Below are 57671 nucleotides of genomic sequence, written 5' to 3' on the forward strand. Positions count from 1 at the left end.
AATCCTCCCACCGTAGTTTCTCCAAAAACAGCATCACATGGCAGTAATTCAGGCATCATAGTTTCGGGGATGGTAAATAGCTCCAGCAGGTCACTGTCCCATTGCATCGTATGAATATTAAACAAAAGAGTCCTGGAAGCATTGGTATAATCTGTCACATGGCGTTTACCATCAGTCAATTTCCAAATCAGCCACGTATCAATGGTTCCCATCAATAAGTCACCGTTATCAGCAGCCTGACGGGCTCCTTCCACATTGTCAAGTATCCACTTCACACCACTGGCTGAGAAATAAGGATCCAATAGCAAACCGCTTTTCGCCTGTACTATTTCGCTGTACCCACTGGCTTTCAACTCATTACAGATATCAGCACCACGCATGCATTGCCATACCACAGCATTGCATATCGGTTTGCCCGTATGCTTATTCCATACAACCACTGTTTCACGTTGATTGGTGATGGCCAACGAATACATATTGTCTGCCACTTCCTCCTTTATCAGTTCGGCTATACTTTTCTGTACATTCCGATAAATTTCTTCAGCATCATGCTCCACCCATCCGGATTTGGGATAATATTGTTCATGGGTGACATTGACGCGCCTCAGCATTTCACACCTCTCATTGAATAGCATGGCTTTGGTAGCCGAGGTGCTTTGGTCTATTGCAATTATCAGGTTTTCCATTTTAGGTATTATTAAAGGCTAATTGATTTCAAATTTATCGAATCGGAGTTACTTAAGGAAGTCAAGGGCAGTTTTCACGATACCGGATGAGTCGAGTCCATAATGGGCAAAAATTTCCAGGGAGTTCCCATGCACCACATTCTCATCAGGGATACCCAGGATTTTCACCGGTACGGGATGCTCGGATATGATTTCAGTCACCATCGCCCCAAGACCTCCATACTGGCTATGCTCCTCAACCGTGATGATTCGCCCGGTTTCGGAAGCGGCTTTCAAAACAGCTTCCTCATCACAAGGTTTAATAGAGGACATATCCAATACCCGGGCCGAAATACCATATTCGCGTAACTTCAAAGCCGCCTGACGTGTGTGGTATACGGTTTCACCGGTTCCGATAATAGTCAGATCTGTTCCGTCCAGCAACATGTTGGCCTTACCTATGGCAAAATCAAAATCATCATTTTCATAGACATCGGGAACTGCTGCACGACCTACACGTACATAAACCGGTTCGGGATAATCAACCAAAAGCTCAACCAGTTTTTTAGTCTGTCGGGCATCGCAAGGTAACACGATATTCATTCCGGGAAAAGTACGCAGCACGGCAATGTCGTGTAAGCTATGATGGGTAGCCCCCAAAGCTCCGTAAGCTACTCCTCCACTTACTCCCAATATTTTTACGTTGTTCTGGCTATAAGCCAAGTCCACCTTTACCTGTTCCAAGCTACGAGCCACATAAAAACAAGCCGGACCACATACAAACACTTTCTTTCCGCTATGAGCCAACCCGGCTGAAATACCCACAGCATCCTGCTCCGCAATACCACACTCCACGAATTGCTGCGGCAATTCTTTGGCAAAATCATTTAACGTCACCGAGCCACGGGCATCCGTCGTCACAGCAATGATGTCCTTGTCCATCCGAGCCAATGACAACAAAGTGTCGGTGAAACTTTTTCTGCAAGCTATCATATCAATTATATTCTAAATCCTTAATTCTTTCTGATATTTCTTGAATGGCCTGTTCATACTGTTCGTTACTCGGAACCCCATGATGCCATTTAGCTACCCCTTCCATGAAAGATACTCCTTTCCCTTTTGTCGTATGAGCCACCAGCAAATGAGGGTGACGGTTTGCATAATCAATGGAACGGAAAGTCCGGATAATATCTTCCATGTCGTCACCATTCATATCCTTTACCTCCCAGCCGAATGCCGTCCAGCGATCATGGATATCATCAATTCCCATCACATCTTCCGTATTTCCGCTAATCTGCAAATGATTACGGTCTATTATAGCCACCAAATTATCTAATCTATACTGCCGGGCAGCCATTGCTGCTTCGTAGATGGAACCTTCACCCTGTTCACCATCCCCCATCAACACATAGGTTTTATAATCCCTGTTGTCCATTTTGGCAGCTATCGCTATACCTACCCCAACAGACAAACCATGTCCCAAGGCTCCGGTATTCACTTCAATACCCGGAACTCCGATAGTGGGATGTCCCGAAAGGATAGAGCCATATTGTCCCAATGTATCCAAAATGCCTTCTGTTATAAACCCTTTGGATTCCAGCGTCACATACAAAGCCTCCACACAATGCCCCTTGCTCAAAATGAAACGGTCACGCAAATCATCTTTAGGACTGTCCGCATTCACATTCATCACATCAAAGTAAAGAGCCGTAAGAACATTGAGGCAAGACAAATCTCCGCCGATATGACCGGCTTTTGCCTTATAGATAATTTCAATTAATCTTTTTCGATTCCTTTCTGATTGAAGAGTCAATTCTTTTGTTTTCATAGCTTATTTGCTTTCATTTCTTTGCAAAGAAAACAAATAAAAACCACAAAACGAAAGAAAACGAAAGTTTTCCATTATTTATTAACATGTTTTATAATTAGACCAGGGCGAAAAACGAAACAAATAAATAAAAAAGAGAAAGGAACTACAGTGCAAAAGATAATATATAGAATAAAAAAGAAGAAAAACAGCAAGAATAGACTTTCATTTGACTTTTTCTGACTACCTTTGCGGAAAAATTAAATGATTATACAATGCTCAATACTGTAGACGAAGGAATAGAAGCGGTTCGACAAGGGAAAATAGTGATAGTTGTCGATGATGAAAATAGAGAAAACGAAGGCGATTTTATTGTATCCGGTGAAAAAATAACTCCTGACATTGTTAACTTCATGATTACACACGGAAGAGGGCTTCTTTGTGTACCGCTACCGCGTTCACGTTGCAAAGAACTCCAACTGCCCCCAATGTCGGAAGACAACACTTCCCTTTTAGGCACGCCGTTCACCATGTCCGTCGATCTGAAGGGCTATGGCTGCACAACGGGAGTTTCCGCCTATGACCGCTCCGCTACCATACGTGCTTTGGTTACCGGTAATATAAAGCCCTCGGAACTGGCACGTCCCGGACACATTTTCCCCCTTTACGGACATGAGGACGGAGTATTGGGACGTGACGGACATACAGAAGCATTACTCGACCTGACAAGAATGGCAGGATTGACACCCGGCGGCGCTCTCATTGAAATACTGAACCAGGATGGGACAATGGCCCGCTTGCCACAACTACTTGAAATGGCAAAAAAGTTCCGACTGAAGATTATAGCGATCAAAGATATACAGGATTATCGTAGAAACAACAATATATAAAGTAGATATGGCACTAAACCAAAGAAGAGTCAAGATTCTGGACCTTATCCGCGAAGACGGGCATGCAAAAGTTCAAGAATTAAGCAGGATTTTCAATGTAACGGATGTAACAATCAGACAAGACCTGGAAGCCCTTGAAAAATTAGGGTATATCCAAAGAGAACACGGCGGAGCCTTCCTGAAGGATGTGGGCTCATTTGCAAAAACCGGAAAGGTTTTCAATCAGACCCATATTGAGGAAAAAAGAGAAATAGCCCAAAAAGCAGCGTCGTTTATCAGTGAAGGTGAATGTATCATTCTCGACTCCGGTTCTACTACCACAGAAATAGCCAAACTACTTACACAATACAAAGAGCTGACCGTCATTACCAATGCTCTGAACATAGCACTTATATTGGGCGAAAATCCAGGCATCAACCTCATTGTGACAGGAGGAGAATTCAAAGCACCCACCCTTTCATTGACAGGAAAGATGGCAGCCGATTCACTCAAAGGTTTCCATGCCAACAAACTATTCCTTGCCACAGCAGGAATATCCCCAGACATGAGTCTGACCTATCCGAGCCTCAGCGATCTGATGGTTAAATCGGCCATGATAAAAGCCGCCGAGGAAGTCATTCTGGTAGCTGATTCCTCCAAGATAGGAATTAGTGCATTTGCCAGTTTAGGTTCAATATCTATGGTAAATTCTTTCATCACAGACAGCAATATCTCGGAAGAGAATATCGAAAAGATGAAAGAAAAGAACATAAACCTTCTAATTGGATAACTTAAAAGATTACCCCTTCCAGAAGATATTGAACAGACAATATAGTAACGATTGGAATAAGGAACAATTAGAAGTAAAACTATAAAACATGTTTTTTAGCCAGCCGATACGCTTCCCCGACCACTTCCTTCGGATAACCGCACATCTCGATAATCCGGATGGCATTACGTTCCGTCGCCGGTCCCGGTTTCAGCTTATAATCAAAAGACAAGGTATTGTCGGCAACACATTCACAAAAATGAAACGATTCATATTCGTTCTCAAGTAAGGAAGCCAGTTCAACGTCGTGAGTGGAAGCAAACACGATACTGTTCTTGTGTGCCAAAGCAGATAGCACAGCTTTGGCTATAGCTATCCGTTCCACCGTGTTCGTCCCTTTGAACAACTCATCCAGCAGGAAAAGCTGCCTACGTCCCTTTCCGACCTCCAGCATCTCTCGAACAATCTGTACCTCCTGCAGAAAGAAACTTTTTCCTTCCATCAGACTATCCTCCAGATGGATAGCAGAAAACAATGCGGTATCCATGGGAAAACGAAAACTGCGGGCGAAACAAGTATGGAACACTTGTGCGGAAAGCAGGTTAAGTCCGATAGCACGGATAAAGGTTGTCTTACCAGACATATTGGAGCCGGTAACAAGGACAGAACTGCCACAAAGCGTAATGTCATTGGGGATACAATGCTCTATAAGCGGATGATAAAGGCCCTCTGCATGAAGCGTTTCACCCTCGTCACAAGCTTCCGGAAGAGTATAATAGGGCAGCCCATCCCGAAGCTCGGAAACAGAGCAAAGCGCATCCACCAATCCAAAATAGCGGAAAACCTCTTCAATCTGTTCTTGCCTGCCCTGCAATAGAAAGAAAGCCTTGGAAACCGGAATAACCTCCCGCAGGAAAAACACATTCACCATCTCGATGAAGAAATAAGCAAGAATGGCGATGTCGCTCTCCAGCTTGATACTGAAACGGAAAGTGGAAAGTTGCTTTCGTAACGGACGCAGCGCCTGCAAAGTCTTTTGGATATCCCGATGCACCGATACACACAACGGAATCTGTGCCAGCCTCTCCGCTTGCCTGAGCAGCAGCCATAACTGAGGGATGGAAAAGAAATAGCCCTGAATCCGTGCCTTGCTGCGATAGTGCAATACCATGTTCACCAATACCGATATACACAATAACCCCAGAACGTAAAGCGAAGATGTAACATAAACCATCCCTGACAAAACAAAAGGCACGAACTGCAATATACTTAGCAAACGGTAAAAGCGGCGGGAATATATGGGATGGGAAATGGAAAACAACGATGCAATGGCGCAAGCATCCGGCGTATCCAGTTTCTGCAACTCCGACCGGATTTCTGCACGCAACTCCTTGTCGGCAGAGAGTTCGCGAATCACTTCCTCCTGTTCCGAAATCTCCGAAAGGCGGTTGTAATGCAACAAGTCGTAGAGGTACTGTCGGCCCACACAAGAAGAGGTACGGTCGGCCCATTCGAAAAAGTCATCCAGATTGAGGTCGTCCCAGGTTTTCTGTGACACCAAATGTTCTTTCTCCTTCACCGACCGGTACTCGTGGTATAGCGATATATCCGAAAATGACTGTCCCATCAAAGAATTATTTAGAATGATGCACAAAAATAATGAAAAGCTTGCATTCTATCTAATTTCCTTGCAGCTTTCCCTATATTGTGTTTACTTTGCAGATACAAACACTTTTCGTTACTTCAACATTTAAATTCTAACAAGATGAAGCACACCCTTTTCACATTGGCACTGGTCTTATTGGCTCTGCTGTCAGCATCATGCGGAGATAAGAAGAAAGTAGTATATCAGAACCCACTTCCCATGGCCTTCGGAGACCCGTTCCTCCTGAAAGCTTCCGACGGGAAATTCTATATGTACGGGACGGGGGGAGTACAGAACGGCTTCAAAGTATATTCCTCCGATGACCTGGTGACATGGAAAGATGAGGGTCCCGTCTATCAAGGCGGCACATCCGACTCATGGGCCACCGACTGTTTCTGGGCGCCCGAAGTGTATGAGCGCGACGGCAAATACTACTTATGGTTCAGCGCCAACTGGAAGGAAAACCCCACTCAGGAGCAAGAGAACTTCCGTATCGGCGTAGCCGTAGCCGATAAACCCACCGGGCCTTTCAAAGATTTGTCCGACCGCCCGGTATTCGACCCCGGCTATCCTATCATCGACGCAAACATACTCTTTGACGATGCATCCGGAAAGACCTACCTCTACTACTCCCGCTGCTGCTACAAACATGCCGTCGAGAGCGAAGTCTCAGCATGGGCCAAAACAAAGGGCTGGTTTGACGAGATTGAGGAGAGCTGGATTTACGGCGTGGAGCTGAAACCGGATTTCTCCGGTGTCATCGGAGAGCCGGTAGCATTGCTTTGCCCGCCCAAAACGATGGACGACCCTCAAGCGAAATGGGAGAACCGTTCGGTGACTACACATGAGGTCAACAGACGCTGGACAGAAGGTTCGTATATGGTGAAACACGGGAATCTCTATTACATGCTTTACTCTGCAAACTTCTTCGGAGGAAAGAATTATGCGGTGGGCTATGCAACCTCCCAAAGTCCTTTAGGCCCATTCACAAAGGCTGCCAACAATCCGGTGCTGCAAAAGAACACAGAGCAAGGCGGCATCGTGACCGGAACCGGGCATTGTATGCTCATCGACATTCACAATCGGCTCTACTGTGTCTACCATGGACGCACCGAAACCACCGGTGACGAACGAATGGTATTCATCGACCTCATAGACATCCAACCAGACGGGAAACTGGTAGTCCACGGACCGAATACGGATTTACAGAAAATCACATATTAAAGCTATCAGGCGCAGACTGTACAGCATTTCACGGTTCATTATTCCCCGTGGCTCTCCTATACATTCCGCGCCTGATGAAAATTAAAAAGGACATATCCATACACAACAATCCGCTCCATATTTGTTCCTGACTTCAATTCTATTTTCACCGGTATCCAATACAATGCCTTTCCATTCCAGTACATTTACGGAATCAGGTTTTGCAGTCCCATATGCTTTGCCATTGATATACAATTTGGCAGCTCCGCTATTGCTGAATACTTGCACATCAACGGTTTTGCGGGTTCTGTTTACCAATCGTTTTCCTGCGATATATACAAACTTATCTTCTTGATTCCAGTTTGCCTTATAAAAGTAAAAGGCATCTTTCTTTATTTTCCGGTCGTAAGTCACCAGCCCCTTATCGTTGCGTCCCATAATGGATCCCTCCCTACGGCCTGCCGCCGAAAAGTCGAACATGCACCAGATGAAGTTGCACCACAAGAATTCGCGTTCCTGAAGCTGTTTCCAATTCTCCACATGATAATAAGTCTGCCAGTTTTCGGGATGCCATTGCCCCCACGGTTCCGGATGCCTCAGCGAGTCCTCCTGCTGGAATACGCATGCCCCGGCACCATACTCGCTGATGCCCATCTTCCGCTCCGGATGTGCTGCATGCTCGCGGTCTATCCAGCGCCCCATGTCATCCATGTTGTCGCCATACCAGCCGAAATACTTGTTGAAAGCAATCAGGTCGGTGAATCCGTTGAAGTCGTCATCCTGATTACTGGCTCCCATAGTGGGACGGCTCGGGTCCAACTGACGGGCCAAAGCATGAAGCTCTGCCGCCATACGCGAAGGACGGTCCAGCCAACCGGAATTTATCTCATTGAACAGCCCCCAGAACAAAATGCAGGGGTGATTGTAGTTCTGTAAAATCAGTTCCTTCAATTGCAGGCGCAAGTTTTCATCATAAGCAGGATTATTCACATAAACATTGACAAAAGGAATCTCAGCCCATGCCACCAGCCCCCGCTTGTCCATCTGTTGATGCATGTATTTGGCTTGCGGATAGTGACAAAGACGCACGGCATTGCATCCCATTTCCTGCATCAAGTCCAAATCTTCATCATGGTCTTGCGGATAAAATGCCGAAGCGCGTTCTGCCCTATCCTGATGCCGGTTCACGCCATTCAAGCGATAAGGCTTTCCATTCAGGAAGAAACCTTTCTCCGCATCGGCATGAAAGTAGCGGAAACCTATCTCTTCTTCGCGGCGGTCTATCTCTTTTCCATCCTTACGCAATATCACCACTCCTTTATATAAATAGGGATTCTTCACTCCATCCCACAAATGAGGCCTTTCAAGCACTATGTCCATCATCACCTTTTTATCCTCACCCACCTCTGCACTGGCAACACGGCAAAGCAACTTTTCCTTGTCATATAGTCGAAACTCCACCTCGCAACCGGTCACAGTAGTTTCCCTTGCCGAAAGCAGTGCTTCAATTTTCAAATGGGCCTTTTTCTCCGATACATCGGACTGAGTGAAGAATACACCTGAAGAGGCATAATAAGCAGGTTCTATGCAGACATCCTCCGTCACCAGCAGTTCCACCCCCCGATACAACCCACCAAACATATTGAAGTCGCCGCAAATGGGAGCGACATCCATAGTCTGAGCATTGCTGACACGAATTTCCAATACACTTTCTGTTCCCGGGACCAGGAAATCAGTCAATTCTGCCACAAATGCCGTATAACCACCCTTATGTTGCATCACAAAATGATGGTCGATAAAAATGTCGGCAACCGTCTGTGCAGCCATCACTTTCAAGAAAAAACGTTTGCCCCGATAATGGGCAGGAACAGACAACTTACGACTGTAATTGCATAATCCCCTATAATAATCGGCATTGCCAAACATGCCATCGCCCGCATTCCAAGTGTGAGGCAAAGTAACCTTCACTATTTCCGAAGCAGGTGCCTGAAAACCCCGGTGGAAATTCCATCCTTCATTCAGTGGAATCACCTCTACGGCAAATACACATGTTGACAATATTCCCAAAGAGAATAAAAATAAAATGATGAATCTGTTCATTTTCGATAAAGTATTAGAAGGTTAATCATATTGGCAGGAACCAGTCCTTCCCTGCAAAGGTATGAAATAAATGTTGAATAATAAATGAGAAAAACACTTCAAGACACGCAAGACAACAAACGGATGGCATGTTTAAGACTTATACGACCGCGATGCAACATTACAGACCTATTAATGCAACATATTTACGTTTATTTAAATAAGATATTGCTATCTTTGAGAATTCAATTTCAGATTATATAGTATGTCTTTTACAAACTATTTACACAAATTAGTGTTCCCCCTCATTATTCTGTTACTGGCTTATCTGCCGTTAGCAGGACAAACTCCGTATGTATTTCGCCATCTGAAAGTAGAAAACGGGCTTTCAAACAATAACGTAAAAACCATATTGAAAGACTGTGAAGGCTTTTTATGGATAGGGACCGCCAATGGATTGAACCGATACGACGGATATAGCTTTAAAGTGTATCAACCCAAAGAAAAAGACATCCATTCTTTATTGTCTAACGACATCTGGAACTTACAGGAAGACGGTTTGGGCAATTTGTGGATTGGAAGCGAGGCAAGATATTGTATATACGACCGAGACAAAGACAACTTCATTACCGATATTCCCTCATACCTCCTTAAAATAGGCATCCAGATAAATGGTACCTACAAAGTACATGTTGACAAAAGACACAATTTATGGGTACTGCAAGGCCAAAATGCTTTTTACTTCAATTTTTCTCATAAAACCCTTAAAACATTCAAAATAGAAAACTTTCCAGAAGAAACTCCGGAACTGAGTATCAGCGATGATGGTGAAAACCTATATCTTCTTTGGAATTCGACCTTATTGAAACTAGAGAACAACGCAAAGAAATGTAAACGGGTAGATAACATCAGCTTACCCTCCAACTCTATTATCGAAAAGCACATATACACTGATTATCATGGAGGCATCTGGCTATATTCATATACCGATGAACAAATATTCTATAAGAAAAACATAAAATCGGAATGGAACCAAATCAATCTCCATTCCAAAATAGAGACAAAAAGTAATGCGGTAAGGAGCATACTGGATGACTCGAACGGACATGTCTGGATAGGAACGGACCATAAAGGAGTATTCATTTATGACTACGTAAATGATAACCTTGTCAACCTCCTGAATACCCCTATGTCTTCCACATCCCTTGCTTCCAACAGAATAAATACAATCTACCGTGATGATTCAGGCGTCATTTGGTTAGGAAATTTCAAAAAAGGAGTTTCTTATTATCACGAAAGCTTCCATGAATTTATTGATACCCAGCATAAAGAATGCGGTGATATAGCCTCCATTTTAGAGGATAAGGCCGGAAACATTTGGCTGGGAACAGATGGGAACGGACTTTATGTAAAAGAAAAGCAAAAAGGATTTGCCATTCGCAAACTATCCATCCCCGACATAGCCATCATCAGTCTTCTCGAAGACCATAAAGGACGGATTTGGGCAGGAAGTTATCAAGACGGATTGTTCTGCTATGAGAACAACAGTATTCGCCATTTTACTCCAGAGAACAGCCAACTGCCATACAGTGGCGTATGGAGTATGAAGGAAGACCGATATGGAAACTTATGGATAGGTTATGTACTGGAAACTTTGGTTTGTTTTAATCCGGACGCAAATACTGCGACAAGTTATCTACTACCTGATGGGAATAATATCAATGTACTCAATATCTGTTATGACTATGGAGACAAAATGTATATCGGGACTACATACGGACTCTGTGTAATGGACATCGTGACGAGAAAACCCGAAATGATTTATGCCAATCGAAAAGAGACACAGCCATTCAAGCAGCTCTTCATTTCCACTGTATTCAAGGACGACAGAGATATATTGTGGTTAGCCCATAAACAAGGATTGACTGCCTGGGACTTAAAAAATGATTCACTACACTGGTTCGACGTAAACAACGGATTGTGTGACAATCTCATTAACAGTATAACCCAAGACAATCATGGTAACATGTGGCTTGCAACAAGTAACGGATTGTCTATATTGGAAGTAACCCCAGACACCCAGGAAGGAGTAGACTTTTCTTTCAAGAATCTTTCTACCAGAGACGGATTGCCAGAAAATCATTTCAACTCCCATTCCGCTTGTAAATTGTCCAGCGGAGATTTACTGCTGGGAGGCACCAGTGGCTATACATCTATAAATCCGAACAAGCTGACCGAAAAGAGCCGACCGCTGGCAAAGGTGTATTTTACAAATCTGACCATTGGCAATCAACATATAGAAGTAGACTCAATATATGAAGGGCGTAAACTATTAACAACTGTACTTGGCAGAACCCCATCATTGTCTGTCAGATATGACGATTATTTAATCTCCATCGAATTTGCCGCAGGCGATTTGCTGAATGCTGATAAAATAAGATATGCCTATAAACTGGAAGGATTAAATACCCAATGGTACTATACAAACGAGAACAAAGTAGCTTTCACCACCCTTCCTCCTGGCAATTACAAACTATTGATTAAAGCTTGTAACAGTGACGGTATATGGAATGACGAAGCTAGTGAGTTGAATATAACCGTTTCATCTCCAATATATTTATGTAATGTTGCTATCATCTTATACATATTGTTTGCCATTGGTATAATATCCTATGTAATATACCGATTCAAAAAGCATCACAACATAAGACTGGAGCAACAACGAGCAAAACTGGAGCAAGAACAAAAGTTGCTCCTGAATGAGATGAAGCTAAAGTTCTTTACAAATATAAGCCATGATTTACGTACACCACTGACGCTTATCATTAGCCCGTTACAAATGTTATTGTCAGAAACCCTGGATGACGGAATACGCAAAAAACTAAATACAATCAATAAAAATGCACAACAATTACTTACATCGATAAACTCTCTGCTTGATTTCCGGAAACTGGATGTAGGAGCCGAGACAGCTCATTACAAATCGGGAGATATTGTCAACTTTATCCGCGAGATTTGCAGTACTTTTCAAGAGTATGCTCTTGACCATACCATCAGCTTCTGTTTCATGTGCGAAGTAGAAAACCTGAACATGTCCTTCGATCCGGTTAAAATAAAAAAAGTAATGAACAACTTGTTGTCCAATGCCTTCAAATACACTCCTGATAAAGGAGAAATCAATGTACATCTTTATCGCGAAGATGACAATGCATGCATCTGTGTGGCAGACAACGGACAAGGTATCATAGACAAAGACAAGAAACATATCTTCGAACGTTTTTATCAGGTGCAACAAACTTCGGAAAAAACCGGCAGTGGAATCGGCCTGCATATTGCAAACGAATATGTACATCTACACAAAGGAACAATCTCCGTTACGGACAATTTTCCTAAAGGTTCCGTATTTACCGTTAAATTGCCTATCGTCACATATGCCAGTGAAAAGGAGGAATTACTTCCGGAACTGCTAAACAATGACAAAGCTCCGAATGAACTTCCCGTTCCAAATGCGGAAGAATTGCAGTATACCATCTTGTTGGTGGACGACAACAAGGATTTCTGTAGTTTCATGTCTGAATACCTGTCCGATGAATACGCCATACAGGTTGCCTACAATGGAGCAGAGGCATTGAAGATATTAGAAAAAAACAGCGTCAATATTGTAATAAGCGACATCATGATGCCAGTGATGAATGGAACAGAGCTATGTCGGCAAATCAAAACAAACATGCAATGGTCCCACATTCCCGTTATATTGCTTACAGCCCGTATGGCAGAAGAATACAAAAGTGAAGGATTTGAGCAAGGAGCCGATGACTATATCGTAAAGCCTTTTGACTTCAAATTACTAAAGCTGCGCATCAGGAAATTTATTGAATGGACAGAAAAAAGCCATCGTAAATTCAGTCAGAAAATAGAAGTGACACCTAATGAAATAACAATCACTCCACTAGACGAACAATTTATTGAAAAAGCTATCAAAATAGTAGAAGAGCGCATGAGTGATTCCGACTTCTCTGTGGAAATGTTAGGAGCAGAATTGGGGTTGAGTCGTAGCCATCTCTACAAAAAGCTGATGTGTATCACCGGTAAAGGTCCGGCAGAATTCATCCGGATTATCCGTTTGAAGCGCAGTAAGCAACTTCTAAAAGAAAGCCAGAAACAAATTGCAGAAATTGCCTATGAGGTAGGATTCAGTTCTCCAAAAAGGTTCACTGTAAACTTCAAGAATGAATTTGGAATATCACCATCTGATTACATCCGCAGTCTAAAATGATAACTTGAAACATAAAGGTATGTTATTTGAGACATGATAGACCTATGCTATTATGATAACTTTCCATATTTGCAGTAGCTTTTGATAACAGTTATTTTTAAATCTTAAATTAAAGTATTATGAAGTTACACGCAAATGTATGCTCTCAATGGGAATGGACAAAATTGAGACAATTGCTTGTTATCGTGTTACTAGGTTTGGGTATTGTTTCCACGTATGGACAAACCAAAACAGTATCCGGTATCGTTAAATCAGAATCGGGCGGTGAGCCACTTGTAGGAGCCACCGTCAAAGTGAAAGAAACCAATACGGGCGGCATTACCGACATCGACGGCCGTTACACCATCCAGGCAAATCTGGGACAAACATTGATAGTCTCTTACATCGGCTACCGCACCAAAGAGGTGAAAGTAGAGCGCACCACCCGCATCGACATACTGCTGCAAGAAGACAATGAGATGTTGGACGAAGTAGTAGTAGTGGGATACGGTACGATGAAACGCAGTGACCTGACCGGTTCCGTAGTCAGCGTGACGGGTGACGAACTGAAAAAGTCCGTAGTCACCTCGCTCGACCAAGCTTTGCAAGGACGTGCCGCCGGTGTGCAGGTGACCCAGAATTCCGGAACTCCGGGTGGCGGTATCTCGGTCAGCATCCGTGGTATCAACTCCTTGAACGGCAACGAACCGCTCTACGTTATCGACGGTGTAGCCATCTCAGGCAACAACACCAGCAACAACAGCGTGCTCAGTTCCATCAACCCTGCAGACATCGTTTCCATGGAAGTATTGAAAGATGCATCGGCCACAGCCATCTATGGTAGCCGCGCCTCCAACGGTGTAGTACTCATCACCACCCGTCAGGGCGAAGAGGGCAAAACAAAGGTCTCCTACGAAGGTTACTATGCCTTGCAACAGCTTCCCAAGAAACTGGAAACACTGACACTCCCCGAATATGCCGTTTACCAGAACCTCCGCGCCGCCACCATCGGCTTCGGCGCACGCGAAGAGTTCAAAGACCCCTCACTCCTCAGCCGCGGTACCGACTGGCAGAATGAAATCTTCCGCACTGCCCCGATGCACAACCATCAGATAAACATCTCCGGAGGCTCGAAGAGCATGAAATACTCGCTATCAGGCGGCTACATGAAGCAAGACGGTATTGTATTCGGTTCGGACTTCGAGCGTTTCTCTTTCCGTGTCAACATGGACAACGACATCAACAAGTGGCTCACCACTGGCTTGCGTGCCTCCGTAGCCCGTACACAGCAGACCAACAACGTGGACGGTTCGGGTGCCATCTACAATGCCCTGAACCAGCTCCCCGAAGTGCCTGCCCGCAACCCAGACGGCAGTTTCGGTATGCAGACGGAGAACATGTATGGAACTTACTTCTCCAACCCCCTCTCCGACCTTATCCAAAACGAAAACTATAGTCGCAGCACACAAGTCTATGTCAACGCCTTTGCCGACATCAAGCTGTGGAAAGGACTCGTATTCCGTACGGAATATGCCGCCAACTTCAATTACAGCAACGACTATAAGTTTACCCCCTCCTACGACTACGAGCACTTCAAGCAGCAGTCGTCAGCAAGCCGTGGAGCCAGCAACGGAAGCAACTGGACATTGAAAACTTACTTTACTTATAATAATACCTTCGGCAAACACGGCCTCTCTGCCATGCTGGGACACGAAGCGCAAGAAAATAAGTACGAGTCGCTGAGCGGCAGTCGTACCAACTTCCTCTTCAACTCCGTACACGAACTGGATGCGGGCGATGCCACAACAGCAAAAGCCAACAGTTCCCGTGGTTCATCCGCCATCGAATCATACTTCGGCCGTCTGAACTACAACTACAACGACCGCTACTTGCTGACCGCTACGCTCCGTGCCGACGGTTCGTCTTCGTTTGCCAAAGAAAGTCGTTGGGGTTGGTTCCCTTCGGTAGCATTGGCTTGGAAAGTCAATAACGAAGCTTTCCTCAAAGATGTGGAAGCCATCAACTCACTGAAACTCCGCTTGGGTTGGGGTGTGGTAGGCAACCAATGGGCAGGTTCCTATGCCTATGGCGTCACCATGGCTTCGGCAGCCTCCATCTGGGGCACTGGTTTCTATGCAGGCAACTATCCTAATCGTGAACTGAAGTGGGAAGAAACAAACTCCTTCAATGTAGGACTCGACCTCGCCCTCTTCAACAACCGCATAGAGTTCATTGCCGATGCTTATTACAAGAAAACGGACAATCTGCTGATGCAAGCTTCTCTTCCTACCTACGTAAGCGGTCTGATTCGTGCACCATGGGTCAATGCCGGTGCTATGACCAATAAAGGTGTGGAATTTACCCTAAACACGCACAACATCCAGACACGTGATTTCACCTGGACCTCAGGACTCACCTTCTCCATCAACCGCAACGAAGTGACGAAACTCTACTCCGAATCATCCGCTATTTCGGGAATCAACGGTTCGGAAACACTGACCTACACCATGGTGGGCGAACCGGTCGGGCAGTTCTACGGCTATAAAGTAATCGGTATGTTCAAGGAAGAAGGAGATTTCTACAAGAAAGGTGCCGACGGCAACTTCCTGCTCGACGAAACGGGCAACCGCATCCAAGTAGCCATCCCGAAGGACCAGACCATCGGCAAATCGGGCATCTGGGTAGGTGACTACATCTATGAAGACCGCGACAACAACGGTGTAATTGATGAGAAAGACCGCACATTCCTCGGCAATCCGGCACCCAAATTCACGTTCGGCTTCAACAACTACCTTTCTTATAAGGGATTTGACCTCAACATCTTCCTGAACGGCTCGGTGGGCAACAAGGCCATCAACCTGATTCGCCGCACCTTCACCGACCCCATGCGTAACAGTAACCTGCTGAAAGAAGCTACCGGCATTGCCCTAATCGCCATGTACGACCCCGAAGTCGGCGACGAGGTACTTTCCAATGTTTACGTGGCCAACGCCGATGCAGCCAAAGTACAACGCATCACTACCAGTAGCGCCAACGACAACAACCGTATCTCCGACCGCTTTGTGGAAGACGCTTCCTATCTCCGCATAAAGAACATCTCGCTGGGATACACCTTCCCACAGAAATGGTTGCGCCATTTGCAGATAGACCATCTGCGCCTCTACGTCAACATCCAGAACCTCTGTACCATCACAGGCTACAAAGGCTACGATCCCGAAATAGGCGCTTTGAACTATAATGTATTGCTACGTGGTGTGGACGATGCGCGCTATCCTTCGCAACGTATCTATACATTTGGTCTTAACTTCAATTTCTAATGGGCCTAACAAATCATTTATCATTTAAAATCTCAATATAGTTATGAAACACAGATTTCTAACCCTTATATCATCGCTCCTTCTGCTCACAGCATGTAGCGACTCATTTCTGGAACGTGCTCCCGAAGGAAACTATGTAGATGTGACATACTACACTTCCGACAATGCACTCGAACAAGCCACTGCACCACTTTACAACCGTGCATGGTTCGACCTCAACTCCCGCGCTATCGTACCGCTGGGCAGTAACCGTGCCAACGACAACTTCAGTCGCTGGGGAGCTCCCGAGTTCACCAACTTCAAGGTAACAGCCTTAAGTGAAAACCTTGCCAACGCATGGACAGGTTTCTACTCGGTCATTACAATGGCCAATGCCGTTATCAGTGATGTGCAGACCAAATGTAGCAACAGCGTAAGCGAACGTGCCAAGCGTACAGCCATTGCCGAAGCCCGCCTGATGCGTGCTTGTGCCTACTTCTACATGGTCCGCCTCTGGGGACCGGTTATCATCATCGAAGACAACGACAAAGTGGTTGCCAATCCCATGCAACCACTCCACCGCGAAGAAGATGTACTGGAACTCGTTATTCGTGACCTCACTTATGCAACCGAAAATCTTCCTGAAGTGGCAACCGCCAAAGGACGTGCCAGCGCATGGGGTGCAAAAGGCATGCTTGCCAAAGTCTACCTCGCCCGCTCAGGCTGGAAAGGAGGCGCACGCGACAACGCTGACCTGGAGAAAGCCAAGGAACTGGCCGCCGACGTGATAAACAATAGCGGCATCAGCCTTTACGAAAACTATGAAGACCTCTTCAAGTATAAGCACAACAACAATCCCGAATCGCTCATTGCCATGCAGTGGGTGCCACTGGGTGATTGGGGCGTATGCAACACTCTACTTGCCGACCTCGCCGGCAACAGCGAGATGACCGGCGGTGTAAACGTATGGAGCAGCTATCAGGCAAGTATCGATATGCTCCAGCAATATGAGTTGGGCGACACTATCCGCCGCAATGCCACCTTCTGCACACCGGGTACATACTATTCATACATCTGCATTGCCGACGGAGGCTATACATACGATGGCAACACCTCTTGCATTAAAAAAGGTGTACCGGGCGGTCCGGACGACGACAACGACGGTTATGTCCAGTCCATGAACTCTCCTCTCAACACCTACATCCTACGCCTTGCCGATGTTTACCTGACCTATGCCGAAGCTTGTCTGGGCAACAGCGAAGAACTGACTGGAGGCCCCGGCCTGGAAGCATTGAACCAGGTACGCGACCGTGCACGTATCCCTCGCAAGGAACGCGTAACCTTCGAAGACATCATTCGCGAACGCCGCGTAGAGTTCTCGATGGAGTATTGTAACTGGTATGACATGGTATCGTGGTATCACTGGAAACCCGACTACATGCTGAATTACTTCCAGAACCAACACCGCGGCTATACAGTAGACCTCATCGTGAAGGACGAAGACGGTTACCTTCACTTCGGCAAGAAAGAAGGCGACACTTTCCTCGAAGGCATAGAAAATTGGCAGGAACCGGGCGAGAATATCGAAATCCACCACGGCAACATCCTGATGCCTTATCCGGAAAGCGATGTCATCCAGAATCCGCTACTGAACGAAGAACCGGTAGCATACGAATTCAGTGAATAAACCAAGTTATACATTCATTATCTCAAATAACGACTTTAATATGAAATATATACATTTTCCTTTTGTGTTGCTCACCATCCTATTGGCATGCAACCTTTTCACTGCCTGCAACGATGATGAGGGCGGTGGTGTTCCCGTAATCCACCACATCCGTCTTATCGATCCCGAGAAAGCTGACAGTACGTTTACCGATGTAAATCCGGGCACCATGATTGTAGTCATCGGAGAGAATCTGAACGATGTGAAGAAAGTATTTATCAACGAACAAGAAATTTCGTTCAACAGCAACTACGGAACTTCCACTAACCTGATACTTACCATTCCCAGCGAATTGCAACTGACAGGTGCCAATCCGGAACTGAAAGGCGAACTGCGTATCGAGACCTCGCACGGCATTGCCACGTACTCCATGCATGTGCTCTCGCCCGCACCCTACATCACCCGTGTAGCCACAACCTTCCCCGTGGAGGCGGGTACGCCTCTGCGCATCGTGGGCGGTAACTTCTACGAAATTCAGCGTGTCTATTTCACCACTGCCGTGGACGACATCACCGATGCACCTGTTTCAGTAGAAGTGACTGACTACACAGTTAATAGAGACTTCACCGAGATTTCATTCAATGCTCCCGCAGGCCTGATTGATGAAGGCAGCCTGGTAGTGGAGTGCTATACCGCATCCGCATTCACTCCCTTCCGTCGCACAGCCCTCCCGCCGAGTATCAGCAAGGTAAGCTCCATGATGCCTATCACGGGTACTACAGTTACCGTACTGGGACAGAATTTCATGGATATCGCCTCCATCACAATGGGTAACCGCTCGGTAGACCTCTCTACTGTAACCGTAAGCGAAGCCAATGATATGCTTACCTTCACCATGCCGCGTGCACCTCAAGGCACTTGCTCACTCGCCATCACCACCATGGGCGGCACTGCCGAAGTTCCGGGCTTTTATCCTTTGGAGAATGTTGTATTGAACTATGACAACATCGGTTGGTTCTCCTGGGGCGGACAAGCTGCACCCTTCACAGCCGACGGCACGGCAGCTCCTTTCTTCTCGGATGGTAAATGCTACAGCATATCAGGCGAACTTTCAGCATGGAACTACTGGTGGGGCCAATTGCAGAACGGTGCCGTATGGGGCATCGACGCAGCCTTCCTGCCTACTAATACACCGACTTCCGAACTGGCTTTGCAATTCGAATGTTTCGTAGCAGTAGAATATGGTGAAGGTCCTGTCTTCCGCATCTACCTAAAAGGGAATGAGGCTCACAACTACACGAACTATCGTCCGGTGAGTGATTTCACCGGGAAAACCGAAGTAGGTCAATGGATGCAGTGCAGCATTCCACTTTCCGAACTGGTAGACGAAGCCACTTGGAGCGAGTTCCAAAAACGTGACGGTGACGAGTTGGCACTCCAGATGACAAACCCTAGCGAAAATGGTCCGTACAACATCGAAATGTATTTTGATAATTTCCGAGTTGTCAAGATACAATAATTCAATAATTTGAATTAAAATCGGGCACGGGATTACACAAAGTGACACCTTCTTTTAAACTCTTAGGCGCTGATTCAATTGAATCAGCGTCTAAAAATAAATACACCGAAATTATTAAAACGAAAATTCACCGATACCATGACACAAATCTTCAAGAAAACCTTATTAACCAGTCTGGTTCTATTTCTGATGACAGCTTGCTCTGACGATAAAAAAGAACTGAAAATCATCGTAAAACCTACCTCCTTCCATTTTGAACAAACGGGAGGTAGCAGGAAATTCGGTATCACACCCAATAAACCAGCCACTTTCCAAAGTTCGGAAGCATGGTGCAAAGTAACCTCGGAAAGCAGCACTCCCGTACAAGCAATCTATAACATAACCGTAGAACCCAACACCACGCCCGACGTGCGCAACGCCACCATCACCGTCAGCGTAAAGGAGCACGTACAAGAAATCAACGTGGAGCAGGCAGCCTATATCCAAAGCGATGAGCCGGAAAAATACACTGTACGCGAGAACCTCACGACTCACCAACTGATTAACGAAATGGGACTGGGCATCAACCTGGGCAACACGCTGGATGCTGTAGGCGACTGGATAGACCCAAGCAGCATTCTCAATTACGAACAAGCATGGGGAAGTCCCGTTATCACACAAGAAATCATTGAAGGATATGCCAAAGCGGGCTACTCATCCCTGCGTATACCGGTCAGCTGGGGCAATCTGCTGTCCGACGACTTCAAGGTGCATCCCGACCTGATGGACCGCGTAGAGAAAATCCTGAACTGGACCCTCGACTGTGGTATGGTGGCTATCATCAATATCCACCACGAAAACGAATGGATTAAACAAGTACCCACCGACAGCAAAGCAAAAGAAAAATTCACTTCCATCTGGAAACAGATATGCGAACGCTTCGAGAAGTACGGCGACCATTTATTGTTCGAGCCAATGAATGAAATCGGGTACGATGAAATTTGGACCCCGTGGAGCGGTAGTGAAGCCGACAAGGCAAAGGCACTGGGATACGTGAACGACCTCAACCAGCTCTTTGTCGACATAGTAAGAAACAGCGGCGGTAACAACGCCAAACGTCATCTGTTGGTGGAAATCTACAACACCAACTTGGAGTATGCCTACGATCCCTTGTTCAAGATGCCGAACGATCCCGCCAATCGACTTGCTCTTACTGTGCATTACTATACTCCCGCAGACTTTGCCATACTGGGTGGAGGTGAGGTTGTCGACTGGGGTGTAGGCCGGGAAAGCTGGGGAACGGAAGCTGACTTCAAGGAACTGAACGACAATATGGACCTACTAAAGAAGAATTGCGTAGACAAAGGAATTCCCGTCATCGTAGGCGAATATTGCGCCGAGTCCAAAAACAGAACAAAGGAAGTGATAAGGCTCTTCTGTGTTTCTGTAACCGAGGCCATCTACTCGCGCGGTATGTGCCCGATGCTCTGGGACACTCCGGGGGGACAATACAACCGACAGACTTGCCAGTTTGACGATCCTCTCTTCTTAGAAGAGATGATGGCTATTCCTGCTAAATATCAACGGAATTAAGTAAAGATTGATAATCAATAATAAAATAAAAAATGAAAAGAATCGGCAGTTGTTTCGCTAGCCTATTGCTTTCTTGTGCGTTGACTGCACAAGCACAGCAATATCAACTGAATTCACCGGACGGGAAACTAATTGTCAACATCGAAGCCGGAAAAAGCCTCAACTGGGCGATTGCCCACGACGGTACTACCGTTCTCTTGCCTTCGGATATTGCTATGCAATGCACGGAAGCTGAGGGAAAGCCCATTGCTTTCACCTTCGGCAAAGATGTGAAGGTGACCAAAGCTACCCGCACTTCCGTCGACACTTCCTTCCCCACTCCTTTCAACAAAAAGGCGAGTGTGAAGGACACTTATAACCAACTCACTCTGAAATGCCGTAACGGCTACAGCATACAATTCCGCGCCTACGACGACGGAGCCGCCTATCGTTTTGTTTCCGAACTGCGCAAACCTTTCTGCGTGAAGAACGAGATTGCCGAGTTCAACTTCGACCGCGATTACCACGCTTTCGTGCCTTATATCAACGACAATCGCGCCGGCGAGCGTTACTGCTACTCCTTCGAATCCTACTACGATGAAGCCCCCCTCTCTCGTATGTACAAAGACTCGCTTGCCATTACTCCGCTGATGGTAGAACTGGAGAACGGAAAAAAAGCAGTCATTATGGAAGCCGGATTGTCTAACTATCCCGGCATGTTCCTCACTGCCAACCCACAGATGCCCCACGGAGTGAAGGCAGAATTCGCCCCTTATCCACAGGAAACAGTCATCGGAGGCTATGACCGCCTGAACCTCATCCCGACCAAACGTGCCGACGTTATCAGCAAACCCAACGATGCTCCCTACTTCTGCCCCAACGGGCGTCCCACTGGGAAACAGACCTATCCTTGGCGTGCCGTGCTTGTTGTTACCCACGACACACAACTCGCCAACAACGACATGATGCAACGCCTCGCACCCGAATGCCGCATTGACGACACCTCTTGGATTAAACCCGGAAAAGTGGCATGGGACTGGTGGAATACTTGTAACCTGACCGGCGTGGACTTCAAGGCAGGCATGAATACGCCCACCTATAAGAAATACATCGACTTTGCCGCCGAAAACCAGTTGGAGTATATCATCATCGACGAAGGCTGGAGCGGAAAGGAGTCATTAATGGAAGACATCAGTCCCGAAATCAATCTCGAAGAGCTGGTGGCATATGGCAACAAAAAAGGCGTAGGCATCATCCTCTGGGCAAGCTGGCGCAATCTTACGGGAGGAGGCGACATCTCCCCTGCCGTGGAACAAGTTATCAGCCACTACGCACAAATGGGAATCAAAGGTTTCAAAATTGATTTCTTCGACCGCGACGACCAAATCGCCATCTCTTCTACCGAACAACTCGCAGCATGTGCCGCCAAGCATCACATGTTGCTTAACCTACACGGGCTGAAACCCTTCGGCATCCAGCGTGCTTATCCTAACATCCTCAACTTTGAAGGCGTGAAAGGACTGGAAAACAGCAAGTGGGAGCCCATCGTGAACGGTGCGCCCTTGCATGACTTCCCACGCTACGACGTTACCGCCCCCTATCTGCGCCAACTCGCCGGTCCGATGGACTATACGCCGGGAGCTATGGTAAATGCCACCCGCTCCTTGTTCCGCTCCGTCAACGACCACCCCATGAGTCAAGGTACACGTGTACACCAGATGGCTATGTACACCGTCTTCGAAGCACCCTTGCAGATGCTTGCCGATAGTCCCAGCAAATACATGAAGGAACAGGAATGCACCGACTTCATCGCCAAGGTTCCCACTACCTTCGACGAAACCATTGCCCTTGATGGCAAAATAGCCGAATACATCACGATAGCACGCCGCAAAGGGAACACTTGGTTTGTAGGCTGCATGACCAACTGGACTCCACGCAACTGCACCATCGACCTCTCCTTCCTCAGCGAAGGCAACTACGAAGCCGAAATCTTTGCCGACGGCATCAATGCCGACCGTGAAGCTACCGACTATAAAAAAGAAGTACGCATCGTCACTGCCAAAGACAAACTCAATGTACAACTGGCACCCGGCGGTGGATGGACAGCACGAATTACAAAAAAATGAATCTGAGAAAACTGTTTCTGCCATTGTGTTCAGTAGCCTTGTGCCTGCAATCCTATGCACAAGACAAATCCTTTCTCAAGGATATGCTCTGGTATATAGACAACCCTTCTGTATTTGAAAAAGGGCAAGAGGAAGGACACGCTTGGTATATGCCCGAAAAGAGTATGCTACTGAATGGGACATGGAAGTTTTTCTGGTGCGATACACCGGAAGGGATACCTGCGCACTTTTTTAACCCCGAATTCCCGGATAAGCAATGGGGCGACATCAAAGTTCCCTCAAACTGGGAAATGCAAGGTTATGGTGACAAGCTGTTCAGAAATGTATCTGCTCCCTTCCAGGTGAATCCACCACATGCTCCCAAGGAGTACAACCCTACCGGACTATACCGACGAACATTCAAAGTACCTGCAGGTTGGGCGGCAAAAGACCAGATATTTTTACGGTTCGAAAAAGTGGCATCTGCTTCTTTTGTATGGGTCAACGGTCATGAAGTGGGCTACAATGAGGGGGCACAAGAACCTGCCGAATACAACATCACTCCTTATTTGAAGCCGGGCGAAAATACCTTGGCTGTCTGTGTACTGAAGTATTCGGACGGTTATTACCTGGAAGGACAAGATTATTGGCGACTGGCCGGAATCTTTGACGACGTGTGGTTATATGCCACACCTGCTATCAGGATATTCGACTGGCAGGTAATCACAGAATTTGATAATACGTATACCGATTCGCAGTTAAGTATTCAGGTGAAAATCAAAGATTACCTGAACAAGCAAAGCGAGAATTATGGATTGAAGGCTTACTTAAAGGATAAGAACGGCAAGATTATCTGTAACGTTTCCGCAGCTCCATTCGAAATGGATGCTGCAGAAAAGACAATACAGTTGCATACCTTGGTACAAGAACCCCGGAAATGGACAGCCGAGACACCCGAGCTTTATACGCTCGGTCTGGAATTATCCAATCCGGCCGGTTTGCTGAAAGACAAGATAGAAACGGTCATCGGATTCAAAAAGACGGAAATCAAAGACGGTGTTTTTTATCTTAACGGTATCCCACTGAAAGTCAATGCACAAAATTCGCACATGCAGCATCCCGAAGAGGGACATGTCATGGACGAAGCCACCATACGCAAGGATTTTGAATTGTTGAAACAGTTTAATTTCAATGCCGTACGTACCTCTCACTATCCTCCGGTGAATAAGTATTTGGAACTGGCCAATGAATACGGGCTTTATATCATAGACGAGGTGGGCGATGAAGCCCATGCCTCGGAATGGATTTCAAGTCTCCCGGAATACGAAGAGATGTATCGCGAGCGATGCCGCAGAATGGTGTTACGGGACAGAAACCATCCCTGCGTCTTGTTCTGGAGCGCAGGAAACGAAAGCGGTGAAGGTATCAACATTACCCACACCATTGAAGAAGGGAAATCGCTGGACCCCACCCGCTTCTGGATGTATGGCGGAAATGCATTCTCCCATCCGGCAGAAGATATTATCGGACCCCGTTACCCTACTCCTATGGAACTGGAAATGCAGGTAGGCATAGGAGAGGATTCCCGACCATCGTTTATGGATGAATACTTATCGGTTGCAGGCAGTGCCGGCTGTGCCCTGGACGATTATTGGGAAGCCATCTACCGACATCCCCGCCTGATGGGAGGGGCCATCTGGGATTTTGTAAGTCCGGGACTGACCGAACGGATAAGGCAAGTGGACGACCTTTCGCCCTTCCATACTCCCGCCCATCTGATGGGAAATGCCCGCTTGGTGAAGGAAGGAAAGAACACGGTGCTGGACTTGAACGGTCACGACCAATGGGTAGAGGTCTATCGTGCAGACAATGTAGAGTTGCACAGTAATGAACTGACACTCACTTGCAGAATCTACCCCCGGAAACTGGTAAGCAGTTGCGGCTCATTCATCACAAAAGGCAATTATCAGTTCGGGCTGCAACAACGCGGTAAAGACAAACTGGAATTTTATATCTATACTGATAAAAAGCATTCCGTATGCGCCTCCTTGCCTACTGACTGGGAATACAACTGGCATCAAGTGACGTGCGTCTACGACGGACAGAAAATGTCCATCTATATAGACGGAGCAGAAAAGGCCTCCACACAAGCATCGGGCAATATCCGGAACTTCCCCTACCCCGTCAACATCGGTCGGAATGCAGAAACACACGGCCAAGAGACTTCGGTCTACATCTGCGATGCTCAAATGGACGAAGTCGGCATTTTCGCCAAGGCACTGACTTCCTCTTTTCACCCGGAAGAAGCCGCTCTGTGGCTAGATTTTGAGCAAGAGACGGAAAATGGTACATTCTACAGTTACGGCATCGGTGCACGTACGTACGGCAGCATCTGGCCCGACCGTAGCGTACAGCCCGAAATGTGGCAAATGAAGAAAACCGGACAACCTCTTTCTTTTTCCATGTCGGATGTGACAGAGGGAGTCGTTGAGTTATGGAATCGCAATCATTATACAAATGCTTCCCGATATGCCATACGATGGGAATTGAAAGAAGATGACAAGGTTATTCAATCGGGCGACTTGGCACTCTCAACAGCGCCGCTTAGCCAAGAGCTGGTGCACATACCTTATAAGAAGCCAGCCCTGATTCCCGGCAAAGAATACCGCCTGATGCTTCATGCCGTCCTGAAAAAAGATGAATTGTGGGCAAAAGCCGGACATGAGGTGGCATGGGAAGAACTTGAACTGCCTTGGAGCCTGCCATACTCTTCGGAAGAAAAGGCTCAAGGCGTACCTTCCTATTCACTTTCGAAGAAAGAATTGGTTGTCTCCGGAGATGGCTTCAAATATGTATTCAACCGTACCGACGGACAACTGACGTCGATGGTTGTTCAAGATATGGAACTGCTGGAATCACCGCTCCGGCTGAATCTTTGGCGTGCCCCGCTGGCCAATGAGCTGGACAACTGGAATGCCTCCAGCGCCCGCTCCTCCAACTGGAAAGAAGGTTACGGATACACGGTAGCCACAGAAATGTATTCTGCAGGGATTGACCGCCTGACACATCAGCCCCTCTCTTTTTCGGTGTCCGAAACCACCGAAGGCGTACATATACACATCATTGATGCGGAATTGATGGGCAAAGGAGAAAAAGAGAAAAAAGACCTCTACATCGAAGGAGTACAGAACAACGGCATCATCAACCACTATGAGTATATTATCAATAGTGAAGGGACGATAGAGATACGCCATGTATTGAAGCCTGAAGGGAAAATGCCGCTTTGGTTTCCTCGCATAGGACTTACGCTGACCGTAAGCGATGCGCTCGACCAAGTGAAATGGTACGGCCGAGGACCGCAAGAGAACTATCCGGACCGGAAAACCGGCTATCCGACGGGGATATATGCCTCTACCGTACAAGCTATGTACGAGCCCTATCTAATGCCACAAGATTACGGATTGCGGACAGATGTACGCTGGCTGCAACTGACCACGGACAAAGGCATCGGCCTTCAATTCAAGATGAACGAATGGTTCAACTTCAACATTTATCCGTACAGCACAGACAATCTGACGAAAGCGATGTATACCTACCAATTGCAGAAGCAGAAAGGCATGACCCTGAATCTCGATTATGCCACTACCGGGGTCGGCTGTACGGCCCGCGGTGTATTCGGTGCTTACAAGGCGATGCCGCAGGAATATCGGAGAACCATCAGCATAAGACCTATGATGAAATAAAAATATTGTATCGGACTGGTAAGATTATGAAAAACAAAAATTACTTTATTCTATTAGTGTTGTTTTTAAGCGCTTTACAAATAAAAGCGCAGTATTCATTCGACAACGTGCTTTATGGTGCAGCCTACTATCATGAATATATGCCCTATGAGCGACTGGATGAAGATATCCGGCTGATGAAAAGAGCCGGCCTGACAGTAGTGCGCGTTGGAGAATCTGCCTGGGGAGTATTTGAGCCGCAAGAAGGAAATTTTGAATTTGAATGGATGGACCGCATTCTGGACAAGATGCATGCAGCAGGAATCAAAGTCATCTTGGGAACTCCCACCTATTCCATTCCTGCATGGCTGGCATACAAACACCCGGAAGTGCTGGCAGAACACGCCAAAGGAAACAAAGCCTATTATGGAATCAGACAGAACATGGATTTTACAAACCCGACCTACCAATTCTATTGCGAACGGATTATCCGCAAGATGCTGGAAAGATATGCACAGCATCCGGCAGTCATCGGGTATCAAGTGGACAACGAAACAGAAGCGCGCGGAGTAAACAACAGAGACTATTTCTTCGGATTCAGGAACTACATCAAACAGAAATTCAACAATGACCTGAATCTGCTTGCCAAGGAATGGGGAATGAACTACTGGGGAATGAACATCAACACCTGGGAAGAGTTCTATCCGCGCGATGGAGTGACAAGCCCCTCGTACAAGAATGAATGGGAACGCTATAACCGGAAGGAAGTGGCCGATTTTCTGAATTGGCAGTGCGACCTTGTAAATGAATACAAGCGTAAAGACCAATTTGTCACCCACTGCTTTATGCCCGACTTCCATAATATAGACCAAGTGGAAAGTTTCAGGCAGATGCAATATCCTGCCATCAATGTCTATCACGATGTACAGGATAAACAAGACGGCCAGCGCATCGCTTATGCCGGTGACTTCGTGCGCACCGTAGCCGACAACAATTACATCGTCATGGAAACCAACGCACAAGGCATCGGCTGGGATGCCCGCACCCAGTTTCCTCCCTACGACAACCAGTTGCGGCAGAATGTGTACGCACATTATGCTTCCGGAGCCAATATGGTGGAATACTGGCACTGGTCTACCCTGCACTACGGGCAGGAGACATACTGGCGAGGCGTGCTGGGCCATGACCTCCAGCCCAACCGCATATACAAGGAATTCACCACCACCGCCAAAGAGTTGGAAAGAATAGGCAGCCACATCGTGAACTTGAAAAAGAAAAACCGGGTAGCTATCCTCTACAGTCATGATTCTTATCATGCTCTCGGCTTCATGCCCTACACTTACAAGAGCAATTATCCCATTGATATGGTGCATAAAGCCCTCTATTTCCAAAACATAGAAACGGACATCATCCCTTGTGACAAGACAACCGATTTCAGCGGATATGACATGCTTGTCATTCCCCCTTTGTATGTGGCTACCGACCAATTGCTATTAGCCATTGATGAATTCGTACAGTCCGGCGGACACGTGGTAATGATGCACAAAAGCGGTTACTGCAATGAGCACTCCGCAGTTCGGGCTACCTTGGCTCCCGGGCCGCTACGCAAAGCCTGCGGCTTCCATTACCAGGAATTCTCCACTATCGGTGACTTATCATTAAAGGATACCCCCTTTCAATTAGAGGGAAAGAACCAGATAAGCGACTGGTATGAATTCCTAATTCCCGAGACAGCCACCCCGTTGGCTTATGCAGAGCATCCGTTCTTCGGCAAATGGCCCGTTGTCACCGAAAACAAGTATGGCAAAGGCAAACTGACCTACATAGGAGCCTACCCTTCGCAGGAATTGCTGAATGCCATCGTGCGAAAGGCAGCCATCCATGCCGGTATCATCTCTTCAGAGAGCGACGTGTTCCCCATCATACAGCGTTCGGGAATAAACAAAGCCGGAAAAGCCATCCGTTACTTCTTCAATTACAGCAGCGAGAGCAAAGAAATCACTCATAACTATCCGACGTCCAAAGAGCTGATTTCCGGCAAGACTGTAAAAGAAGGAGACCATGTAACATTGCCCCCCTGGGGAGTTCTCATCATGGAAGTTTATTGACCATCAGAAAAAATGAGAAAAAAGATATTTGCCTTTCTATTGCTAAGTGCCCTATATGCCAGCGCCCAAGAAGTTCCGGACTGGGAGAATCCTATTGTAGTCGGCATCAACAAAGAGCCGTATCATGCCACACTGACATTGCCTTCGCAAAAAGCCGATTGCAAAGAAATCAGATCCCTGAACGGCAAGTGGCGATTCCAATGGTCTGCCGACCCGGGAAAGCGCCCGGCCAACTTCTACAAGAATGATTTCAATACCGACACATGGGATACCATCACAGTACCGGGAGCATGGCAATTGCAAGGTTATGGGAAACCTATCTATTCCAACGTAAACTATCCCTTCCAGAAGGATGCACCCAAAGTGACAAGCGAGCCTCCCGCCGAATATTACAGTTACGGGCACAGAAATCCCACAGGCTCTTATGTCACCACGTTCGAAGTGACGCCCGATATGAAAGACAAGTGCCTATATCTTCACTTTGAAGGAGTAAAATCAGCCATGTATGTCTGGGTAAACGGAGAGCGGGTAGGCTACAGCCAGAATTCGATGTCGCCTGCCGAGTTTGACATAACCGAATTTGTGAAGAACGGAACCAATCGTCTGGCAGTGGAAGTGTATCGGTGGTCGGACGGCAGTTATCTGGAAGACCAGGACATGTGGCGGCTTAGTGGAATACTCAGGCCGGTAGAGCTATGGGTACGTCCCCGGACAAATATCCGGGACTATAGGTTCAGCAGCGACTTGTCGGACGACATGCGTTCAGCTACATTCGGAACCGAAATTTGGATAAGAAACCAGACCGACCGCAAAGTAAAAGACCTGACCGTAGAAATAAACCTGGTGGGGAAAGACAACAGAGGAAATAAACTCGACAAAAAAATGGTGGCTCCCGTAGGTACTATTCAGGCCTTTTCTGAAACGAGCGTCACGCTGTCCGAAATGCTCCGGGAGCCTCAACTATGGTCTGCCGAGAAACCGCATCTATATGACATCCACATCAAGCTTCGCAGAAAGAATGAACTTTTGGAATCGTTCGAATACCATTGGGGCATACGGAAAATAGAAATCGCGGGAGACGTCTTCAAAGTCAACGGGAAAGCCGTCAAGCTGAAAGGAGTGAACCGTCACGACTTTCATCCCCGTATGGGATTCTTTGTCGACAGCCGGACGATGGAGAGAGATATCCGGTTGATTAAACAAGCCAACATCAACATGATACGCACGTCCCACTACCCACATCTGCCATTGCTGTACGAGCTATGTGACAAGTATGGAATCTACGTAATGGACGAAGCGAACCACGAAAGTCATGCCTACGGTTTGGGGAACAAAGTATTAGGAGACAACCCTCAATGGACACTGGCCCATGTGGACCGGGCAGTAGCCGTGGTGGAAAGGGACAAGAACCATCCGTGCATCCTATTCTGGTCATTGGGCAACGAGGGTGGAAGCGGTGCCAATTTGCGAGCTATGGCAGACACAATCCGTGCCTTAGACCCCACCAGACCGATATACGACGATACAGACCGCACCGTATCCGATGTCTATGACGAAGCCTATCTGCATCCCGACGCTTTGAAGGAACTTGGTGAGAAAATAACCGACCGCCCCGTATTCATGAGAGAGTATGCCTACGCCATGGGAAATTCCATCGGCAACCTCAAGGAGTATTGGGATGTGATTGAAAAGGACGAAAGTATTATCGGAGCTGCCATTTGGTGCTGGGTAGACCAAGGCATTCCTAAAAAGCTTAACGGTGCACCGTTAAGTTTCGGCGAGAGCCCCTCGTCACTCCCATTACTGCCCGATGAATTCTGGGCGTATGGAGGAGATTTCGGGGACTATCCCAACGACGGTCCCACCGGCATTAACGGGTTGGTATCTCCCGACCGGGTGCCTCACCCCCATTACTATGAAGTACAAAAAGTATATCAATACATCAAGTTTGAAAAGAAGGGAACACAACAAATCAAATTGACCAACGGGTATGCGTTTTCCGATTTGGATGAATTCGATTACAGCTATGAGTGGATATGCAACGGAAAGGCTGTACGCAACGGCGACCTCCACTTGTCCGAAGGGAATCTGCTGGAGGTACCTTCAAGACCGGATAAATGTGGGGAACTTTGCCTCAATGTATATGCCACGCTGAAGGAATCCACGACGTGGGCAGAGAAGGGCTTCAAAGTAGCCAAGGAACAACTTATGTATCATGACTATGAATTCCCACAGTTGAAGGATGACGGCGGGAAGGCTACATTTAAGGAAACACCCGAAGCGGTAGAAATTATAGCCGCCGATGCCTTGTTCACCATAGAAAAGAGTACCGGTGCTTTAGTGAGTTGGCGAGTCAAGGGAGAAGAGTTGTTGCACAGTGCCTTGGAACCCTATTTTTGGAAACCGGCAAATGACATTCAGGTCCGCAACGGCTACAATGAACGTTTGAGCGCTTGGAAAAATGCAGAGCAAAAACGTATCGTAAAGGCATGCCAAGCAACCGTAAACGATGGTATGGTGATAGTGGATGCCAGTCTCTCCCTCCCCCGGATAGGAGCCGGTTACCATCTCCGCTACACTGTGGACGGCAAAGGCCGCATACAAGTAGAAGCAACCTATCAGCCTGAAAAGGAAGATATTCCGCTGATGCCCAAATTCGGTATGCGCATGAGAATGCCCTCGGCGCTGAATCGGATAGCCTGGTACGGACGCGGCAAGTTCGAGAACTATCCCGACCGCAAGAGCTCCGCTTTCCTGGGAGTCTACGAGTGTGGCATACACGAATTTATCACGAACTACATCGTACCGCAAGACAATGCCAACCGGTGCGATACACGCTGGTTCATGCTGGGAGACAGTGAGCGATGGAAAATACAAGTCAAAGGCCTGCAACCCCTATGTTTCCGTATATGGCCCTACGGGGAAGAAGACCTGGAAGGGAAAGAACATGCGCACGAACTGCCCGAACGCGACTTCATCAACCTGAATATCGACTCCAACATACACGGAGTAGGTGGAAACGACGGATGGGGCGCACAGACCATGAAGCCATACACCATTGACGGCAATCGCTCCTACCGGTATGGATTTATCATGGAGTATATGGACAAAACAGAATAATCCGTTCATCAATGCATTCAAAAAGGGAATAAACATTTTGTAAACAACAATAAAGGTATGAAAAGAAACATCTTTAAAACAATTCTCCTATCTGCCTGCATCCTGCAAGGGGGCAGTGCATTGGCACAACAAGAGAAAGCAGAACCGGGCAAGTTCTCACCCACCTGGGAGTCATTGTCCCAATACGAAGTGCCCGAATGGTTCCGCAACGCCAAATTCGGCATATGGGCACACTGGGGTCCGCAATGCCAACCCGAAGCCGGCGACTGGTACGGTCGTGGCATGTACGAAGAGGGCGGTGCTGCCTACAAGTGGCACTTGGAGCATTACGGACATCCTTCGGAATTCGGCTTCAAGGATGTAATCAACGAATGGAAAGCCGAGAAATGGAATCCGGAGAGGCTGGTAGCCCTTTTCAAGAAAACCGGTGCCCGATATTTCTTTGCCATGGGCAACCATCACGACAACATGGACTTGTGGGACAGTAAATACCAATCATGGAATTCCGTCAACATGGGCCCCAAGCGAAACGTACTGGGCGAATGGGAGAAAGCGGCCCGCAAAAACAAACTGCCCTTCGGTGTCAGCATCCACTCCTCCCATGCTTGGACATGGTATGAAACTGCACAAGGAGCCGACAAGAAAGGCCCATACGCAGGAATCTCCTACGATGCCCGCGTAGTGACTAAGGAAGACGGCAAGGGAAAATGGTGGGAAGGTTACGACCCGCAAGAGCTATACGTACAGAATCATGCCCTGAGCGGACATGCTTGGGTGGCATGGGACTGGCCCGAAGGAACCTCTGTCCCCCCGCAGAGTTACTACGACAACTTCTTCGACCGCACAGTGGACATGATAAACAAATATCATCCCGACCTGGTCTATTTCGACGACAGCGTACTCCCCTTCTGGCCCATCAACGATACGGGGCTGAAAGTCGTGTCGCACTACTATAACCAGAACATGAAGCTTCACAAGGGCAATCTCAATGCTGTAGTCTTCGGAAAGAAGCTGGAAGCCAAACATAAAGAGGCCATCGTATGGGATGTAGAGAAAGGAGTTCCCTCCGAGTGCCAAGACAAAGCATGGCAGACCTGTAGTTGCCTCGGTACTTGGCACTATAACCGCTCTGCTTACGAAGACAACTGGTATAAATCAGCCGAGACCGTCATCCACATGCTCATTGACATCGTCAGTAAAAATGGCAACCTATTACTAAGCGTACCAATGAAAGGAAACGGCACCATCGACGACAAGGAAGAAAAAATTCTGGAAGACATAGCCGCCTGGATGGAGGTGAACGGAGAAGGAATATTCGACACACGTCCCTGGTGTATTTATGGTGAAGGTCCCTCCACAGAAACAGCAATACCTTTGGACGGAGCAGGATTCAACGAAGGCAAGAACGCACCCTACACTTCTACCGACATCCGGTTTGTGAAAAAAGGGAAATACTTGTATGCCCATATCATGAAATGGCCCTCAGACGGAAAAATACAGATAAAATCACTGGCTACCGGCAGTCCCTACTGCAAAGGAGAAATCGAAAAGGTAGAATTATTAGGAGGCGGAAAGGCAAAGTTCAGAAGAACTTCCAAAGGCTTGCTTATTGACCTTCCCAAAGACAAGACTCCCAATCCTATTTCTTTGGTACTGAAAATCACTAACCGTTAAACTGCTGATATTGTATGAAAAAGGGATTTTTTTTAAGACTATTTGTCCTGCTGATGCTGACATTTTTCATAGCAGAACAAGGCAGAGCACAAACCTACCAACGCACCTCACAAGGCATAAAAAGCACTGTGCAAGGTATAAATATAGATATTAGCTTCTTCTCTCCTGTCACAGTGAGAATCTTAAAATCGCCTGACGGCTGGAAGTATACCAAAGAAAGTTTGTCGGTCATCGGGCAACCGGAAAAAGTAAAACTATCCGTCTCTTCGAAAGGGGGCATATTGACTATCAAAAGCCATCAGCTTACAGTCCATCTCAACGAAGAGACCGGACAAATAACTTTTGCCTCTTCCGATGGAAAATCGCTGTTGCAGGAACAAAATAAAGGCGCACGTTTTGATGATTTCAACGATGCCGGCACAAAAACCTTCAGCGTTTATCAATCGTTCACCTTAGAGAAAGACGAAGCTATTTATGGATTGGGACAATTGCAAAACGGCAAAATGTCGCAACGTAACCAGACCAAACGCCTTATCCAAGACAATCTTGAGGATGTGATTCCCTTCTTCCAGTCCGTCAAAGGCTACGGTCTCTTTTGGGACAACTATTCGCCAACCATCTTCAAAGACAATCAAGAAGAGACATCCTTCCTTTCTGAAGTCGGCGACTGCATTGACTACTACTTCATGTACGGCGAAAATGCCGATGGAGTAGTTGCCCAGATGCGCTACCTCACAGGACAAGTGCCCATGTTTCCATTATGGACATATGGATTCTGGCAAAGCCGTGAACGCTACAAAAGCCAAAAAGAGATTGTTGGCGTAGTGCAAAAATACCGCGAATTGGGTGTGCCCCTCGATGGAATTATCCAGGATTGGAGATACTGGGGAAGCAACTACCTGTGGAACGCAATGGATTTTTTGAACGAAGAATTCTCCGACCCCCAAAAAATGATGGAAGACATACACGGAATGAACGCCCACATTATTATCTCCATTTGGTCAGCTTTCGGACCACATACCAAACCCTATCGCGAGTTGGATAAAGGGAACATGCTCTTCAACTTCCGCACATGGCCCGAATCCGGTTCCGAGAAGTGGCCTCCCAATATGGACTATCCATCCGGTGCCCGCGTGTACGATGCCTACCATCCGCAAGCACGCGACATCTATTGGAAGTACCTGAACGAGAACCTACGTTCTGTGGGTATAGACGGCTGGTGGATGGACTCTACCGAACCCGACCATTTTCACCCCATTCCTGAAGATTTTGACACGCCCACCTATTTGGGGTCATTCCGTAAAGTACGCAATGCCTACCCTTTAATGAGTGTAGGTGGAGTGTACGACCACCAGCGTGCCGTAACTTCGGATAAACGCGTATTTATCCTTACCCGCTCAGCCTTTGCCGGCCAGCAACGTTATGGTGCCAATACATGGACAGGAGATATCACAGCATCATGGGAAGTTTTGGAGAAGCAAATACCTGCGGGATTAAACTTCTCACTATGCGGCATTCCCCATTGGAACAGCGATATCGGCGGATTCTTCCTATGGCAATATCCCTTGATGTTAAATGACCCGGATTATCGCGAGCTCTATGCCCGTTGGATACAGTTCGGTACATTCTGTCCCATGATGCGGTCACATGGGGAAGGTGCTCCCAGAGAAATCTATCAATTCGGCAAAAAAGGCGAGCCGATATACGATGCGATTGAGAAATACATTCGGTTACGCTATAGTTTGTTACCATACATCTACACAACCGCATGGGAGGTAACCGCCAAACAGTCCAGCTTTATGCGTGCCTTGGCAATGGATTTCGCCCATGACCGCAACGTGTGGAACATCCACAATCAGTATATGTTCGGCAAATCCCTATTGGTATGCCCCGTAACCCAACCAATGTATACCAAAACAGTTTCGGACACCATCCGTGTAGAAGATTTCAGTACTGTCAAGTCCATGCGAATATATCTGCCTGAAAATGCTGAATGGTACGATTTTTGGACCGACCAAAAACAATCCGGCGGACAATACATCGTGAAAGATACCCCTATTGACATTTTGCCACTTTATGTGAAAGCAGGTTCCATTCTACCGATAGGTCCCAAAGTACAGTATAGTACCGAGAAGTCATGGGACAACTTGGAAATAAGAGTGTATCCCGGTTGTAACGGCGAGTTCACACTTTACGAAGACGAGAACGATAACTACAATTATGAAAAAGGCATGTACAGCACCATTACGATGAAATGGAATGACCGTGCTCGCATGCTCACTATCGAAAATCGTCAAGGAGAGTTTCCCGGTATGTTGAAAGAACGGAAATTCAACATAGTAACCGTAGATGGCATAAAAAAGACAGTAGCCTATAATGGAAAAAAAGTAACGGTTAAAATGCAGTGATTTCTAAAAACAACTATTGATTTACATTATGAAAATAAATATTCGTATAAAAAAATATCATCATTTTCTTGCCCTTTCAAGTTTGTTCATGCTGCTCGGCATCCTAAAATCGCAAGCAACGATACAACTCCCTGCCATCTTTTCCAACCACATGGTGTTGCAACGTAACTCAGAACTTACTTTCTGGGGATGGGGTATTCCGGGAGAAACAATTTCCATCGCCCCCGAATGGATGAAAGGGGAAATAATCAAGACCCAAGTCAATAATACGGGGAAATGGTCGGCTCGTGTACCTTCTGACGAAGCGGGCGGACCTTATGAGATTCGTTTCAGCGGCTCGTCAGAAGTAACCTTGACCGATGTCATGCTAGGCGAAGTTTGGCTGTGCAGCGGACAATCCAATATGGAATGGAGCGCCAACCATGGCATAAAAAATGGAGACGAGGAAGTGGAAAATGCCCATTGCCCTAATCTTCGAATTTTTCACATGCCCAAGATTGCAGCTCCGTTTCCTCAAGAAAACTGTTTCTCACAATGGACACATTGTACACCTGAAACAATGCGCAACACGAGTGCCATAGCCTACTTCTTCGGTCGTAACATTCAAGAAGAACTGGACGTACCGGTAGGGATCATCGTAGCCGCATGGGGCGGAACTACTGCCGAGACATGGACTCCGCGCGAATACGTAATGAGCGACCCTATCCTGTCCGACTATCCGTATGAATCCAATCCTTGGTTTCCGGCTGAAACAGGCACGTTGTACAACAGCATGATTTATCCCGTGATGCCCTACGGCATTGCCGGATGCATCTGGTATCAGGGAGAAGCCAACCAAGGCCGTGCCAGCTCCTACGCCCGGGTGATGCAGCGGCTGATAGGCTCGTGGCGTACCGGATTTAACAAGGAATTCCCATTCTATCTGGTCCAGATAGCCCCCTTCCAATACCACTCCAAAGACAACGGACCGGCACTGCTACGCGAGCAGCAGGCCATGTTGCCCGAAATGCTGGACAAGGTCAAGATGATTACCGTGTCAGATTTGGTGGACAATGTGCAGGACATCCATCCACGTGACAAAAGAAGCGTAGGCAAACGTCTCGCCAATCTTGCACTGGACGATACATACCATATATATGCAGGCCCCTATAAAAGCCCGGTCTTTGAAAGCGCCTGCCGCAAAGGCAACCATGTGACAATCTCTTTCAAAGACATAAAGAACGGACTGACCGTACACGGGAAAAGGATAGAGGGGCTGATGATGGCCGCAGCCGGCCAGGAATGGCAAGAGGCCCGGGCCAGGATAGACGGGGGAAAGCTGATTGTCCCGGTAAAAGGAATCGAAAGCCCGGTTTCCATTCGCTACTGCTTCAGTGACGCTGCTCAAGGCAACCTTTTTTCAACGGAAGGCATCCCCTTAGCCCCCTTCCGGGCAGACAGCATTGCCTCTTCTGAAAACATTCCGGTTTCTACAGACAGCGCTTTGGCAGAATCTTTTGAATTCTCGCCCAAGTTCTCTACCGGCAATGCCAATCCCCTTCTCGACTTCCAATACATGGCCGACCCCACAGCAGTGGTGCACGACGGCCGCATTTATGTGTACGGCACTAACGACCACCAGCAATATGATGTAGTGGGCCGTAACGGGGAAAACACCTATCAGCACATCCATTCGCTGACGATGGTCTCTTCTGACGACATGGTGAACTGGACTTATCACGGAGTAATCAATGTAAAGGCTCTGGCTCCCTGGGGAATGGCTTCGTGGGCACCTTCCATCGCTTCGCGCAAGGAGGCCGACGGCAAAACACACTTCTATCTGTACTACTCCAACAGCGGTTCCGGTGTAGGTATGCTGACCGCCACTTCCCCCGTGGGGCCCTGGACAGACCCATTGGGCAAATGCGTGGTAGACGGCAATACTCCAGGAATCGGCAAATGTAAAGCTCCCTTCGATCCGGGAGTAGTCATCGACGACAAGGGCATCGGCTGGCTCTCCTTTGGCGGGGGCGACAGCGACGACTACATTCCCGGAGACGCACGCATCGTGCGGCTGGCAAATGACATGAAGACGCTGGACAGCGAAATAGTTGAAATAAAAGCGCCATACCACTTTGAAGCAAACGAACTGAACTATCTGAACGGCACTTGGATTTACACCTACAACACCAACTGGAAGAACCGGGATGCATGGCCCCACAAGGATATAGACAAGCCGAGCCGGTGCTGCATGAGCTACATGACGAGTCGCACGCCACTTGAGACAGACAGCTGGACCTATCGGGACAACTACTTCAAAAATCCCGGCGACTATGGCATGTCCGACAGCAACAACCATACACATCTGGTAAAATTTCAAGGGAAGTACTATCTCTTCTACCACTCACTGGGCTTGCAGGACAGCCGCGACCTCAAAGTGGGCGTCCGCAGTATCTGCGTGGAAGAAATAGAGGTGGACGAAAAGGACCTCACTATCCACATGGGCACAGCCACAGCCAAGGGCGTTTCACAAATCAAGCCTCTCGACCCGTTTGCGCAGCAACAGGCCGAGACCACAGCCGCCACACGCGGCGTTGCCTTTGAACCGACCGGACAAACAGGCAACATGTCTGCCGTAGGAAACAAGAGCGGACAGGCCATCTGTGTCCGCGGTGCGGAATTCCCGCAATCACCTCAAGCCATACAGATGAAGATAAAAGGGAAAGGCTCCATCGAAATACACATGGACAGTCCAGACGGTCCGCTCCTATCCACCTTGACCTTTGATACCGATACGTGGCAAACATTGACAAAGCCGTTGGACAAACGGATAAAAGGCAAACACGACATTTACTTCGTATTCGGGAACGGAAAGTTCTTATTTGACGAATGGAAATTCACAAAATAATGAATCCGTCGGCAGAATCTGCCCAGTATCTCTTCACCCTTGTGATGATATCGCTGCACAATTCGAGCCAACACACAACAAGCCAGCAAGTTACTTTGCCAGCGTTTTGCCACCATATTGGCAAAGTTTTGCCATGCCTTTGGCAAAACCTTGCCAACTTGTCGGCAAGAAAGACAAAAGCAACATCGCTGTCCGCAAAGAGGCGGAAGCACGTCCTCAATATAATTCCGCTAACGGGAAAGAGACAGATTAGTTCCATTAACGGGCAGAAGTTTTAAAAAATGGGAAGGATTTGGCACAATAGTTCTGCGCAAATTCTCATTTATCGAACAAAAATTGTATTTTTGCCTGCAACTGAAAAATCAGTAATATCTATAGAATAGACAATTCCCGAACAAATATGAGCGAAGATTTTGAAGCACCGAAAGATGATTTGGACAAGGAACTCCCGGCCGGGAGCGAAGAACACTCGGATTACAAACCTGCGGACGCAAAGGATGCCAATATAAAACACCAATTGAGCGGCATGTACCAAAACTGGTTTTTGGACTATGCCTCATATGTTATATTGGAACGTGCCGTACCCCATATCATGGATGGCCTGAAGCCCGTACAGCGACGTATCCTGCACTCCATGCGCCGTATGGAAGACGGACGCTACAACAAGGTGGCGAACATCGTGGGACACACCATGCAGTTCCATCCTCACGGTGATGCTTCTATCGGCGATGCTCTGGTACAACTGGGACAAAAGGACTTGCTCGTGGATTGCCAGGGAAACTGGGGTAACATTCTGACGGGTGACAGCGCCGCTGCCCCCCGTTATATCGAAGCACGTCTCTCCAAGTTCGCACTGGACGTGGTATTCAACCCCAAGACCACCGAATGGAAACTCTCTTATGACGGGCGAAACAAAGAACCGGTTACACTACCGGTAAAATTCCCACTGCTGCTTGCACAAGGTGTGGAAGGTATTGCCGTAGGCCTGTCATCCAAAATATTACCACATAACTTCAATGAGCTGTGCGATGCTTCCATCAGCTATCTGCACAACGAAGAATTCAAGCTGTACCCCGACTTCCAGACGGGAGGCAGTATCGATGTATCCAAATACAACGACGGTGAACGTGGCGGTGCGATACGCGTGCGCTCCAAAATAGAAAAGATAGACAACAAGACACTTGCCATTAAGGAAATTCCTTACGGGAAAACGGTGGCCAGTGTATGCGACTCCATCGTAAAGGCCAGCGAAAAAGGAAAAATCAAGATACGTAAGGTAGAGGACCTGACATCCGGCAGTGTGGAAATATTAGTGCATCTAGCCCCGGGTGTATCATCCGACAAGACCATCGATGCCCTCTATGCCTTCACCGACTGTGAAGTGAGCATCTCTCCCAACTGCTGTGTCATCGACGACCAAAAGCCCCACTTCCTCACCGTGAGTGATGTATTGCGCAAATCAGTCGACAACACATTGGCACTGCTACGCCAGGAACTGGAAATCCGTAAGGGAGAGATACTGGAAAGCCTGCATTTCGCTTCACTCGAAAAGATATTCATTGAAGAACGTATTTACAAGGATAAGGAGTTTGAACAAGCCAAAAACATGGATGCCGCCTGCGAACATATCGATGAGCGCCTGACTCCCTACTACCCGACTTTCATCCGCGAAGTGACCAAGGAAGACATCCTCCGGCTGATGGAGATAAAGATGGCACGTATCCTCAAGTTCAACTCCGACAAGGCAGAGGAACTGATAGCACGCATGAAGAAGGACATAGAGGAGATAGACCGCCATCTGGCAAACATCGTGGAATATACCGTCGACTGGTTCCGTATGCTGAAAGACAAGTACGGCAAAGGCTTCCCCCGCCACACGGAACTGCGTAACTTCGACACCATCGAGGCAACCAAAGTCATCGAAGCCAACGAAAAGCTGTACATCAACCGCGAAGAGGGGTTCATCGGAACTGGATTGAAGAAAGACGAATTCATAGGCAACTGCTCGCCCATAGATGACGTGATTATCTTCTTCCGCGATGGAAAATATATCATTACCCCAGTGGCCGACAAGAAGTTCGTAGGCAAGAATATACTTTATGCCAACATTTTCAAGAAGAACGACAAACGTACCATCTACAATGTCTGCTACCGTGACGGTAAGGAGGGGACAAGCTATATCAAGCGTTTTGCCGTCACTTCCGTGGTGCGTGACCGCGAATACGATGTGACGCAGGGCACCCCCGACTCCCGTATCACCTACTTCACTGCCAACCCCAACGGCGAAGCCGAAATCATCAAGGTAACCCTGAAACCCAATCCCCGCGTACGCCGCATCATCTTCGAGGAGGATTTCAGCAATATCAATATCAAGGGACGGCAGGCCATGGGAAATATACTCACGAAACTCCCCGTACACAAGATAGCCTTGAAACAGCGCGGAGGCTCCACCCTGGGCGGACGGAAAGTCTGGTTCGACCGTGACGTGCTGCGCCTCAACTACGACGGTCGCGGAGAATATCTCGGAGAATTCCAGAGCGAAGACACCATCCTTGTCGTACAGAACAGCGGAGAGTTCTATGCCACCAACTTCGACCTGAACAATCACTATGACGACGGCATACGCGTATTGGAGAAATACGATCCGAACAAAGTATGGACCGCCGTACTCTACGATGCCGACCAGCAGAACTATCCTTACATCAAGCGTTTCTGCTTCGAAGCAACCGCCCGCAAGCAAAACTATTTAGGAGAAAACAAGAACAGCAGCCTCATTCTGCTGACAGACGAGTGCTACCCACGTTTAGAAGTGGTGTTTGGCGGTCACGACAATTTCCGAGAGCCGATGGTGGTGGAAGCCGACGAATTCATCGCCGTGAAAGGCTTCAAAGCAAAAGGTAAGCGCCTAACCACCTATACTATAGAAACCATCAACGAACTGGAGCCTACCCGTCAACCGGAACCCTCGCAGGAAACCGAAGAGCAGGAAACGGATGAAGAACCGGAAATTCTGGACCCCGACCACGGTAAAAGTGAAGGGGACATACTGGACGAGCTGACAGGACAGATGAAGCTGTTTTGATGAAGAATGAGAATGAAGGATTAGGAATTGGCTGACGATTACTAATTTGTAATTGAGAATTTAATATGTACGTATACAAGATAATAATCCTATGCGGACTGCTCTTGGGAAGTGCCGGACTGAAAGCACAAGAAGCACAATGCAGCATCGACCGGGAGCTACGGGCTGACTCCACCAACCGCAACCGTATCATCACTCGTACCACCATGTATGGTATCGGCTTCACCAACGTGTTCGACACTTATCTTTCACCTCAGGAGTACAAGGGAATCGACTTCCGTATCTCCCGCGAAAGCATGCGGATGACACGGTTAATGGGCGGCAACGTATCTCTGCAAACTTTCTTCCAGGCAGACTTGGGATACACACACAATAAAGTAGACAATAACAATACATTCTCCGGACTGGCCAACTGGAACTACGGCCTGCATTATAATTTTCCAATCACGGGCAATTTCAAACTGCTTGCCGGAGGAGTCGGCGACTTCAACGGTGGCTTTGTCTATAATCTGCGCAACGGAAACAACCCCGCCCAAGCACGTGCCTATATCAACCTTGCCGCATCGGGAATGGCTATTTGGAACTTACGCATCAAGAACCGTCCCATCACACTACGCTATCAGGTGAATCTTCCTTTGGCAGGTATCATGTTCATGCCCAACTATGGACAGTCCTACTACGAGATATTTACGTTGGGACATTGGGACGGAGTAGTGAACTTCACCTCCCTGCACAACCAGCCCTCTCTGAGACAAATGCTGACCGCCGACTTTCCGGTGGGACGTGCCCGGATGCGTTTTGCTTACATATGGGACGCACAACAGTCCAAAGTAAACGAAATAAAGACACATACTTACTCGCACGTATTCATGGTGGGGTTCGTAAAGGAACTCTATCTGTTTCCTAACAAGAGAAAGTAAAAAGTGACAAGGTGATAAATGATAAGACGATAAGGATAATGTGCATGAAAAGAATATATATCTTAATAATTTGGAGTGCCCTACTCATGTTACTGCCCCTATTGAACGGATGTATTCGTGAGGAAGAGGTTAACAATACCCCACAAGGCAACTTCGAAGCCTTGTGGAAAATAATAGACGAACAGTACTGTTTCCTGGACTACAAGCAAATAGATTGGAATGCCATTCATGACAAGTACCAACCGCTCATCACCCCGGGAATGAGCTACGACGGTCTATTTGAAATATTAGGTAACATGCTTGCCGAGTTGAAAGACGGACATGTCAACTTGTACTCTTCTTCCAACATGGCACGCTACTGGGACTGGTATCTGGATTATCCCCGTAACTTCAACGAAAGTATCATTGAAAAGTACCTGGGAAGAGACTACCGCATTGCCGGAGGCGCCAAATATACCATTTTGGAGGACAACATAGGATATATCTATTACGGTGATTTCTCCAGCGGCATCGGAAACGGCAACCTGGATGAGATTCTGTTATACCTTTCCGCTTGCAATGGCCTGATAATCGACGTGCGCAACAACGGTGGCGGCAACTTGACAAACGCCACCCGAATGGTACAACGTTTCACGAATAAAAAAGTACTGACGGGATATATTCAGCACAAAACTGGCAAAGGCCATAGCGATTTTTCAGATCCGACTCCCATTTATGTAGAACCTTCCAACAGTATCCGCTGGCAAAAAAAGGTAATTGTCCTGACAAACCGTCATTCCTATAGTGCAACCAATGATTTTGTCAATTCCATGCGCTGTTTTCCCAATGTCACCTTGGTTGGTGATAAAACCGGCGGAGGGTCGGGCCTGCCATTCTCTTCGGAACTGCCCAACGGATGGGGAGTACGCTTTTCTGCCAGCCCGCACCTCGATGCCCAAAAACAGCATATCGAGTTCGGCATCGACCCAGACAAAAAGGTGGATATGAGCAAAGAAGATGAGAACAATGACCTGGATACCATCATTGAGGAAGCAAGAAAAATGCTGAAAGTGACTTCCTAAAACGACTTTATCTAAAAAACAATTTGCCAAAACGAAAATTCTTTCTATCTTTGCCACCGCTAATCGGAATTATTCCGCGGATGTGGCGTAATTGGCAGCCGCGCCAGACTTAGGATCTGGTGCCGTGAGGCGTGTAGGTTCGAGTCCTATCATCCGCACAATCCCTATAATAATTTTCAAAAGACAAACAACTAAGAGGGGAGGATATTCATTAAGAAGCATCCTCCCTAACCGCTTCAAGTACCTTTTTTATCTCATCAAAACACAATATTTAGAATACTTATTGTATCTTTGCTTCCAAGAAACACTTCGATTAACCTAAAAAATGAAACAAAATACGATAAGACCGATGCTTTTCAAGCGTTGGGTAGTGTGCCTTTTATTGTTTATTCTCTTCATCCAGGCCAGGGCTTCTTCCTTCATGCCCGCCGTCACCAACTATCTTGCCAAAGACTATGAAGCCGGTTATCAGAACTGGGCATGTGCGCAAGGTAGCAACGGCGAAATGTTTTTCGGCAACAGCCAAGGACTCCTGGTATATGACGGTTATCGCTGGACACTACACAAAGTACCGGGAAACCATATTGTACGTTCAGTATACGTCAAGGAAGATCGCATCTATGTGGGGGCATTCGAGGAATTCGGCTATTTCAAGTATTCGGAGGCAGGCACTCTCCGGTACCATTCTTTGAGCAAATTCCTGAAGAATTTCCCCATGGAGAACAACGAGATATGGAACATTGTAGAGCTGGACGGCCGCATCTACTTCCAGTCGTTCAGCGCATGGTTCTCCTACGACGGGAAAATGGTACGCGCTTTCCGCAACAGACAACAACAGCCGCTCTACTTCTACAACCAAAACGGACATATCTACACACAAATGATTGATGAAGGCTTCTATGAATTCGACGGCAAGGAGTTCCATCACCTCTTTCCCCGCAGCAAAGTGAACGATGACAATGTAGTGGCATTACTGCCCGACGGAAACAACAGCTTCCTGATGGTCACGGAGAACAACGGACTGTTCCGCTACACGGGTGACATCACCCCCTGGAAAACAGACATTGATGCAGAGCTGAAGAAACAGCGGGTGAACCGCGCCGTCATGACCAATGACTCCATATTCATGATAGGTACAGTCCTAAACGGCATATACGCCATCGACCGCAAAGGACATTGCCTCTGGCACTTCAATCTGGATAACCGTTTGGACAACAACACAGTCCTGGGACTGTTCTGTGACAAAGACAACAACGTATGGGCAGCATTGGACGACGGCATCGCATACATCCACCACAACTCCCCCGTCATGCTACTGACCCCTGCCAACCATGAAACCAAGCTGGGTATGGTGTACGACATAGCCCACCGGGGTGACTGTTTCTATCTGGCCACCAACCAGGGCTTGTACGAATACCACCAGATTACCGGAAATATGCGTTTGCTTCCCCATAGCGAAGGACAGAACTGGTATGTAAAGGACATTGACGGGCAACTCTTTGCAGGTAACAATGCCCATACCTTATTAATAGGCGAAAAAGGGAACGTTTCCGTCATAAGCAATACCAACAGCAGTACGTGTCTGATTAAGTGCACCCTCTATGGCGAAGAGATACTGTTGGAATCATCCTACGCCAATTTGCGTATCTATAAAAAGAAGAACGGTCAATGGACCTTTTCGCATGTCGTAGACGGCTTCATTGCACCGGTCATGCACTTGGAGGTTGACCAAAGCGGTGTCATCTGGGCTTCACACATGTATCAGGGAGTCTATAAAATAGTCTTGAGCGATGACTTGTCGGCTGTAAAAAGCGTACGGCACATCTCCCATTTAGGCTCGGAATATATCATCGGCCCTATCCAAGTAATGAAAATGCGGGGACGTATCGTCTTTTCCAGTCCCAATGGCTTCTATACCTATGACGACATCACCCGGCAGATTATCCCCTTCCAAAAGCTGAATACCATTCTGCCTTACATCAGGAATGCCCATTCTGTGGTATCCGTCACGAACGACCGCTTCTGGCTGTCCGGTTCACATGAGTACGCACTGGTAGAGTACGCGGAAGGAGAGTACATCGTGAAACAACGCATTCTCATCGAACTGTTTGATTCTCCATGTATAGAGAACTACAACAATGTGTTCGTTGACAATGACGTTGTCTATTTTAATCTAAATAACGGAATCGCCAGTTACAGCAAAAACACAGACAGCCTCAGTCCAACGTTGGAGTCCGCCCTATCACTGAGCTCTGTCATTTGCTCTTCTTCAGATAAAAAGGAGAAACGCCTGCCTCTGCAGGGAAATGTCGAACTGGAAAGCAATTACCGGGATTTGCTGTTCTCGGTAAGCCTGCCGCATTACAATAAATTGTCCGTACATTTCCATTATGTCCTGCAAGGAGGACAAGGCATGGCTCTGACATCAGACCTAAAAGAGCCCGAAATCCGCTACGGTAGCCTGGATTACGGAGAATACACATTCCAAGCAGAAGCCTATAATGATTTGGGACAGAAAATCGGTGAAGTGGAATATCATTTCGCCATAGCCCGTCCTTTCTACCTCACCTATTATGCTTTTGCACTCTATCTTATAGTTCTCATTGCACTTCTCTACTTCTTCTCCAAGTGGCGCGCCAACCGTGCCATGGAAAAGAAACGGAAAGAATACGAAGCTGAGCAGATGCAGCAGAACATCAAGATGCGTGAGCAGGAACATCTGATAACTCTACAGCAGCAACAATTGCTGGAAGCCGAGCTGTCAGCAAAGAGTAAAGACCTTGCCAGCATGGCGCTGGGTGTATTTGCCAAGAACGAAGTCTTGGAGAAACTTCGTGCTGCCGTGCAAGAATTCCTGGTAAAAGGGCAATATGGACGCAAGAACCTCGAATCTCTGCTGAAGCTCATCAACGAAAACATCGAGACACAAGAGTTCTGGGACGTATTCCAGAACAATTTCGACCTAATTCATGAGAAATTCTTCCGCAACCTGCGCGAACGTTATCCCAGCCTTACCGCCACCGATCTGCGTTTTTGCGCACTGTTGCACCTAAACCTTTCTACGAAAGACATTGCGCAAATGACCAACCTTACCATCCGGGGAGTGGAGGCAGCACGCTACCGTCTGCGCAAGAAGCTGGATATCCCCGACGGAACGGGATTAGTAGATTTTCTCATTGACTTGAAATAATACGGCTACAAACCATTCTATCATAATAAACTGATTATTAGAAATAAGCTACACTAAAACGTAGTAAAACAGTACCCCTTTTTACTCTAAGCGTATTATCGTGGTAGTGATTTTTTTTGCCTTACTTGCCGTTATTACTTTCTTTGCCGGCAGAATTATTAACTCTTAAATTTAGTTATGAGAAGGCAAACATTATTTCTTCTATTCATGATTTTGTTCTCGTTGCCACTGACAGTTTTGGCACAAGGAACAAAGACAGTTAAAGGAACTGTTGTTGACCAGAACAATGAACCGATCATCGGAGCCACGGTTGTAGTAAAAGGCTCTACTATTGGAGCAGCTACCGACCTCGACGGTAACTATGTACTTAACGGTGTCCCTGAAGAGGCAACACTTGTGTTTAACTATCTAGGCATGTTGCCGCAGGAAATAAGTGCTGCGGGACAATCCGTTGTCAATGTAAGGCTGCGGGAAGATACGCAACTGCTGGATGAAGTCGTTGTCATCGGTTACGGTTCAGCCAAAGCGAAAGACTTGACAGCTCCGATTGATGTCGTTAAAGAAAAAGAATTAGTTAATGTTCCGACCTCCTCTCCAATGGCAGCATTGCAGGGAAAGGTACCAGGCGTTAACATCATCAATTCGGGAACACCGGGCGACGGCCCCAAAGTTACTATCCGCGGTATGGGTTCTTTTGGCGATACCTCTCCTCTCTATGTAGTAGATGGAATGTTCTACGATGACATCAACTTCCTGAACAACTCTGACATTCAGGACATGACCATTCTGAAAGATGCATCTGCATCAGCCATCTACGGTGTTCGTGCCGCCAACGGCGTTGTAATCATTACTACCAAACGTGGTGCACGCAATCAGGATGCCAAAGTAACCTACAATGGCTACGTAGGTATCCAGAAAGCAACCAACCTGCTGGAAATGTGTAACTCCCACGAATATGCCACCATGTTGATGGAAGCGGACGCTGCTTCTTACGGGCACATCTTCGAAAAGTCTATCGAGACCTTCGGAGGTGACCTCAATGCCCTGAAGTTCAATGCAGACACCAATTGGTATGACGAGCTATTACGTACAGCCATGATGACCAACCACAGCCTCAATGTATCCGGCGGTACGGAAAAGGCCACTTATTCTGCCGGTATGAGCTACTTGTCACAAGACGGTATCATGGATGTTGACAACTACTACCGCCGTCTCAACTTCCGCGCTGCATTGGATTTCGATGCACGCAGCTGGTTGAAGCTCGGATTCAACGGTGTATTCAGCAGCTCACAGCAGCAACTGCCCAAGAATGCAGCTTGGCAACAGGCATTCAACACTCCGTCCATCATCCCCGTGTTCGACAATACCCGCGATGACACCATCTTCCCCGACAAGTATGCGTCACCCGAACAGGTGGGTCTGGGTTCCAACTTCAAGAACCCCGTTGCCACAGCCAACTATTACGACAACCGTAATGATGTCTATCAGGTGTTGAGCAACTTCTACGCACAGCTCAACCTCCTCCCCAACAAGCTGAATGTACGTACGAGCTACAGCTACGACTATCGTGCTATCCGTGGTACAGACTTCACACCGACCTATTACATCGGCACTCACCAGCAACAGGCCACTACCAGCCTGACCAAAAAGAATACCGACTATAACAAATGGGTATGGGACAACGTGGCCACTTATACCGACAAGTGGGGGCAGCACTCCTTCACCGGCATGCTGGGTGTATCCATGCGTCAGGAACAGATGAAGTCACTGGAAGGTACAGCTACCAATGTTCCCGAAGGTGAGGATGTCTGGAAATATATCTCCTTGGGTAACAAGGAAGGCGCTACCGTAAAAGATGACGGCTGGAAATACCGCGGTCTCTCCTACTTCACACGTTTGAACTATAACTACGCTGACAAGTACATGTTAATGTTCACTTTCCGTGCCGACGGCTCTTCCAAATACAACGACAAATGGGGTTACTTCCCCTCTGTCGGTGCCGCATGGGTCATCTCTCAAGAACCGTTCATGAAGAATCAAAATATATTCGACTACATGAAACTCCGCGCAAGCTGGGGTAAGCTGGGTAACGACAAGATTGCCGCAAGTGCAGGCTTCGCAAGTATCCAGAACACACAAGCCGTATTGGGAACTGCTCTTGACGGTTTCATCAACTCCACCAACTTCAGCTGGCTGGGTTGGGAAGTCGTAAACGAAACCAACGTAGGTGTCAACTTCTCTACCTTAAACAGCCGTTTGAGTGCCGACATCGACTGGTATTACCGTCTGACTGACAATGCGGTTATCTCTCCGAAACTACCCATGCAAAATGAAACCCTCGCAGGCAACAACGGACAGATTCTGAATAGCGGTATCGACTTCTCACTGAACTGGAACGACAAAATCGGTAAGGATTTCACCTACAACGTAGGCGTCAACCTCTCTTATCTGCACAATGAGGTAAAGAGCCTGAAAGACAACATGACCATCATCAAGGGTGGCAAGACCGTAAACATGGTAGGCGAGAAAATGAACTCTTATTATGGTTTCAAAGTTATCGGTATCTACCAGACTCCGGAAGAATGTGCCGCCGACCCGATTGCTGTAGCCAATGGCCTCGAACCAGGTGATTTCAAATACCAGGATGTAAATGGAGACCACGTCATCGACGGAAGCGACAAGCAGGTACTAGGTTCTTATATCCCCGATTTCACTTACGGATTCAACCTCGGATTCGCTTATAAGAATTTCGACTTTAACCTGACTACTTACGGACAAGCCGGTGGAGAATTGTGGAACAGAAAACGTGCTTTGCGCTATGCACAATCCGACTACAACTTCGACAAAGCCCAGTACGAAAACCGCTGGACCGGACCGGGTTCCACCAATGAACATCCGTCTGCCAAAGCATTGCTCAAGACTTGGAATACCTCGGACAGCAACAATGCCTCTTATTTTGTAGAAAGCTCCAACTACTTCCGTATCCAAAACATCACGTTGGGCTACTCATTCAAGAATGTTAAGGTTGGCAGCTACGTAATGCCGGGCATCCGCCTCTCTCTGACAGCTGACCGTCCGTTCACAACATTCAAGGCAAACAGCTTCACACCTGAATTGTCGGATGCCGAAGGTTGGGATACAGAAGTATACCCTTTGACTTCGACTTATACTTTCGGAGTGCAGATTGATTTCTAAACTATCCAAAACACTAAAAACATATAACAATGAAATTCATAAAGAAAACATTAGCATATATCCTCCCGGCAATGATGCTGCTGGGTAGTACGACTGCTTGTTCCGATTTCATCAACATCGATCCGGAAAACAAGGTACCGGAACAAAGCGTGGACTTCACCAATACGGGCAACATGTATCAACCCGTTGTCGGCGTGTATTCCAAAGTGCGCACATCAGCCATGCACTGGGCCAATGCACTGATCATGTTCACTCGTGACGGTGACGTATGGTCAGGGCGTACAGATGACCAGGGAGCAGCCGTAGATTTCGGCCGCCACTTCAATTATACGAACTCTTTCTGGGCGCTCAATAATGTTTGGGTCACTTTCTACGAAATTATCCGTACAGCCAACTCAGCCCTGGAGTCCCTTAACGGTTATGCCCAATACCTGACCCCCGGAAGCAACGACTACACTTCGTATGAGACCTATTGCGGAGAAGTACGCACCATTCGTGCATGGGCTTACTATCAGTTGGTTACCAACTTCGGACCTATTGTAATCTACAGAGACAACTACCAGACTGATTTCCGTCGTTCCAATGTAAATTCAGTATATGACTATATGCTGGAGGAGGATTTGAATTACGCAATGGAGAAACTACCCCGTATGCGTCCCAACCAGATGGAGCATAAAGGCGCAGTGACAGCCTTTACCGCCGAAATGCTGGCTGCCAAGATTTACCTCTTGAAGGGAGACTATGCACAAGTTGAAACCTTGACGGACGACATCATCAATAACGGCAACTTCTCTCTATATCCCGACTTCTATAATCTGTTCAAGATTCCAGGAAAGTTGTGTGACGAGTCCTTATTCGAGTGCCAAGTGACCGACTATGGCAACGGCTCAGGAGACTATCTGGGCGTTGACAATTGGTTCCCGTTCCAAGGAACTACCATAACAAGCCCCAACAGTGCCGAACCGAGCTTAGGCGGATGGAACTTCATCGGCTATGAACCAGAGTTCGTGGCATGGGCCGATGCACGCGGCGAAACCGTACGTGCCGAAACCTCCTTCCTGAGAGCCGGACAGAAAACCCGTGAAGGCTGGACAGTCGGTGCAACATCCGGCACCATGACTGACTGCTGGAATGGAAAGGCGTATCTTCCCTACAATCAGATGACCTTACCGCGTACTGACTACGGTGCCAACAACAACGTGCGCATCTTCCGTTATGCAGAAGTGTTACTGATGAACTCCGAAGCCAAGATTCGCCAAGGAAAAGACGGTGACAACGGCTATAATCTGGTTCGTGCACGCGCTGAAATGCCTACCAAAAGCGGTGTCACATTGGATGACGTATTGGATGAACGCCGTATGGAACTTTGCAATGAATGGTGCAACCGTTATGTCGACCTGGTTCGTACCGGAAAGGCAGCTGCAGAACTCGGACCTAAAGGTTGGACTGAAGCCAAGACGTACTGGCCTCTTCCATCCAATCAGCTTGATGATCTTCCCGACCTGAAGCTCGACCCGATTGACTAATTCAAAGCAATCTTTATTCCAAATCCATACCATGATAAGAAAAATCTTAATCAGCTGTGGAATAGCCTTTGCCGCTCTGACGGCAAAGGCAACCACGGATGATTCCATTAAAGTTGTGAAAGGGCAGGTTAGCGACTACTACATTACTGTGACCCAAGACCGTATTGTAAAAGGACACGTATTGGACAGTAACCGACAACCGCTTGAAGGTGCTACAGTCATGTTCTTTGCAAGTCCCATGCACAATACCACTGCCCACGACGGCAGCTTTGCCATCAAAGGAGCGAAGAATGACGTACATCTGTATGTCTACTATCCCGGAAAAAAGATAGTGAACAGAATCCTGGCACTGGATGAAACCGACATTGAGGTGATAATGGAAAATGAGGTACACCAGGCTACCACAATCCGCCGTCCGGCTCAAGCGACCCGATGGTATGATCCGCATGCGCCTCTGTCGCGAACCTTCTGCAATCCGATGAACATCAGTTACAATTTCGAGCCTTTCAACAACAATGTGCGCCCCAATGGTTCGTTCCGTTCCTCCGCCGATCCAATGGCGGTAGAATACAAGGGAGAATACTTTCTGTTCTCCACCAACCAGGGCGGTTTTCACTATTCCAAGAATCTGGTGGATTGGGATTTCGTTCCTGCCAGCTTCCAGCGCAAGCCTACAGATGACGACCAGTGCGCGCCGGCAGCCTATGTAAGCGGTGATACACTGTTCTATACCGGCTCCACTTACGAAGGTCTAGCCGTGTGGTACAGCACACATCCCAAAACGGGACGTTTCAAACGTGCCATCGAAAAGAATGTGCTTCCCACATGGGACCCCTGCATGTTTCTGGACGATGACGGCAGACTATATATGTATTATGGCTCCAGCAATGAATACCCGCTAAAGGCAGTGGAACTGGACCGGAATGATTTCTACCCCATCAGTAAGATTCACGACGTCATGATGCTCCGTCCTGAAGAACACGGCTGGGAACGCTTCGGCATGAACAATGACGACGAAGTCACGCTTCGTCCATTTACAGAGGGTGCTTACATGACTAAGCACAATGGCAAATATTATTTCCAATATGGCGCTCCGGGTACGGAATTCAAGGTATATGCCGACGGCGTATATGTTTCGGATTCCCCACTGGGCCCGTTTGTCTATCAAAAGCATAACCCGATGTGCTACAAGCCGGGAGGATATGTGCAAGGTGCCGGTCACGGAGGCACGTTCCGCGACGTGAAAGGCAATTACTGGCATGTCGCCACCTGCATGCTCTCCCTGAAATATAAGTTCGAACGCCGCATCGGTCTTTATCCTGTGGCTTTCGACAAGGATGGTACCATGTATTCATCCACTGCCTTCGGTGACTACCCCAACTGGGCGGAACCGATGGACATAAAGAATCCGGAAGACCGCTTTACGGGATGGATGCTTTTGTCCTACGGCAAGCCAGTAGAGGTTTCTTCCACAGACAGCATCCACGTAGCTTCCAACCTGACAGACGAAAGTATGCGTACCTACTGGGCAGCACGCTCCGGTAATCCCGGCGAATGGGCTAGGATAGACCTGGGCAGTACAAAGAATATACGTGCCGTGCAATTGAACTTCTACGACCATAAAGCGGTCCAATACAACCGTGCCATGGATATCTATCACCAATACCGTATTTTTGCTTCCGAGGATGGAAAAGAATGGACATTAGTCATAGACAAGAGTGACAGTGACAAGGATTGTCCGCATGACTACATCGAACTCAACGAGCCGTTGCATGCCCGTTATCTGAAATACGAGAATGTACACATGCCTACGGGAAATGTCGCCTTGTCCGGTTTCCGCGTCTTCGGAAACGGTGACGGTGATGTCCCACAAACCATAAAAGGACTGACCGTGAAACGTGACAAGAAAGACCGCCGGAATGCCCTTATCTCCTGGCAACCCGAAGCAAGCGCCTATGGCTACAACATCTACTACGGCACTGCCGAAGGCAAGATGTACAATGCCATCACGGTACTGGGACAGACGGAATATGACTTCCGCGGACTGGATGCAGACACGGACTATTACTTCACTGTCGAAGCGCTGAACGAAAACGGACGCTCGCCATTGTGCAAGACGACAAAAAATTAAACACAAAAAATAAAGATATGAAAAAACCAATAATGATACATGTGCTGGCTTTGTTCCTAATTTCCACACTGGCAAGCTGCGCGTCCTGCTCTTCCGACCTGAAGGAAAGCGGGAAAGAGAACGGAAAAGAAGAAAAGCCCGACATAGAGGAAGTACGTCCCGAATCATTCGCTTCGGATGACGAAATGCTGGATTACATCCAAAAGGTACATTTGAACTACATGTGGGACGGTGCGGAACCGGTTTCCGGACTGGCACCCGAACGCATTCACCTAGACGGAGAATATCCCGAGAAAGACCAGAGCGTCGTCACCATCGGTGGCAGCGGATTCGGTGTTGCCGGTCTGCTGGTGGGTATAGAGCGTGGCTTTATCCCCAGAGCCGAAGGCGTGAAGCGCCTGACCCAAATTGCCGATTATCTGAAACGCGCCGACCGCTTCCACGGCGTATGGCCCCACTGGCTGTACGGTCCGACCGGAGAGGTGAAGCCTTTCGGACAAAAGGACAATGGCGGAGACCTGGTAGAAAGCTGCTTCCTGATGCAAAGCTTGCTTTGCGTACGCCAATACTTCCGCGACGGCAACGAGCAGGAAAAGGCGCTGGCAGAGAAGATTGACCAATTGTGGAAAGAGATGGAGTTCAGCTGGTATCAGAATGGTAAGGACGTCATCTACTGGCACTGGTCTCCCGAATACAATTGGGAAATGAACTTCCCGCTGGAAGGCTACAACGAAGCATTGATTGTGTATGTGCTCGCAGCCTCCTCCCCCACTTATCCCGTTCCGGCTTCGGCCTACCACAATGGCTGGGCACGCGGTGGCGGCATCAAGTCCGACTCTGCCCCCTACGGCCTGCCTTTGGAATTGAAACACAACGGAGCCGAGAAACTGGGCGGTCCCTTGTTCTGGGCACAATACTCGCACATCGGTCTGGACCCGCGCAACCTGAGCGACCGCTATGCCAACTACTGGAACGTGGTACGCAACCATGCCCTCTCCAACTACCGCTACTGCGTGGAGAACCCGAAGAACTTCAAAGGCTACGGCAAGGACTGCTGGGGACTTACAGCCAGCTACTCTACCAAAGGCTATGCAGCCCATTGCCCGGGTGACAATGATCATGGCGTCATCACACCGACGGCAGCCTTGTCCAGCTTCCCCTATACACCGGAGGAATCCATGCGTGCGCTGAAGTATTTCTATTCCAAAGGAGACTGGATTTGGGGCAAGTACGGTTTCTACGATGCCTTCTCCGAAGCAAGCAACTGGACAGTGCCCCGCTATCTGGCCATCGACCAGTGCACCATTGCCCCGATGATCGAGAACTATCGCACCGGATTGTTGTGGAAACTCTTCATGAGCTGTCCCGAAATCCAGGAAGGTCTGCAGAAGCTGGGCTTCCAACAAATCGCATCTAAATAATTTTCTATATAGCATGAAGAAATACTCATTATTAGCAGCCTTGGCTTTCTCTGCCCTCACCGTGACGGCAACGCCCAAAGAAAGCACATCCCAAGGCACTCCGCAGGACATGGACAAGTTCATTACGGAGTTGATGGGCAAAATGACATTGCACGAGAAAATCGGTCAGCTCAATTTGCCGGTGACGGGAAACATCGTTACCGGACAAGCCAAGAGCAGCGACGTTGCCAGTAAAATCCGCAACGGTGAAGTCGGCGGTCTGTTCAACCTGAAAGGTGTGAAAAACATCCGCGAAGTACAGAAACTGGCCGTAGAGAACAGCCGCCTGGGCATCCCCTTGCTGTTCGGTATGGACGTGATTCACGGTTACGAAACGGTATTCCCCATTCCCCTGGCACTCTCGTGTAGCTGGGACATGGAAGCCATAGAGAAATCGGCCCGTATAGCCGCCATCGAATCAAGTGCGGACGGTATCTGCTGGACATTCAGCCCGATGGTAGACATCTGCCGCGATGCCCGTTGGGGACGCGTATCCGAAGGCAACGGTGAAGACCCATTCCTGGGTTCAGCCATTGCACAAGCCATGATTCGCGGCTATCAAGGTAAGGATATGAGTGCCAACAACGAGATAATGGCTTGCGTAAAGCACTTCGCACTGTATGGCGCCGGAGAGGCCGGCCGCGACTACAACACGGTGGATATGAGCCGCAACCGTATGTTCAACGAATACTTCCCTCCCTACAAGGCTGCCATAGAGGCCGGCGTAGGTAGTGCCATGACCTCCTTCAATGAAATTGACGGAGTACCCGCCACTGCCAACCACTGGCTGCTGACCGACGTACTGCGCAACCAATGGGGCTTCGACGGCTTCGTGGTGACAGACTATACAGCCATCTCCGAAATGATAGACCACGGAATCGGCGACCTGCAGGAAGTATCCGCACGTGCCCTGACCGCCGGAACAGACATGGACATGGTAGCCGACGGATTTATCGGCACACTGGAGAAATCCCTGAAAGAAGGCAAAGTGACTGAGGCCGACATTGACAAAGCCTGCCGACGCATCCTAGAAGCCAAATACAAGCTGGGACTGTTTGCCAATCCGTATAAATACTGCGACGTGAAGCGTGCCGAAAAAGAAGTATTCACTCCCGAGCACCGCTCCATTGCCCGCCAGATTGCCACAGAGACATTCGTGCTGCTGAAGAACCAGGACAACCTACTGCCCTTGCAACGCAAAGGCAACATCGCCTTGATTGGCCCACTTGCCAACACCCGTGCCAACATGCCGGGCACTTGGAGTGTGGCAGCCACAGCAGACAAATACAGCACCCTGCTGGAAGGTTTCAAGAATTCTGTCGGCTCCAAGGCCAACATTCTCTATGCACAAGGCAGCAACCTGATGTACGATGCCGACTACCAGACACGCGCCACGATGTTCGGCCGTGAACTGCCCCGTGGCAATGATCAAGAACTGCTGGACGAAGCCCTGAAAGTAGCCGCACAAGCCGATGTCATCGTAGCAGCCCTCGGCGAGTCTTCCGAGATGAGTGGTGAGAGCAGCAGCCGTTCCGAACTGGAAATGCCGGACGCACAGCGCCACCTGCTGGAAGCATTGCTGAAAACGGGCAAGCCCGTAGTATTGGTATTGTTCTCTGGACGTCCCGTAGTGCTGACTTGGGAGAATGAAAATGTTCCCGCCATCCTGAATGTATGGTTCGGAGGTAGTGAAGCTGCCGACGCCATTGCCGACGTAGTGTTCGGAGACGTTTGCCCCAGCGGTAAGCTGACCACCAC

29 protein-coding genes and 1 tRNA gene (2 of these 30 cut by a window edge) are annotated in these 57671 nt (G+C 47.8%); 25 read left to right on the top strand and 5 right to left on the bottom strand.

Annotated elements, in window-relative coordinates; genetic code table 11:
• The 3 genes in view from H1A11_RS13960 to H1A11_RS13970 are tightly spaced (at most 48 nt apart) and all read right to left on the bottom strand, a layout consistent with a single transcriptional unit that may run on beyond the window.
• A protein-coding gene (locus tag H1A11_RS13960) for a glycerol kinase (RefSeq protein ID WP_005830250.1) crosses the window boundary here: on the bottom strand, nt 1-686 show its 5' end (the start). The gene continues 793 nt to the left of window position 1, outside the view; only the first 686 of its 1479 coding nucleotides appear in the window; the start codon lies at nt 684-686; its stop codon lies off the left edge, out of view.
• A gap of 48 nt (nt 687-734) precedes the next feature.
• Nucleotides 735-1658: a transketolase family protein gene (locus tag H1A11_RS13965; protein ID WP_005834658.1), complete on the bottom strand. Its 924-nt coding sequence runs from the start codon at nt 1656-1658 to the stop codon at nt 735-737.
• 1 nt (nt 1659) lies between these two features.
• Nucleotides 1660-2493, bottom strand: coding sequence for a transketolase (locus tag H1A11_RS13970; protein WP_005830255.1), 834 nt, complete (start codon nt 2491-2493; stop codon nt 1660-1662).
• A gap of 254 nt (nt 2494-2747) precedes the next feature.
• Here H1A11_RS13970 and ribB point away from each other — a divergent pair, with 254 nt between their 5' ends.
• On the top strand, nt 2748-3362 hold the full coding sequence (gene ribB / locus H1A11_RS13975) for a 3,4-dihydroxy-2-butanone-4-phosphate synthase (RefSeq protein ID WP_005830259.1): 615 nt from the start codon (nt 2748-2750) through the stop codon (nt 3360-3362).
• A 7-nt stretch (nt 3363-3369) separates the two neighbouring features.
• Entirely contained in the window at nt 3370-4131 is a 762-nt protein-coding gene (locus H1A11_RS13980; protein ID WP_005830261.1) for a DeoR/GlpR family DNA-binding transcription regulator, read from the top strand.
• A gap of 79 nt (nt 4132-4210) precedes the next feature.
• Here H1A11_RS13980 and H1A11_RS13985 read toward each other — a convergent pair whose 3' ends face one another.
• Nucleotides 4211-5737 carry a hypothetical protein gene (locus H1A11_RS13985; RefSeq protein WP_005830263.1) on the bottom strand — a complete coding sequence of 509 codons (1527 nt, stop codon included), beginning with the start codon at nt 5735-5737 and terminating at the stop codon, nt 4211-4213.
• A 138-nt stretch (nt 5738-5875) separates the two neighbouring features.
• Between H1A11_RS13985 and H1A11_RS13990 the strand changes: the two genes are divergently transcribed.
• Nucleotides 5876-6979: a glycoside hydrolase family 43 protein gene (locus tag H1A11_RS13990; protein ID WP_044467387.1), complete on the top strand. Its 1104-nt coding sequence runs from the start codon at nt 5876-5878 to the stop codon at nt 6977-6979.
• Between the two features lie 81 nt (nt 6980-7060).
• On the opposite strand, the gene H1A11_RS13995 is transcribed toward H1A11_RS13990, so the two are convergent.
• Nucleotides 7061-9058, bottom strand: a complete 1998-nt coding sequence (locus H1A11_RS13995; protein ID WP_005830268.1) for a glycoside hydrolase family 2 protein — start codon at nt 9056-9058, stop codon at nt 7061-7063.
• Nucleotides 9059-9302: 244 nt separating this feature from the next.
• On the opposite strand from H1A11_RS13995, the gene H1A11_RS14000 reads away from it, so the two are divergent.
• From H1A11_RS14000 to bglX, 22 genes are all read left to right on the top strand, one after another.
• Nucleotides 9303-13313: a hybrid sensor histidine kinase/response regulator transcription factor gene (locus H1A11_RS14000; protein ID WP_181757346.1), complete on the top strand. Its 4011-nt coding sequence runs from the start codon at nt 9303-9305 to the stop codon at nt 13311-13313.
• A 119-nt stretch (nt 13314-13432) separates the two neighbouring features.
• On the top strand, nt 13433-16609 hold the full coding sequence (locus tag H1A11_RS14005; protein WP_181757347.1) for a TonB-dependent receptor: 3177 nt from the start codon (nt 13433-13435) through the stop codon (nt 16607-16609).
• A gap of 43 nt (nt 16610-16652) precedes the next feature.
• Nucleotides 16653-18275, top strand: a complete 1623-nt coding sequence (locus H1A11_RS14010) for a RagB/SusD family nutrient uptake outer membrane protein (protein ID WP_131225559.1) — start codon at nt 16653-16655, stop codon at nt 18273-18275.
• 40 nt (nt 18276-18315) lie between these two features.
• Nucleotides 18316-19773 carry a glycan-binding surface protein gene (locus tag H1A11_RS14015; protein WP_181757348.1) on the top strand — a complete coding sequence of 486 codons (1458 nt, stop codon included), beginning with the start codon at nt 18316-18318 and terminating at the stop codon, nt 19771-19773.
• A 138-nt stretch (nt 19774-19911) separates the two neighbouring features.
• A complete protein-coding gene (locus tag H1A11_RS14020) occupies nt 19912-21345 on the top strand; it encodes a cellulase family glycosylhydrolase (protein ID WP_181757349.1) in 1434 nt (477 codons plus the stop codon).
• A gap of 32 nt (nt 21346-21377) precedes the next feature.
• Nucleotides 21378-23450, top strand: coding sequence for a glycoside hydrolase family 97 protein (locus tag H1A11_RS14025; protein ID WP_181757350.1), 2073 nt, complete (start codon nt 21378-21380; stop codon nt 23448-23450).
• A complete protein-coding gene (locus H1A11_RS14030; protein ID WP_255461452.1) occupies nt 23447-27172 on the top strand; it encodes a glycoside hydrolase family 2 TIM barrel-domain containing protein in 3726 nt (1241 codons plus the stop codon). Before H1A11_RS14025 ends, H1A11_RS14030 begins: the two co-directional genes overlap by 4 nt.
• 26 nt (nt 27173-27198) lie before the next feature.
• Nucleotides 27199-29259, top strand: coding sequence for a beta-galactosidase (locus H1A11_RS14035; protein WP_117887568.1), 2061 nt, complete (start codon nt 27199-27201; stop codon nt 29257-29259).
• 12 nt (nt 29260-29271) lie between these two features.
• Nucleotides 29272-32379 carry a glycoside hydrolase family 2 TIM barrel-domain containing protein gene (locus H1A11_RS14040; protein ID WP_181757352.1) on the top strand — a complete coding sequence of 1036 codons (3108 nt, stop codon included), beginning with the start codon at nt 29272-29274 and terminating at the stop codon, nt 32377-32379.
• A 57-nt stretch (nt 32380-32436) separates the two neighbouring features.
• Nucleotides 32437-34053 carry an alpha-L-fucosidase gene (locus H1A11_RS14045; protein ID WP_181757353.1) on the top strand — a complete coding sequence of 539 codons (1617 nt, stop codon included), beginning with the start codon at nt 32437-32439 and terminating at the stop codon, nt 34051-34053.
• Nucleotides 34054-34067: 14 nt separating this feature from the next.
• Nucleotides 34068-36461 (top strand): TIM-barrel domain-containing protein, encoded by a 2394-nt coding sequence (locus H1A11_RS14050; protein ID WP_181757354.1) that lies wholly within the window; start codon nt 34068-34070, stop codon nt 36459-36461.
• Nucleotides 36462-36489: 28 nt separating this feature from the next.
• Nucleotides 36490-39348: a family 43 glycosylhydrolase gene (locus H1A11_RS14055; protein WP_181757355.1), complete on the top strand. Its 2859-nt coding sequence runs from the start codon at nt 36490-36492 to the stop codon at nt 39346-39348.
• A gap of 400 nt (nt 39349-39748) precedes the next feature.
• Nucleotides 39749-42430: a DNA gyrase/topoisomerase IV subunit A gene (locus tag H1A11_RS14060; protein WP_117600234.1), complete on the top strand. Its 2682-nt coding sequence runs from the start codon at nt 39749-39751 to the stop codon at nt 42428-42430.
• A gap of 65 nt (nt 42431-42495) precedes the next feature.
• Nucleotides 42496-43350 (top strand): DUF3316 domain-containing protein, encoded by an 855-nt coding sequence (locus H1A11_RS14065; RefSeq protein ID WP_181757356.1) that lies wholly within the window; start codon nt 42496-42498, stop codon nt 43348-43350.
• Nucleotides 43351-43394: 44 nt separating this feature from the next.
• A complete protein-coding gene (locus H1A11_RS14070; RefSeq protein WP_117600232.1) occupies nt 43395-44411 on the top strand; it encodes a S41 family peptidase in 1017 nt (338 codons plus the stop codon).
• Nucleotides 44412-44487: 76 nt separating this feature from the next.
• A tRNA-Leu gene (locus H1A11_RS14075) sits at nt 44488-44569 on the top strand.
• Between the two features lie 167 nt (nt 44570-44736).
• Nucleotides 44737-47601, top strand: a complete 2865-nt coding sequence (locus tag H1A11_RS14080; RefSeq protein WP_181757357.1) for a hypothetical protein — start codon at nt 44737-44739, stop codon at nt 47599-47601.
• Nucleotides 47602-47778: 177 nt separating this feature from the next.
• Nucleotides 47779-50796: a TonB-dependent receptor gene (locus H1A11_RS14085; RefSeq protein WP_117600230.1), complete on the top strand. Its 3018-nt coding sequence runs from the start codon at nt 47779-47781 to the stop codon at nt 50794-50796.
• Nucleotides 50797-50825: 29 nt separating this feature from the next.
• The gene (locus H1A11_RS14090; RefSeq protein WP_117600229.1) at nt 50826-52322 is read left to right on the top strand and encodes a RagB/SusD family nutrient uptake outer membrane protein; all 1497 of its coding nucleotides are present in this window, start codon (nt 50826-50828) and stop codon (nt 52320-52322) included.
• Between the two features lie 31 nt (nt 52323-52353).
• Nucleotides 52354-54453, top strand: a complete 2100-nt coding sequence (locus H1A11_RS14095) for a family 43 glycosylhydrolase (RefSeq protein ID WP_117600228.1) — start codon at nt 52354-52356, stop codon at nt 54451-54453.
• A 17-nt stretch (nt 54454-54470) separates the two neighbouring features.
• A complete protein-coding gene (locus H1A11_RS14100; protein ID WP_255461453.1) occupies nt 54471-55874 on the top strand; it encodes a glucoamylase family protein in 1404 nt (467 codons plus the stop codon).
• 13 nt (nt 55875-55887) lie between these two features.
• On the top strand, nt 55888-57671 hold the 5' portion of the coding sequence (gene bglX, locus H1A11_RS14105) for a beta-glucosidase BglX (RefSeq protein WP_117964742.1). It continues 508 nt past the right edge of the window; 1784 of the gene's 2292 nt are visible here — the first part of the coding sequence; its start codon is at nt 55888-55890; the stop codon falls past the right edge of the window.

The sequence above is a fragment of the Bacteroides sp. CACC 737 genome (genome assembly GCF_013874375.1).
Classification (GTDB): domain Bacteria; phylum Bacteroidota; class Bacteroidia; order Bacteroidales; family Bacteroidaceae; genus Bacteroides; species Bacteroides uniformis.

Bases quoted from the DNA above. Each gene is read 5' to 3' on its own strand.
- H1A11_RS13965 (WP_005834658.1), bottom strand. From the start codon at position 1,658: ATGATAGCTTGCAGAAAAAGTTTCACCGACACTTTGTTGTCATTGGCT.
- H1A11_RS13970 (WP_005830255.1), bottom strand. From the start codon at position 2,493: ATGAAAACAAAAGAATTGACTCTTCAATCAGAAAGGAATCGAAAAAGA.
- ribB (WP_005830259.1), top strand. From the start codon at position 2,748: ATGCTCAATACTGTAGACGAAGGAATAGAAGCGGTTCGACAAGGGAAA.
- H1A11_RS13980 (WP_005830261.1), top strand. From the start codon at position 3,370: ATGGCACTAAACCAAAGAAGAGTCAAGATTCTGGACCTTATCCGCGAA.
- H1A11_RS13985 (WP_005830263.1), bottom strand. From the start codon at position 5,737: ATGGGACAGTCATTTTCGGATATATCGCTATACCACGAGTACCGGTCG.
- H1A11_RS13990 (WP_044467387.1), top strand. From the start codon at position 5,876: ATGAAGCACACCCTTTTCACATTGGCACTGGTCTTATTGGCTCTGCTG.
- H1A11_RS13995 (WP_005830268.1), bottom strand. From the start codon at position 9,058: ATGAACAGATTCATCATTTTATTTTTATTCTCTTTGGGAATATTGTCA.
- H1A11_RS14000 (WP_181757346.1), top strand. From the start codon at position 9,303: ATGTCTTTTACAAACTATTTACACAAATTAGTGTTCCCCCTCATTATT.
- H1A11_RS14005 (WP_181757347.1), top strand. From the start codon at position 13,433: ATGAAGTTACACGCAAATGTATGCTCTCAATGGGAATGGACAAAATTG.
- H1A11_RS14010 (WP_131225559.1), top strand. From the start codon at position 16,653: ATGAAACACAGATTTCTAACCCTTATATCATCGCTCCTTCTGCTCACA.
- H1A11_RS14015 (WP_181757348.1), top strand. From the start codon at position 18,316: ATGAAATATATACATTTTCCTTTTGTGTTGCTCACCATCCTATTGGCA.
- H1A11_RS14020 (WP_181757349.1), top strand. From the start codon at position 19,912: ATGACACAAATCTTCAAGAAAACCTTATTAACCAGTCTGGTTCTATTT.
- H1A11_RS14025 (WP_181757350.1), top strand. From the start codon at position 21,378: ATGAAAAGAATCGGCAGTTGTTTCGCTAGCCTATTGCTTTCTTGTGCG.
- H1A11_RS14030 (WP_255461452.1), top strand. From the start codon at position 23,447: ATGAATCTGAGAAAACTGTTTCTGCCATTGTGTTCAGTAGCCTTGTGC.
- H1A11_RS14035 (WP_117887568.1), top strand. From the start codon at position 27,199: ATGAAAAACAAAAATTACTTTATTCTATTAGTGTTGTTTTTAAGCGCT.
- H1A11_RS14040 (WP_181757352.1), top strand. From the start codon at position 29,272: ATGAGAAAAAAGATATTTGCCTTTCTATTGCTAAGTGCCCTATATGCC.
- H1A11_RS14045 (WP_181757353.1), top strand. From the start codon at position 32,437: ATGAAAAGAAACATCTTTAAAACAATTCTCCTATCTGCCTGCATCCTG.
- H1A11_RS14050 (WP_181757354.1), top strand. From the start codon at position 34,068: ATGAAAAAGGGATTTTTTTTAAGACTATTTGTCCTGCTGATGCTGACA.
- H1A11_RS14055 (WP_181757355.1), top strand. From the start codon at position 36,490: ATGAAAATAAATATTCGTATAAAAAAATATCATCATTTTCTTGCCCTT.
- H1A11_RS14060 (WP_117600234.1), top strand. From the start codon at position 39,749: ATGAGCGAAGATTTTGAAGCACCGAAAGATGATTTGGACAAGGAACTC.
- H1A11_RS14065 (WP_181757356.1), top strand. From the start codon at position 42,496: ATGTACGTATACAAGATAATAATCCTATGCGGACTGCTCTTGGGAAGT.
- H1A11_RS14070 (WP_117600232.1), top strand. From the start codon at position 43,395: ATGAAAAGAATATATATCTTAATAATTTGGAGTGCCCTACTCATGTTA.
- H1A11_RS14080 (WP_181757357.1), top strand. From the start codon at position 44,737: ATGAAACAAAATACGATAAGACCGATGCTTTTCAAGCGTTGGGTAGTG.
- H1A11_RS14085 (WP_117600230.1), top strand. From the start codon at position 47,779: ATGAGAAGGCAAACATTATTTCTTCTATTCATGATTTTGTTCTCGTTG.
- H1A11_RS14090 (WP_117600229.1), top strand. From the start codon at position 50,826: ATGAAATTCATAAAGAAAACATTAGCATATATCCTCCCGGCAATGATG.
- H1A11_RS14095 (WP_117600228.1), top strand. From the start codon at position 52,354: ATGATAAGAAAAATCTTAATCAGCTGTGGAATAGCCTTTGCCGCTCTG.
- H1A11_RS14100 (WP_255461453.1), top strand. From the start codon at position 54,471: ATGAAAAAACCAATAATGATACATGTGCTGGCTTTGTTCCTAATTTCC.